The 56,108-nt window shown below is 59.3% G+C and carries 56 protein-coding genes and 1 pseudogene (1 of these 57 running past the window's edge); 27 read left to right on the forward strand and 30 right to left on the reverse strand.

Translation table 11 applies throughout. The features are described from left to right. The 8 genes and pseudogenes from BLP23_RS29755 to BLP23_RS29800 all read right to left on the reverse strand — a co-directional run. A pseudogene (locus BLP23_RS29755) lies at window positions 1–2,099 on the reverse strand (hypothetical protein); the annotation flags it as partial. 1,270 nt (window positions 2,100–3,369) lie between these two features. Next, complete coding sequence (locus BLP23_RS29765; RefSeq protein ID WP_233426858.1) at window positions 3,370–3,564, reverse strand: hypothetical protein; 195 nt, start codon at window positions 3,562–3,564, stop codon at window positions 3,370–3,372. Between the two features lie 778 nt (window positions 3,565–4,342). Further along, window positions 4,343–5,245, reverse strand: a complete 903-nt coding sequence (locus tag BLP23_RS29775) for a nucleotidyltransferase and HEPN domain-containing protein (protein ID WP_092588319.1) — start codon at window positions 5,243–5,245, stop codon at window positions 4,343–4,345. Between the two features lie 291 nt (window positions 5,246–5,536). Next, window positions 5,537–5,998 (reverse strand): helix-turn-helix domain-containing protein, encoded by a 462-nt coding sequence (locus BLP23_RS29780; protein WP_092588320.1) that lies wholly within the window; start codon window positions 5,996–5,998, stop codon window positions 5,537–5,539. Between the two features lie 246 nt (window positions 5,999–6,244). Next, a complete protein-coding gene (locus BLP23_RS29785) occupies window positions 6,245–6,793 on the reverse strand; it encodes a hypothetical protein (protein ID WP_092588321.1) in 549 nt (182 codons plus the stop codon). 14 nt (window positions 6,794–6,807) lie between these two features. Then, a complete protein-coding gene (locus BLP23_RS29790; RefSeq protein ID WP_233426859.1) occupies window positions 6,808–7,488 on the reverse strand; it encodes a thermonuclease family protein in 681 nt (226 codons plus the stop codon). Further along, window positions 7,485–8,030 (reverse strand): thermonuclease family protein, encoded by a 546-nt coding sequence (locus tag BLP23_RS29795; protein WP_092588322.1) that lies wholly within the window; start codon window positions 8,028–8,030, stop codon window positions 7,485–7,487. Before BLP23_RS29795 ends, BLP23_RS29790 begins: the two co-directional genes overlap by 4 nt. After that, window positions 8,027–8,614 (reverse strand): hypothetical protein, encoded by a 588-nt coding sequence (locus BLP23_RS29800; protein WP_092588407.1) that lies wholly within the window; start codon window positions 8,612–8,614, stop codon window positions 8,027–8,029. Before BLP23_RS29800 ends, BLP23_RS29795 begins: the two co-directional genes overlap by 4 nt. A gap of 195 nt (window positions 8,615–8,809) precedes the next feature. On the opposite strand from BLP23_RS29800, the gene BLP23_RS34140 reads away from it, so the two are divergent. The 13 genes from BLP23_RS34140 (at window position 8,810) to BLP23_RS29870 (ending at window position 22,619) form a co-directional block, all read left to right on the forward strand. Further along, window positions 8,810–9,691: a lytic transglycosylase domain-containing protein gene (locus BLP23_RS34140; RefSeq protein ID WP_092588323.1), complete on the forward strand. Its 882-nt coding sequence runs from the start codon at window positions 8,810–8,812 to the stop codon at window positions 9,689–9,691. After that, a complete protein-coding gene (locus tag BLP23_RS29810) occupies window positions 9,688–10,023 on the forward strand; it encodes a TrbC/VirB2 family type IV secretion system protein (RefSeq protein WP_092588324.1) in 336 nt (111 codons plus the stop codon). The genes BLP23_RS34140 and BLP23_RS29810 overlap by 4 nt, the downstream gene beginning before the upstream one ends. A 2-nt stretch (window positions 10,024–10,025) precedes the next feature. Beyond that, a complete protein-coding gene (locus BLP23_RS29815; RefSeq protein ID WP_092588408.1) occupies window positions 10,026–10,325 on the forward strand; it encodes a VirB3 family type IV secretion system protein in 300 nt (99 codons plus the stop codon). A 2-nt stretch (window positions 10,326–10,327) separates the two neighbouring features. Further along, window positions 10,328–12,742: a VirB4 family type IV secretion/conjugal transfer ATPase gene (locus tag BLP23_RS29820; RefSeq protein WP_092588325.1), complete on the forward strand. Its 2,415-nt coding sequence runs from the start codon at window positions 10,328–10,330 to the stop codon at window positions 12,740–12,742. After that, window positions 12,739–13,818 (forward strand): lytic transglycosylase domain-containing protein, encoded by a 1,080-nt coding sequence (locus tag BLP23_RS29825; RefSeq protein ID WP_092588326.1) that lies wholly within the window; start codon window positions 12,739–12,741, stop codon window positions 13,816–13,818. The genes BLP23_RS29820 and BLP23_RS29825 overlap by 4 nt, the downstream gene beginning before the upstream one ends. A 14-nt stretch (window positions 13,819–13,832) precedes the next feature. After that, window positions 13,833–14,534: a type IV secretion system protein gene (locus tag BLP23_RS29830; protein WP_092588327.1), complete on the forward strand. Its 702-nt coding sequence runs from the start codon at window positions 13,833–13,835 to the stop codon at window positions 14,532–14,534. A gap of 216 nt (window positions 14,535–14,750) precedes the next feature. Then, complete coding sequence (locus BLP23_RS29840; RefSeq protein WP_092588329.1) at window positions 14,751–15,776, forward strand: TrbL/VirB6 family protein; 1,026 nt, start codon at window positions 14,751–14,753, stop codon at window positions 15,774–15,776. 28 nt (window positions 15,777–15,804) lie between these two features. Continuing rightward, window positions 15,805–16,497, forward strand: a complete 693-nt coding sequence (locus tag BLP23_RS29845) for a VirB8 family type IV secretion system protein (RefSeq protein ID WP_092588330.1) — start codon at window positions 15,805–15,807, stop codon at window positions 16,495–16,497. Between the two features lie 23 nt (window positions 16,498–16,520). Then, entirely contained in the window at window positions 16,521–17,306 is a 786-nt protein-coding gene (locus BLP23_RS29850) for a TrbG/VirB9 family P-type conjugative transfer protein (RefSeq protein ID WP_092588331.1), read from the forward strand. Beyond that, complete coding sequence (virB10, locus tag BLP23_RS29855; protein WP_092588332.1) at window positions 17,303–18,553, forward strand: type IV secretion system protein VirB10; 1,251 nt, start codon at window positions 17,303–17,305, stop codon at window positions 18,551–18,553. Before BLP23_RS29850 ends, virB10 begins: the two co-directional genes overlap by 4 nt. Next, window positions 18,513–19,541, forward strand: coding sequence for a P-type DNA transfer ATPase VirB11 (gene virB11 / locus BLP23_RS29860; protein WP_092588333.1), 1,029 nt, complete (start codon window positions 18,513–18,515; stop codon window positions 19,539–19,541). The genes virB10 and virB11 overlap by 41 nt, the downstream gene beginning before the upstream one ends. Then, a complete protein-coding gene (locus BLP23_RS29865; protein ID WP_092588334.1) occupies window positions 19,538–21,571 on the forward strand; it encodes a type IV secretory system conjugative DNA transfer family protein in 2,034 nt (677 codons plus the stop codon). The genes virB11 and BLP23_RS29865 overlap by 4 nt, the downstream gene beginning before the upstream one ends. Window positions 21,572–21,836: 265 nt before the next feature. Further along, window positions 21,837–22,619, forward strand: a complete 783-nt coding sequence (locus BLP23_RS29870) for a hypothetical protein (protein ID WP_092588335.1) — start codon at window positions 21,837–21,839, stop codon at window positions 22,617–22,619. Window positions 22,620–22,851: 232 nt separating this feature from the next. Here the strand turns inward: BLP23_RS29870 and BLP23_RS29875 are convergent, their stop codons facing one another. The 3 genes from BLP23_RS29875 to BLP23_RS29885 are packed head-to-tail and all read right to left on the reverse strand — an operon-like array spanning window position 22,852 to window position 25,852. After that, complete coding sequence (locus BLP23_RS29875; protein ID WP_092588336.1) at window positions 22,852–23,040, reverse strand: hypothetical protein; 189 nt, start codon at window positions 23,038–23,040, stop codon at window positions 22,852–22,854. An 11-nt stretch (window positions 23,041–23,051) separates the two neighbouring features. Beyond that, the gene (locus BLP23_RS29880) at window positions 23,052–25,445 is read right to left on the reverse strand and encodes a hypothetical protein (protein ID WP_092588337.1); all 2,394 of its coding nucleotides are present in this window, start codon (window positions 25,443–25,445) and stop codon (window positions 23,052–23,054) included. Continuing rightward, window positions 25,445–25,852, reverse strand: a complete 408-nt coding sequence (locus tag BLP23_RS29885) for a plasmid mobilization protein (RefSeq protein WP_092588338.1) — start codon at window positions 25,850–25,852, stop codon at window positions 25,445–25,447. Before BLP23_RS29885 ends, BLP23_RS29880 begins: the two co-directional genes overlap by 1 nt. Window positions 25,853–26,310: 458 nt before the next feature. Here BLP23_RS29885 and BLP23_RS29890 point away from each other — a divergent pair, with 458 nt between their 5' ends. Genes BLP23_RS29890 through BLP23_RS29900 form a run of 3 tightly spaced genes read left to right on the forward strand, consistent with a single transcriptional unit; the run spans window position 26,311 to window position 28,663 of the window. Continuing rightward, window positions 26,311–27,018 carry a ParA family protein gene (locus BLP23_RS29890; RefSeq protein WP_092588339.1) on the forward strand — a complete coding sequence of 236 codons (708 nt, stop codon included), beginning with the start codon at window positions 26,311–26,313 and terminating at the stop codon, window positions 27,016–27,018. Then, a complete protein-coding gene (locus tag BLP23_RS34800; RefSeq protein WP_233426860.1) occupies window positions 27,015–27,410 on the forward strand; it encodes a hypothetical protein in 396 nt (131 codons plus the stop codon). Before BLP23_RS29890 ends, BLP23_RS34800 begins: the two co-directional genes overlap by 4 nt. A gap of 47 nt (window positions 27,411–27,457) precedes the next feature. Further along, the gene (locus tag BLP23_RS29900; protein ID WP_092588410.1) at window positions 27,458–28,663 is read left to right on the forward strand and encodes a DUF1173 domain-containing protein; all 1,206 of its coding nucleotides are present in this window, start codon (window positions 27,458–27,460) and stop codon (window positions 28,661–28,663) included. Between the two features lie 253 nt (window positions 28,664–28,916). On the opposite strand, the gene BLP23_RS33965 is transcribed toward BLP23_RS29900, so the two are convergent. From BLP23_RS33965 to BLP23_RS29920, 4 genes are all read right to left on the reverse strand, one after another. Continuing rightward, window positions 28,917–29,084, reverse strand: coding sequence for a hypothetical protein (locus BLP23_RS33965; RefSeq protein WP_167364033.1), 168 nt, complete (start codon window positions 29,082–29,084; stop codon window positions 28,917–28,919). A gap of 315 nt (window positions 29,085–29,399) precedes the next feature. After that, on the reverse strand, window positions 29,400–29,714 hold the full coding sequence (locus BLP23_RS29905) for a DUF736 domain-containing protein (RefSeq protein ID WP_092588340.1): 315 nt from the start codon (window positions 29,712–29,714) through the stop codon (window positions 29,400–29,402). Window positions 29,715–30,554: 840 nt separating this feature from the next. Next, window positions 30,555–31,478: an ArdC family protein gene (locus BLP23_RS29910; RefSeq protein WP_092588341.1), complete on the reverse strand. Its 924-nt coding sequence runs from the start codon at window positions 31,476–31,478 to the stop codon at window positions 30,555–30,557. An 865-nt stretch (window positions 31,479–32,343) separates the two neighbouring features. After that, window positions 32,344–32,610: a DUF2277 domain-containing protein gene (locus BLP23_RS29920; protein WP_092588343.1), complete on the reverse strand. Its 267-nt coding sequence runs from the start codon at window positions 32,608–32,610 to the stop codon at window positions 32,344–32,346. Between the two features lie 201 nt (window positions 32,611–32,811). Here BLP23_RS29920 and BLP23_RS29925 point away from each other — a divergent pair, with 201 nt between their 5' ends. After that, a complete protein-coding gene (locus tag BLP23_RS29925; protein ID WP_092588344.1) occupies window positions 32,812–33,279 on the forward strand; it encodes a ProQ/FINO family protein in 468 nt (155 codons plus the stop codon). A gap of 268 nt (window positions 33,280–33,547) precedes the next feature. On the opposite strand, the gene BLP23_RS29930 is transcribed toward BLP23_RS29925, so the two are convergent. Continuing rightward, window positions 33,548–33,754 (reverse strand): cold-shock protein, encoded by a 207-nt coding sequence (locus tag BLP23_RS29930; RefSeq protein ID WP_022713126.1) that lies wholly within the window; start codon window positions 33,752–33,754, stop codon window positions 33,548–33,550. A 287-nt stretch (window positions 33,755–34,041) separates the two neighbouring features. Next, entirely contained in the window at window positions 34,042–34,191 is a 150-nt protein-coding gene (locus tag BLP23_RS33970) for a hypothetical protein (protein ID WP_167364034.1), read from the reverse strand. A gap of 27 nt (window positions 34,192–34,218) precedes the next feature. Here BLP23_RS33970 and BLP23_RS33415 point away from each other — a divergent pair, with 27 nt between their 5' ends. Then, window positions 34,219–34,488, forward strand: coding sequence for a hypothetical protein (locus BLP23_RS33415; RefSeq protein WP_139187138.1), 270 nt, complete (start codon window positions 34,219–34,221; stop codon window positions 34,486–34,488). Window positions 34,489–34,746: 258 nt separating this feature from the next. On the opposite strand, the gene BLP23_RS29940 is transcribed toward BLP23_RS33415, so the two are convergent. The 5 genes from BLP23_RS29940 to BLP23_RS29960 all read right to left on the reverse strand — a co-directional run bounded on the left by BLP23_RS29940 (window position 34,747) and on the right by BLP23_RS29960 (window position 40,127). Continuing rightward, on the reverse strand, window positions 34,747–35,466 hold the full coding sequence (locus tag BLP23_RS29940) for a winged helix-turn-helix transcriptional regulator (RefSeq protein ID WP_092588346.1): 720 nt from the start codon (window positions 35,464–35,466) through the stop codon (window positions 34,747–34,749). Window positions 35,467–35,480: 14 nt separating this feature from the next. Further along, on the reverse strand, window positions 35,481–36,257 hold the full coding sequence (locus BLP23_RS29945) for an SDR family NAD(P)-dependent oxidoreductase (RefSeq protein ID WP_092588347.1): 777 nt from the start codon (window positions 36,255–36,257) through the stop codon (window positions 35,481–35,483). Further along, the gene (locus BLP23_RS29950; protein WP_092588348.1) at window positions 36,254–37,969 is read right to left on the reverse strand and encodes an acetolactate synthase catalytic subunit; all 1,716 of its coding nucleotides are present in this window, start codon (window positions 37,967–37,969) and stop codon (window positions 36,254–36,256) included. The genes BLP23_RS29945 and BLP23_RS29950 overlap by 4 nt, the downstream gene beginning before the upstream one ends. Then, window positions 37,966–39,327 carry an aspartate aminotransferase family protein gene (locus BLP23_RS29955; RefSeq protein ID WP_092588349.1) on the reverse strand — a complete coding sequence of 454 codons (1,362 nt, stop codon included), beginning with the start codon at window positions 39,325–39,327 and terminating at the stop codon, window positions 37,966–37,968. The genes BLP23_RS29950 and BLP23_RS29955 overlap by 4 nt, the downstream gene beginning before the upstream one ends. An 89-nt stretch (window positions 39,328–39,416) precedes the next feature. Then, entirely contained in the window at window positions 39,417–40,127 is a 711-nt protein-coding gene (locus BLP23_RS29960; RefSeq protein WP_092588350.1) for a GntR family transcriptional regulator, read from the reverse strand. 213 nt (window positions 40,128–40,340) lie between these two features. Here BLP23_RS29960 and BLP23_RS29965 point away from each other — a divergent pair, with 213 nt between their 5' ends. Genes BLP23_RS29965 through BLP23_RS29980 form a run of 4 tightly spaced genes read left to right on the forward strand, consistent with a single transcriptional unit; the run spans window position 40,341 to window position 44,259 of the window. Beyond that, window positions 40,341–41,438, forward strand: a complete 1,098-nt coding sequence (locus BLP23_RS29965; RefSeq protein WP_092588351.1) for an ABC transporter ATP-binding protein — start codon at window positions 40,341–40,343, stop codon at window positions 41,436–41,438. Window positions 41,439–41,446: 8 nt separating this feature from the next. Beyond that, window positions 41,447–42,352, forward strand: coding sequence for an ABC transporter permease (locus BLP23_RS29970; protein ID WP_092588411.1), 906 nt, complete (start codon window positions 41,447–41,449; stop codon window positions 42,350–42,352). Window positions 42,353–42,398: 46 nt separating this feature from the next. Beyond that, entirely contained in the window at window positions 42,399–43,172 is a 774-nt protein-coding gene (locus BLP23_RS29975; RefSeq protein WP_092588412.1) for an ABC transporter permease, read from the forward strand. Window positions 43,173–43,215: 43 nt separating this feature from the next. Continuing rightward, window positions 43,216–44,259, forward strand: a complete 1,044-nt coding sequence (locus tag BLP23_RS29980; protein WP_233426861.1) for an extracellular solute-binding protein — start codon at window positions 43,216–43,218, stop codon at window positions 44,257–44,259. Between the two features lie 34 nt (window positions 44,260–44,293). Here BLP23_RS29980 and BLP23_RS29985 read toward each other — a convergent pair whose 3' ends face one another. The 4 genes from BLP23_RS29985 to BLP23_RS30005 all read right to left on the reverse strand — a co-directional run bounded on the left by BLP23_RS29985 (window position 44,294) and on the right by BLP23_RS30005 (window position 48,090). Further along, a complete protein-coding gene (locus BLP23_RS29985; RefSeq protein WP_092588353.1) occupies window positions 44,294–45,535 on the reverse strand; it encodes an 8-amino-7-oxononanoate synthase family protein in 1,242 nt (413 codons plus the stop codon). Window positions 45,536–45,635: 100 nt separating this feature from the next. After that, on the reverse strand, window positions 45,636–46,325 hold the full coding sequence (locus BLP23_RS29990) for a winged helix-turn-helix transcriptional regulator (protein WP_092588354.1): 690 nt from the start codon (window positions 46,323–46,325) through the stop codon (window positions 45,636–45,638). Between the two features lie 825 nt (window positions 46,326–47,150). Further along, on the reverse strand, window positions 47,151–47,777 hold the full coding sequence (locus BLP23_RS30000) for a DUF6448 family protein (protein ID WP_092588356.1): 627 nt from the start codon (window positions 47,775–47,777) through the stop codon (window positions 47,151–47,153). A gap of 52 nt (window positions 47,778–47,829) precedes the next feature. After that, the gene (locus BLP23_RS30005; protein WP_233426862.1) at window positions 47,830–48,090 is read right to left on the reverse strand and encodes a hypothetical protein; all 261 of its coding nucleotides are present in this window, start codon (window positions 48,088–48,090) and stop codon (window positions 47,830–47,832) included. A 62-nt stretch (window positions 48,091–48,152) separates the two neighbouring features. Between BLP23_RS30005 and BLP23_RS33975 the strand changes: the two genes are divergently transcribed. From BLP23_RS33975 to groL, 3 genes are all read left to right on the forward strand, one after another. Then, window positions 48,153–48,542 carry a hypothetical protein gene (locus tag BLP23_RS33975; protein WP_167364035.1) on the forward strand — a complete coding sequence of 130 codons (390 nt, stop codon included), beginning with the start codon at window positions 48,153–48,155 and terminating at the stop codon, window positions 48,540–48,542. Between the two features lie 26 nt (window positions 48,543–48,568). Further along, a complete protein-coding gene (locus BLP23_RS35010) occupies window positions 48,569–48,697 on the forward strand; it encodes a hypothetical protein (protein WP_267890119.1) in 129 nt (42 codons plus the stop codon). Between the two features lie 400 nt (window positions 48,698–49,097). Further along, window positions 49,098–50,759, forward strand: coding sequence for a chaperonin GroEL (gene groL, locus BLP23_RS30015; RefSeq protein ID WP_092588357.1), 1,662 nt, complete (start codon window positions 49,098–49,100; stop codon window positions 50,757–50,759). A 273-nt stretch (window positions 50,760–51,032) separates the two neighbouring features. Here the strand turns inward: groL and BLP23_RS33980 are convergent, their stop codons facing one another. Then, entirely contained in the window at window positions 51,033–51,212 is a 180-nt protein-coding gene (locus BLP23_RS33980; protein ID WP_092588358.1) for a hypothetical protein, read from the reverse strand. Between the two features lie 292 nt (window positions 51,213–51,504). On the opposite strand from BLP23_RS33980, the gene BLP23_RS30025 reads away from it, so the two are divergent. Beyond that, entirely contained in the window at window positions 51,505–52,020 is a 516-nt protein-coding gene (locus tag BLP23_RS30025) for an Hsp20/alpha crystallin family protein (RefSeq protein WP_092588359.1), read from the forward strand. A 551-nt stretch (window positions 52,021–52,571) separates the two neighbouring features. Here BLP23_RS30025 and BLP23_RS30030 read toward each other — a convergent pair. The 3 genes from BLP23_RS30030 to BLP23_RS30040 form a co-directional block, all read right to left on the reverse strand. Then, window positions 52,572–53,420 carry a Crp/Fnr family transcriptional regulator gene (locus BLP23_RS30030; RefSeq protein WP_233426863.1) on the reverse strand — a complete coding sequence of 283 codons (849 nt, stop codon included), beginning with the start codon at window positions 53,418–53,420 and terminating at the stop codon, window positions 52,572–52,574. Beyond that, entirely contained in the window at window positions 53,417–53,842 is a 426-nt protein-coding gene (locus BLP23_RS30035; protein WP_092588361.1) for a hypothetical protein, read from the reverse strand. Before BLP23_RS30035 ends, BLP23_RS30030 begins: the two co-directional genes overlap by 4 nt. A 338-nt stretch (window positions 53,843–54,180) precedes the next feature. Next, entirely contained in the window at window positions 54,181–55,017 is an 837-nt protein-coding gene (locus tag BLP23_RS30040) for a universal stress protein (protein ID WP_092588362.1), read from the reverse strand. A 295-nt stretch (window positions 55,018–55,312) separates the two neighbouring features. On the opposite strand from BLP23_RS30040, the gene BLP23_RS30045 reads away from it, so the two are divergent. Beyond that, window positions 55,313–56,108: the 5' portion of a universal stress protein gene (locus BLP23_RS30045; protein WP_167364037.1), read on the forward strand. It continues 32 nt past the right edge of the window; the window shows 796 of its 828 coding nt (coding positions 1–796); it begins with the start codon at window positions 55,313–55,315; its stop codon lies off the right edge, out of view.

The following is a 56,108-nucleotide window of genomic DNA, read 5'->3' on the forward strand; positions in this document are numbered from 1 at the left end:
TTGTTCTTCAGCAGCACCGAGCCGCCATCCCCGGCCCCTGCCGCGCTCTCGGCGATGACGATCGTCACGTCGTTGCCGTTGCGCACCAGGGTCACGTCGGACGGGTTGATGTCGCCAAGGACCAGCCGGTCGTCAATGCCGGCGTTGGCCGCCTCGGTGATCGTGTCGGCACCGTCGCCACGATCATAGACATAAGTGTCGTTGCCATTCGCTCCGTTAATCGCGTCGTTCCCGCCGCTGCCTATGAACACAGCTCCGTAGCCAGCTTGTGCACTGAGCACGTCGTCGCCAACGGTACCTTGCACTAGTTGGCGTGTACCGGCTGCGATGTCACATGAAATTGAAATCAGTCGCTGGTCACCGAAGGCCGCGAATGCGGCGTCGAAAGCTGCGGAGTAGGATGCTTGATCACCTCCGTAGAGATCAAGCCGCACCCCCTCAAGATACGGAATGAGCGAGGCGATCATGCGGATTTTTCCGGCATAGTCGTCTGGCGCTAGCATTGATGCCAGCGCTGCAACGGTATCAAGGGCGCCCGTGACGCGATCTGTCTCCTTGTTGTAGTGGAGTGCCCCTAGCGCAAGCCATGGCATCTCGAGAAGATCATCAATTGTCGCCCCGAAATTTCGGCTACTCACCGCCAATTGAGAAGCGAAGTGAGTAAACATGCAGCTGACCGCGTCTTGATAGAGAGCCTCCAACTCAACTGCAGCGTTCGGACCAGGGTCGGGCGTGCCGGCATTGGTCCCCGCCAATTGGCGGTATTGAAAGCCGTAAAATGCCTCTAGGACAGCGAGGTGCTGTGCGTCCATGTAGGCGCCACGGGAGTCAGGCTCGATGTCCGCTGTGCCTGTCCACTCTGCCAGCACTGCCTCGAACGCCGCACGAAAAGAGGCGGGATCGTGCTGAGCCCCGTTCAGCACCAGATCCTTCACGGCGACCCTGAGATCAGTGTCCAACGTCATCGCGTATTGGAGATCGGCTACATCACCCCAGCCCTTCAAGTCGGGTAGCTTAAGCGCTTCAGGGTCGAACACGAATCCATCCGGAATAATCTTGTAGGACGCCATCTGATCGTTAGCATACCAAACGTCAACAATCTCGGCCGTCGACCCGTCCTCGCGTTGGTAAGAAGCAACGTGGCTTATGCTATTTCCCTCGATCGTCTGATTTACAGCTTGAGCATTGACCTGAATAGACGCGATTTGGTGGTCGGCTAACGATCTAAGTTCGCCATCGTCGGTGGTCCCGTTGGCGTTAGAATCGACCCACACTCGCAGTTCGTCAAATTGATCATCGGATGCGCTTATGATGCCGTCATTGTTCGAGTCGAACGGGCGCAGCAACGTGAATCCATCTGTCGTGGCGTTTCCAAATAATTCGTTGATATCATCGATCCGCCCATTGCCGTTTGCATCGTAGGCGAGCGTACCATCTCCGCCAGTTATCCAGCCCGTCCGTTCGGCGAAGCCATCGGCATCAAGATCGAAATAGACATTTGAGCCCTCGATGTTGGTGAGTTCGATGCCATCACCGTCAAGATCCAGGACAAGTGGGGAAATCGGCGGAGCAGTCATCGGGCTGCCGGTCGAGGGCCACGGCGGCGCAAGACATGCGTTCGCCGGTGGGTTAAGAGGATCCTGAAGTGTGTTGTGCGCACCCGGTATGGGGTAACCTTCTGGGTTTGGAAGATTCAATCCCACCGTCTCGAGAAGACTCCTCACCAATGTGTTGCTGTTCTGGCTTAGCGGACGATATTCATATCCGACCGCCTCAATCAAATCGACGGCTTGTTGCATTAGATTCCAAATGTCGCTGAGGTCGATTCCCTCGACAACCTCTACGGCGGGAACGCCATCGTAGATGTCGTTGCCTAGTAGTAGGTCATCAGACCTGATGATGATGCGGCCCCATGGAGAGTCTGTATTCGAGTCCGAATAGATCTCTTCGTTAATGAGATCCAATAATTCCATTCCGGGAATATCTGGGCCGCCTTGCAGTACATGGTGGCCGGTGGGCGTGATGTAGTGGAGAGCCAAGTGATAGTTCGAACCCGTACCGCCAATATAGCTATAAGTAACCAAAATACGTTCACTCATAGGAAATCCACCTCATCCTTCTTTACACGAACGTTGATACCTTTGCTTGGGATTTCTCTGGTATTTAAATCGATCCAAAAGTCTGATACCAAATACTTACTAGATAACCGGAACATTTCCCCACTTTTTAGAACTTTATGCCAATGGAAATGGGGGGATTGCTTTACAATTGTTCTAATTGCATCGACGTCGCACGGGCCGTTCGGCAATTTTTCTCGCAGAAGCTTAGTATATCCCCTTATAGATGGCTTCGCTTGGAACATCAAAGCGTCGATCGTTGCGACTATATCTGCTACTTCCTTAGAACATCTGCCACGCTCCACTGTTTGAGCGCCCGCATTTGTGCCCCAGGTCGCGGAAAGCGTGCTCGAAACCATGAGCGCTATAAGAAAGTGTTTCGCTGGCGGAACGCAACGCATCGATAATCTCCAGATTGCCAACGCAAGGCCGGCTGTAAAACATCCGGACGGTAAAGTAATGGAGGACCAGCGCCGCCGCCACTGTTCAGCCTGTCTAGTGGATTCTCGAGGCCGGCCAACACGCTTGAGAATGGAGATGCGCCCTTCGAGTCGGTTATTCGCCGTCGCTCATGCTATTGGAATGCACCACAGAAACACTGTCGAACGACAAGTCGTCGGTCGGCATGTCGGAGCCTGCATATTAATAATTCTGCATATAGTATTTTTTGTTACTCATTATTCTGTTTGACTCGAAATATATATACATATACTCGAATATTATTTCTAATAAAATATCTCTATTTCAGAAACATATAAGTAAAATTCCTCATGCGCCTCGAATTAATGAGGCGATTCAAAATATTATTCAAGTTCGGTTCGGTTTTTCTCCCCCCACTCAATATAATGCAACCACAATCTTCAATTAAAGGAATATTTAATATTTTGCAAGTAGCATTTTTTCTGCGGCCTGTAAAAATTTATATTCTAAGGTTGCATCGACTCCCCCAACAGGATCGGAGCGGCGGGAAGCGTGAAGTCCTCCACCGTGAGCTGTTGTAGACCGAGAAGGCCCAGGCGAACAGGCGGCGCTGGGAGTGGTCGTCGCCGACATCATTATCGTCATCGCGGGCTGCAAATTCCTCCAGAGCACAACCGTCATAGCGCTCTGGGCCTTGCGTCCCCAGGCATTGAGAACCTGCCAGCCGTGCCCAGATACTGCGTCCGAAGCTGTGAGCCTGGGCCGAAAGGCTGAACAGGACCCCAAAATAGCCCGGAGTGCCAGAACCTCATTTCCTACCGCAGAAGCACGGCTAGCCGACCGGGTCCATTGTCAACCCAATTTGGAGACGGGCTGCGGTGGTGACGCCGGCCTGGCGCAGGATCGAAGCGGCCAGCAGCCGGCCGAACCACGCTGCCATGCTGCAGCACCGCCAATACGTTCCAGGCATCGAGCGAGACGATCGCCCGCAGCGCACCGCCGGCAGATCTTGCGCTTGCCGCAACACGCCGCGCCATTCGTCGAGCCGGGCATCCTCGTCCCAGTCGAGATCATAGACCAGCGGATCTTTTTCGCTGGCCGCTTTTGGCGGGGCCGGGCTGCCTTACCTGTTCGATGGCCGCTTCCGATCGGGCCAGCACCGCATCGATGGCGGCAAACTCGGTGTCGAGTGGGCTGGTACCTGTCATCACCGTCGTTCCCCTCCCCCTCTTCCGTCCGCATCTTTGCTGAGCTCACCGTCGGCCGTTGCGGAGTTCTCGGGAGCAGCAATCGCACCGTCGTCGGCAATCCCGGTACCTCGCAAAACTGCGCAAACCGTGAGCCGACAGCGCCCAACCGGCTGGCTGCACACTGATGCGCCGGCGGGTTCGCAAAACGTCGCGGGCGATGGTCAGTTCGTGGGTCGGGGTGCGGATGTCGCGGGTGGCGTCGTGCAGCACCAGGTCTTCGAGATGCACGAGCTCGCCGTCGATCCACAGCGAGCCGCAAGCGTCGGAAGTGCGATCGTCCGATCCAGCCCTGCCCGACCGCCGAGCCGGCAATGCGCTCGTCGAGACGCGACAACGCGATGCCGGCGTCCGAAATCGACCGCAGCTGGGCCTGAATGGGCAATGTCCGAAGATCTTAACACACTGAATTCATAGTAAACGAAGCATTAACCAGAAATGATATACCCCATTACTTCTGCCATGCCTGCGCATTTTTTGGTGGCATCTTGACCATCGATAAGTAACGTTTATCGGAAGTGAGTAGTCTGACGGCAAGAAAGGGCAGGGTGTTCAGATTCACCGGCCGTTTGAAAGCTCGGAAATGTGTGCTCTGCAGGCGACGTCGATATAGTCAATCACCTCGCTTGTGCGTGCCAGAAGCCAGGTTAGCGCTTCTCCTGAAATGCTATAGTGGTGCGAGTACCGCGCTTTAACGTAAGCCTCGTTGAGCGTATTGAACCAAGCCGAGTATCGACGACGATCATGCGGCCAGAGCTCAGATAGGCCCTCTAGCTTTTGTTCTGCGAGACCACGAAGTTCGTTCAGGTTATGCGAGGCGGGACTGTAATTCGAAAAAACCAGAAGGAGGCCTGAATAGGCAAGTTCCAACGCCTGATGGAGCGAAAAAGCGGCTTGCCTCAAGTCTTTCTCAGAAAGGTAAAATTTGCCGCCTTTTAAGAAAGCTCGGGCATCGGACAGCCTGTCCTCGAAATATAGCTTCGCATTTTCGTAGGCCGCTTCAGGGCTGGGCGTCTTTGCAAGAGGAAGTTCTTTGATATCGACCTCGAACAGAACGATGCCTTCCTTCCGAATGTCGGAGAAGAAATACTGGCCCTGGTGAAGCGCGTCCCCTACTTCACGGCGCGAGTGGACGATGGGAGTAACCGGCGTTTTAATGCCTCGGTCACGCATCAAACGGTCCTTGGTAGCGTACCAATACTCGGGGTCCGTCAGCTTCCTCGTATTGACGATGATGAGGAGGTCGTAATCCGAGCGATATCCTTTCTTTGTATGCGGTTCATCAACCCAGGTGCCGCGGGCGTAAGATCCAAAGAGGATAATCTTCCAGATGCGGCCCTTCTTCTTGAACTCCGCCTCCCCTCCCTTCAACGCGTCCTCAAATTCCTCGTGAATGATCTCGACAATGCGCGCCAGTTCGCGCTGCTTCTTTTCCGGCAAATGATCGAGGCTCGACTTCATCAAGGGTAAAACTCCCACTGAATCAATAACTTAGCGCATCCACTGACCTGCGCACCACCCCAATTTCTGAAGGGAAATGGCATGAACCTGGCCGGTTCGTGATATTTCCAGTGCACGATATCGCCCCTCTTCTCCGACGTACTAGCCGCCCGAGATACACATCTGCTCGATACCGGTCTCAACGCCTTGCCCATTCTTATTCACACCAGCATTGGCAGCGCCCCAAGGCGGCGGGAATCTCGCTCCGTCGTCAGCGTACGCGCAGAAGTGGAGTTAGCTCCGATTCCAACTTCAGGAACGCGCAGTCGATAAGAAGGCCTCGACCACGCCGAGGAGCAGCTTAGCTTTGTCCAAAGGAAGTTCCTCAATGTGCTTCATTAAACGGTGGCGCAGTTCCGCTTCCTCTTTAGACTTCCCCCACAAATGTGGCGCGGCAGCAAAGAGCAGATCGAACGGTGAGAAATCCAACAGCTCGCTCAGGTGCACCAGACGAGTCACGTGCATCTTCGATTCGCCACGCTCGTATCGCCCGTAAACCTGTGTGGTGAGACCGAGGAGCGGCGCGAGTTCGGGCCGCGTCAGCCCCCGTCTCTCGCGCGCCGCACGCAATGCTTCGCCGATCTGGTTGTCCATTTCACCCAGTTCAGGAGGACCATCGAAACTAGGTCGTCGGTAGATTGGGTTCCCGATTTCGGGATCACGCGTCTCAACAAGACCCGCGCTTTCGATGTATTTCTCAGTTTTCGTGGTCATCTATGTGCTCTAAGCGCCTCAAGCCAAGGTTCTTATCACTTGAAGGCAGATTCACCGCAACCCCCCGCTCAGGGAAATCAATCTCGCGATTGCCGCTTTCGCGTCGATGGCGGCATACGCAAAACCATGTGTGGATGGATGGAGCTCATGGACCGGGTCTCATGCACCTGGTGGATGGCACCGATTTGAAAACGCGGGCAGCCACCAGCGGGTTACAACGTCGTCGAATTCGACCTACGCGGGCGCTTACTTCCGCAGATTAAAGAAATGTCGGGTTTCCTTGCCTGAATTGTCCTCCTTAATGTCGAAATAGTAAGGCTTGTCACGCAGGGGCCGCGCCGAAAACTCGATGTAACGACATGAATTGTTGCCGGAGTAGACGCGCGTGATTTTTCCATCGATGACGACGCGATCATTGCCCGAGCCATACCGTGGCCGAAAGTTGCGACCGCTGCACCGATCGACGACGCGGCTGCAGCGAGACAGCTCTCTGGCGTGACCATGATCAAAATCTCGCTCTCCGGCGCTTGGTATCCATCCGGCCGGGCAGTCAGCATATTTTTGATAGCCGGGTTTTCCCGCCCCTCCCTCGGGGCACGGGGGCCATGAAAAGCCGGGCCGCTTCATCGCCGAGATCAACCGCTCCATGGACGGATGGCAACTTTGCACACCCTGCCAGGACGGATTGTTGGAGGCGGCGCACAGCAGAACCTCGCAACCCCATTCACTCGCTTCGGCTGGTGTCAATGGCAGCGAGAAACCGAACATGAAAGCAAATGCCAGAACCAGTCTCATCCTCGTGCCCTTTCCTATCGGTCGCTTCGTCGCGGTCTATTGCGCCAGTCGGCGAACGGCGGCGTGATCTCCTGCTCCCGGTCTGAGAGGAGATTCCAGTCGGCCAGCGGGCGGCGCTTCGTGGTGCGATCGATTGCCTTGCGTTGCCATTCGTCCATGCCAAGGGCGTAGGTGCCCCAGAGACCGTAATGCGCGGACCGGGCGTGGCGCTGAGCGGCGATGTATTGTGAGTTGGCGGACCCCTTCAAACCGATCGTAGCCCACCCGACCCGCAGCATCTCCAGTCCCAGGTCGCGCCCCCGCGCCGAACATCTCCCCGACAGATCGTCAAGGCCGGCGTGACTGATCGGCTGGCAGGTGACGATCGCCGTGCCGACAGCGCGCTTGAGCCAGGCCCTGGCGAGCGGACCACATGGAACAGGTGAAGGTGAGGATGCCGCTTGCTTGATCGATGGATCGAATGTCCATTGCGGCAAGGCGCAAGCATCGATGCCTTCCAAGTGAACTCTCCGGCCAAATTCGGGAAACCACAGCGTGTCGCCGCTAATGATCGATACCCGCCCCTTGATCGCTGGCTGAAGGGTGACAATAGCGGGGCCCATGCTGTAGCGGTCGTCGCGCGGAAGATCAGCGCCTGCCGCTTGAAGGCTGCCGAGCCCCGAAACCACCATCAGACTGGCTGCTAAATTCCTCATTGCCCGCCCTCCTGGATACCGCTCGCTGCGCGTCCGAGAAGGATCGAGGGGTGCTGGACATCGGAAAAATGCCAAAGTCCTGACCTGCGTGCCCTCGCCTGCTGTTCGGCGACGGAATAAGCGGGATTGACCGGCAGGCCATCGGCGTCGAGGGCCGCAAAGGCATAGCCCTCGGATATCATCATCGTCCCGAGATCGAGACGCTGGCCGGCAACCACCGCAAAACAAACGACGTAGGTGACAGCGGAATTCTCCGCGATTGGCGCGCAGGCCGGATGCGTGTCCTTGATGAAGGCGGCGAGCACGGAAAGCGATGCGTCGCCGCAATCGTGGCTTTTGCCGGCATTGTTGGTGAAGGTCGTGCCGCGAAGGCAGGACTGTACGCCATAGAGCCGGTAGCGATGGCCATTCATCGACCAGGTATCACCGGTCTCCAGGACGGCACGCGCTCCCAGATCGAAATATCCCGCCGGCGCGGCGAACGCTGTCGACGCTTTCATCGCCAGGATCAGGCCAACCGTGATACCGCCCGTCCCGCTCATTGGCCCTGCACCCGTGGATCTGCCCACATGCCAAAGCCACCGCGGCCAATCTTCTCGGCCTCAACAAGGTCCGGCCGCGTCGGCGAGCCATCCGTTTTCTTGGAAAGCCGTAAAGCGCCAAGCGAGACAAGCTGCTCTTCGAGATTATCGACCGTATCGAGCGTACCGGGATAATTGTAATAGCCGAAACAGGTCACGTCCTTTATGGCCGCGTTCTCTTCCGAAAGAAAAGCGCGGCAATAGAGAACCTTTGCCGCCTTCAGCTTTATCGAGAGCTGTTCCCTTGCGAAGTCATCGCATCGCCCGCTGAAGCCTTCGGTTCGATTGACCATCTCGCCCCGGCAGGGCTCAAGCCCGAACAAGTGCAGCGAGGTCTTGTCGTCCACCTTGAAATCCGTCGAGGATGTCGCCTGGAACCCGTTGGCAGACACGTAGCCCTTTCGCGCCGCCACGGACTTCTGTCCATCGTAGTACTCGACGACGAGGACCGTCTTTCCGGGTGCGGCGAGCGAGCGGATGTAGTCGCCGTTGACTGAACCCGCCGCCTCAGCCGATCCGGCCATCAGCGCCATGAGCAGCGACATCCAACTCGCATCCGAAAATAGAACATGTCCGTATTTGATATCTGTTTTCGTAAGCGGGAGTTGCATTTTTCCTCTTTTCGACTCGCTTTCTTTGATGTACGAGATATCATATACGGTAAACTTTCGCAATCGACAATCATCACCCATCGTTCCACCTAGCGGTTCGCACCTGGGAATTGAAGCGAGTTTCGATAGATGCAACGTCTGCTCAAAAACCTGGCGATAGTGACCTACGCGGTACTCGCAGCGTGCGATCCTGCCGCAGCGAAAAATGCGCAACAGTTTGATATACAAAGGCTTTTCACCGCAAGAGACCGCAGCGCCCATAAGGCGTCGAACGTTCCGAATCCGTCGGAAAAGGCGAACACTTCGATTTTTTACCTGGATGCCAATGGCTCCGTCCTGCCGACCCCGGCGACTGCTGGTGAGAATAATATTAGATATCTAACAGCGGACCGTGATGTCGACGAAAGAGGTTCTGTCGAGTCGCCCACACGAAACCCTAGCGAGAACAATAATGGGTATGTTTTGCCAAAAGCGCCGTGCCCGGTTTCACCCGTACCTGTGGACAAGATCATTGAGATTATCGAGCGGTCGGCGCGTGCACGTGGCGTTGATCCTGGCTTCGCCACCGCCGTTGCCTGGGCGGAAAGCCGCTTCGACCGTGTCCGCAATAGCTCGAAGGGCGCCCGTGGTCCCATGCAGTTGATGCCGGGGACGACAAGAGAACTCGGCGTGAGCGACGTCTGCGATCCTGTCGCCAATGTCGATGGCGGCATCCGTCACCTGCGAGCACTTCTGGACGAATTTCAGAACCCGCTACTCGCGGCCGCCGCCTACAACGCCGGCGCCCAGGCCGTCCGAGATCATGACGGTATTCCGCCCTATGCGGAAACCGTCAGCTACCTGGCAGAGATCCTGAATTTCCAGCTCGGGCTACGTGCTCCGGAAGCTCGCACGGCTCCAGACAAATCCGCACAGCGATCCGTGGACAGCGGTGTCATCGGCCGCACGTCCGTCGCCCGCTTCGTCGGCGGCGTCATGAAATTCCGACATGCAAGAGGAAACAGGAAATGAAGCAAGCCATTCGTTCACCCCATATTCAACGCCGCCGACTTCTTGTCATTGGTCTGGCGGCCGTTGCGCAGCTGATTTCGGCCGATTGGGCATACGCACAGGAACTCGGCCAGGCATTCGCGCCCCTTCAAGCCATCTTTCAGGCTATCGTCGATTTCATCACCGGCCCGTTCGGGCGCCTCTGCGCAATCATCGCCGTGATGTCGATGGGATTTCTGGCCTGGGTAGGCCGACTTAGCTGGTTTCTGGCCGGGGGTATTGCTCTCGGCATCGGACTTGTTTTCGGAGGTCCTGGAATCGTCGATTCCCTGATTGCGATCGTGGGGTCATGAGCATGATCACCCAGAACCCGGAGAAGCCCGCCCTCACACCATTGGTCATCGGCCTAACGCGTTCACCGACACTGTGGGGCGTGCCCTATCTCGCCGGCGTGATCATGCTCGGGCTGACGATCATTGCCTGGCTGGCGTCGAATACGATCTGGGCGTTTCTGACCGCACCCGTCACCTATATGACGCTTTTCACCCTTTGCGCCTGGGACGCCCGGATCCTCGATGTCCTGCAGGTGGCTACACGGCTGACACCCCGAACGCCCAACAAGACGTTCTGGGGCGCCAACTCCTACGGGCCGTGACGATGCTGAAGGTGATCCGCGAAGAGCTCGGCTTTGGATCTGTCGGTCATCGAGAACGGCCAATGGCAAGTCATATACCCTATCTCAGGCATGTCGCTGATTCCATCCTTCGGCTTGAGAGTGGCGCCGTGATGACGGTCCTAAAACTGGATGGGCTCTTCTTCCAGACGGAAGACCAGGCCGAGCTCAACATGCGCTCGGTGGTCCAAAACACCATGATCCGGGCGCTTGGATCGAGCCGGTTCTCCTTGTGGTCGACAGTCATCCGTCGGCAGGTCGACACAGTCATGGACGGAGATTTCGAAGATCCCTTCTGCGAGGTGGTCGACCGGCGCTATATGACGGCGCTTGGCCACAAGCGGATGTTCACCAATGAGATCTACCTGACGGTCCTGCGGTCAGGATTGCGCGGCGCACTGGCCGCCGGTGATGGCGTTCGGCGCTTCCTGAACAAAGCCGCCGGCCGCGCCGCACACGACGAACAGCTTCGAGAGGCAACGACCGAGCTCGAGGAGCTGACCGACAGCCTTGCCCGCGACCTCAGCAAATACGGCGCCCGCACCCTCGGAATAGCCTACCGGAAGGGCGAACCTTATTCCGAGCCATGCGAATTCCTGAACATGGTTCTCACCTGCGGCCTACAGCGCGGCATGCGGCTGCCGCGCATGGAGCTTGCCAACTATGTCGGCACCTCGCGGCTGCATTTTTCACGGCGGACGCTGCAGGCACAAGGAGCTGTCCCTGAGGACAACCGCTTCGGCGCCATAGTTTCGATAAAGGAGTATCCGCCATTTACAGGGCCGGGCATGCTGGACGGGCTCCTGCAGGTCAATCACGAATTCATCCTCACCCAATCCTTCACGATTGCCGACAAGCCGATCGCCCAGGAACGCATTTCGCGCCTGAAACGCCAGATCGGCGCATCGGATGAAGCCGGCAGCGATGTCGAGAACGATATCGACTTTGCGCTGAACAGCCTTCTCAACCAGGAAGCCATTTTCGGATTCCATCATCTGTCGCTGCTCTGCCTGTCGCGGGATCTCGAGGGGGTGAACAAGGCGGTCTCCGACCTTGGCGCCTGCCTCACCGACATGAACATCAACTGGCTGCGGGAAGATTTGAACCTCGAGGCGTCCTTTTGGGCGCAGTTGCCGGGGAACCATGCCTACATCGCCCGCAAGGCCATGCTGTCGAGCGCCAACTTTTCAGGCTTGTCGTCGATGCACAATTTCGCGTCGGGCCAGAGAGACGCCCTGCATTGGGGTAGTCCCATCACCATCCTCGAAACGACCAGCCAGACGCCCTATTGGTTCAACTTCCACCAACGCGACATCGGGCATTTTCTGGTCACTGGTCCGACCGGTTCCGGCAAAACGGTGGCGCTGACCTTCCTGCTTGCCCAGGCATTTCGCGTGCGGCCAAGTCCGAAAGCGGTTTTCTTCGATAAGGATCGTGGTGCGGAAATCTTCATTCGCGCGATCAACGGCGCCTACGAGGTTCTGTCGCCGGGTACGCCGACCGGCTTCAATCCTCTGCAGCTCGAAAATACCGGTGAGAACCGCGAGTTCCTGCTGCGGTTGCTGAAGACCATGCTACGTCGGGGCGACGGAACCGGCTTTGACAGGCAAGAGGAAGATATCCTCGAACGCGCCGTCGTCAGGTTGATGCAGGAGCCGTCCTCCCAGCGCAACCTTTCCAATCTCGCAGGCCTGCTGACCGGTCGATCACGTGCCGGTCCAAACGATCTTCATTCGCGCCTCCGACCCTGGATCGAAGGCGAGAAGGCCTGGCTCTTCAACGCCTCCCATGACGTGCTTTCTTTCTCCGGGCGCGCGGCCTTCGGCTTCGACATGACCAGCATCCTCGACAATGACGAGGTGCGCAGCCCGGCGCTCATGTACATCTATCATCGTCTGAATGAGCTGTTCGACGGCACCCCGGTCATGATCTTCATGGATGAGGGATGGCGGCTTTTGAGGGATCCGATATTCAGCGACTTCATCGTCGACAAGATGAAGACGATCCGCAAGCTGAACGGCATCGTCGGCTTCGGGACCCAATCGGCGGCCGACATCGCGCGCTCAACTGCGGCTCACACACTGATCGAGCAGTCGGCGACCAATATCCATTTCCCCAATCCGCGCGCCGACGAGGAAAGCTACATCCACCGGTTCGGCCTGACAGCGAAGGAATTCAACTTCATCCGCACCACGCCGCCGGAGAAGCGGGCATTCCTGATTAAGCATGGCAACGACAGTGTCATCGCCAAGCTCGATCTCGGCGTGATGCCCGACTTGATCAAGGTCCTGTCGGGCCGAAACGAGACGATCGAGGAATGCGCGCATCTGCGCGAAATCTATGGCGACGATCCGGCCGCATGGCTTGGAAAATTTTGCGGCTGGGAGGGCGATATATGAGGGTCGCCGTTCTCTCAGCAATGCTCGCGCCGGTGATTTCGGCTTCTATCGCATCGGCGGACGTGCCGGTCGTCGACGACACCAATCTCGGCGAACGGAAGGATCGGGATGAGGCGACGACGAGCATCGTGGACACCGACCACGGCCGTTATACGATCCATAGCTCTGTCACCTGCTCGATGTACCGTCCCGGGCGGCGCAACGATCCGGTTGGCGCGGCCGAAGCCAATCCGGAAATCTCCGGTCTGGTGCGCCGTGTCGCCCGCGAGGAAGGCGTCGACGAAAACCAGTTCCTTGCTCTCGTCTATCAGGAGAGTCGCTTCAACCCCTGCGCCAAATCTGCAGCCGGGGCCACCGGCCTTGCCCAGTTGATGCCCGCCACGGCGGCGCAATTGGGTGTCGACGAAAACAACATCGAACAGAATCTTCGCGGTGGCGCCTGCTATTACAAGCAACAATTGGATCGCTACGGCGGCAACGTATCGTTGGCGCTTGCGGCCTATAATTCAGGCCCCGGCAACGTGAACAGATATGGCGGGATTCCACCGTTCAAGGAAACACAGGGCTACGTCGCCTCGATCACTCGAGATTGGCTGCCCGCCTTCGGCGGATCGGACAAATCGGGCATACCCCTCAACTTTGGAGGCGGTGAGACAGTCTATACCGGCATGCGATCGTCAACGCTGAATGCCATGGGTGCGACAACGGCGACAAGCGACAGTCTCGGCAACGTGGCAAGCTGGTATCACCAACTCGGTCAGCTGCAGACTGGCACCATCCAGGATAGCTGGGACCACAATTCCACCGCGCGCAATGCTAACCTCGAGATGATGAACAACGTCATCAAGCTCGGCAGGGCGATGGCCGATCTCGTCAATTCGCGAAACGCTGTCTCATCTGCCCACCTCTCCGGCTCGTCGCGCACCGCCACCCCTAACAGGGATGATGAACAGCCGAGCGACGCCACGCACCCATGCGACGCGCGCCAGAATCTTGTTTGGAGCGATGAGGAACAGGCCTGTGTCGAAAGACGGGAAAATGAGAACCAGGTCCAGCTGATGCTGGAGCCTCAATGAGGGAGAATCGATAGATGAGAACGATCCTTTGGGGCGGCCTTGCGCTGCTTGCATTTCCTGCGTCTGCATTGGCCGACGTGCCGGTCATCGACCGCACCAACTACGAAGTCGCCAAGAAAACGGCGGAGGCGACCGACCAGATCCTCGATACCAACAAGAACATCCTGACCACGGTCGAAGATACGTTGCAGGCTGTCACCGGAGATCGTGGCAGCATGGCCGGCCCGCTGAAGTATCTCGCCATCGGCAATGGCTTCAGCGTCGCGACAATCCCCTCCTTCGACAGCATCCTGAAAGATGGCGTGCCGAACTTCGGCAGCATGAGCGGCGATATTACGAAGGCGGCGACCGCGTTCATCAACGGTCTGCAACTGGTGAAGTCACTATCTGGAAAGGAGAACAGCAGTTTCTCCGGCGACAAGTCGTATGAGCAACTGGTGAACACCTTGCTCGGCGTTTCCGCTCTTATCAATGGGTCTCAACAGGCGATCGAGAGCCGTCGCAGCGCGTTCGAGCAGGCGGGCGCCCAGATCGGCACTGCTCAGGATATCAAAGGCTCGATCGACCAGAACACACAGCTTCAGGTGCAATCTGGGCTGACGCTCAACGAGCTGATCGGCGTGATGAACGGTGCCGTCACCTCGTTGCAGGCCGAAAACCAGCGCCGCCTCACCGATATCTCCAACACCAAGAAGACGCTTACCTACGGGAACTGACGATGCAGCGAATCCCTGGTTTGCTCCTGGTCGCAGCGCTGTCCCTTGCGGCGACAGCCTGCGGGACCGTCAAAGCGAAAACAGCGCCCTGCAAGCGGCCGACAAACCTGATGTCCTTAGCCGAGGACCCCAGGCGCGAATGCGGACCGATGCGAGCCGTCAACGATCCGGCAGCGGCGTTCGTCGCGATCGGCGTTCAGGAGGCACAAGAGTAAGATGCAGGATTTCCTCGGCGATCTTCTCGAGCGCATCGAGAACTCCGGCGCGAGTTTTTCGGAGCAGGCCTATACGATCGTCGGCAACGAGATACTGCCGCTTTTGCGGTTGATGCTGGTCGTCTACGTCGCCTGGTACGGTCTGCAGCTCGTGATGGGCACAGCGCGCCTAGGCGTTGGCGAGATCGTGCTACGCATCGTCCGCATGGTGATGATCCTGGTCCTCGTCAGCTCCTGGGGCAACTTCAATAACTTCGTCTATCATTGGATCAACGACACGCCGGAAGATGTCGGCCGGGCGATTTTGGCTGCCTCCGGAACCGGCATTACCGAGCCCACCAATGGCATGTCGATGATCTGGCAAACGGCCAATCAGGCGGCCTCAGTCTTCGCGGAGCAGTCGGGCTATTTTTCGATCCTCCCCAGCATGATTGGAGTCCTAATCATGGTTGGCGCCGGTGTGTTCATCGCTGTGGCGCTTGCCATCCTGATCCTTGCCAAGGTGATGCTGTGGGTGCTGATCGGCACCGCACCGATTTTTGTTTCCTGTTTTCTGTTCGATCGAAGCCGCCGCTATGGTGTCGGCTGGTTCAACCAGGTGCTGACCTATGCGCTGATCCCGCTGTTCATCTACGTGATCGCCGCCTTCCTCATCGCAGCCATGAACCCCGAGCTGTCGAAGATCAATGCGGCCAGCGGCTCGAGGACCCTGACACTTGCCGATATCGCCGGCTTCCTGCTGCTGTGCATCGCCGGCGGCTTCGTCATGCTCTACATCCAGTCGATCGGCCAAGGGATTGCCGGCGGCACTGCTTCCGGCGTCGGGAATGCGGCAACAAAGATCTCCCATTTCATCGGCGTCCGCACCCCGCGTGCGACCGGAAGCGGGACTATTCGTGCGGGGCAAGCGGCCTATCGCGTCGGTGAAAGGCTGCGCAACCGGTTCCGCGGCGACGGAGACGATGACGGATCCGCGGTCAAATCAGCCATGCAAAGCAGAATATCCCAACAGGGTAACCCGACTTGAGCAGTGATTTTCGAGAAGATGAGAGAATATGGCTGACGTCAAAGACCTTGATCTACGAACCTATTATCAGAGTGGAGACATCTGGGAGCAGGAGATCGTCCGACGAGCGAAACGATCGCGAGCGCTTGCCTGGTTCGTGACGATGATCTTCGGCACGATCACGTTGCTCAGCCTGATCGCCCTTGTCATGCTGGTACCGCTCAAAAGCTTCGAGCCCTATATTGTCGAAGTCGACAAGAACACCGGCTATGTCGAGGTGAAGACTGGACTCACGCGGCCCGTCACCCTCACCGAACAGCAGGCAATCACCCAGGCGAACATCGTCCGCTACATCCGTGCCCGCGAAGGCTACGATCCTTATGCCATCGAGCAGAATTTCGGGATCGCAGCTCTGCTCTCGACGGGTAATGCAGCCAGAGAGCTACAGGACCTCTACAGCAAGACCAATCCGACGAACCCGGCAAAGACCTATGGCCGCAACACACGCGTCATGACCGAGATCGCGTCCGTGACCTTCCCCAACAACAGCACCGGCATTGTGCGCTTCTCCACGACGGAGATTTCGGACACAGATTCGATCGTCCGCCACTGGATCGCCGTGGTGCGCTATCGTTATACCGACACGCCCGCCACCAACGAGTGGCGCTTCGAAAACCCATTGGGGTTCCAGGTCTACGACTATCGGCGCGACCAGGAGACGGTGGTGGGGAGCGGTCAGTGACCCGACATTTCCCTATTCTCCTCATGATCAGCCTTGCCACTATTGCAGGCGCATGGGCTGCCGAAACGCCTTCTGCCGGCCGGCTCGATCCGCGCGTTACGAGCATCGTCTACCAGCCGAACAACGTCGTGCGCGTCTTCGCGACCTACGGCATCTCGACCATGATTATCTTCGATGAGGGCGAAAAGTTCGAGACGATCGCCGTTGGAGACAGTGACAGTTGGGACGTGGTGCCGACCGACAAGGGCAACATCCTCTTCGTCAAGCCGAAGGCGAAGAACGCCGCCACCAACATGAACGTGGTGACCACCAAACGCATCTATTATCTCGAGCTCAGCGACTTTGCGCCTGAGGACAACAAAAAGATCTTCGGCATCCGCTTCATCTATCCCGACAAGGATCTGAATGCCTCGTTGCGTAAGGAAGCCGAGGCTCGGGCCGCCTATCCGAACATTTCCGGCGTCGACAAGGCCAACGTCAACATCGACTATTCTTTCTCGGGCGACGGCAGCCTGAAGCCGCTGATGGTCTTCGACGACGGCAAGAAGACTTTCTTCAAATTTGGAGCCAAGGCCCCGGCGATTTTCGCGGTCAATGGCGACTTCACCGAGACGCTGCGGAACTTTCGGCGCGAGGGCGACTACATCGTCGTCGATGGCACCGCTACACAATACACCCTGCGCGACGGCAATCAGTGGACTTGCATTTTCAATCTCCGCAAGCCCGACTTCGGCGCACCGGACCCTGCCATCATGGGGCCGGTCTTCGACAACAGGGCGAGGACGCGCAGAAGGAGCGGCAACGGATGAAACGATCGCCAGAACTCGAAGCCATGCTGGAAGCCGACCAGAGCGAGGTGCGCGACCAGCGGGTGAAGCGCAAGCAAGTGCTCGGCGGGTCGGTGATACTGCTCGTTGGCGCTGCCCTTGCCTATGTCCTCGTCTTTGCACCGGAGAAGCCGGGTCAGGATGTCCTTCAAGGCGACGAGGAGTTCTCGACCACGACGTTTCGTCCGCCATCCTTCCTCCGCCAAGAGCCGGAGCCTGAGCAGAAATCGGACGACCAGGTCATTCAGCTTCCCGAGCCTCCGCAGGAGAAAAAGGAAGACCCATCCGACACGACCGAATTCGACGTCCCGCCGCCACCGATCGCCATCGAAAAGACCGAGCAGCAGGCCGAACAGCCCGCGGAGGAATTCCCGAAGCGCTATCTCTCGAAACAGATCATCGTCGACTCGGCCAAGTCCGATAGTGGTGATTACCCATTGAGCGGCGCAAACGCCGAAGGAGCGCCGACCGTCGCGGGCGAGGATCGAAACAGCAAGTTCCTCGCTACAGCCTCGGCGATCGGCGACCGATCGGCAAAAGCCCGCCAGATCGGCCGGATCGACGCCATGATAGCGGAAGGCACGCTTATTCCCGGTCTCCTGGAGACGGCCATCAACAGCGACCTGCCCGGGCAGATCCGCGCGATCACCTCCCAGGACGTCTATTCCTTCGATGGCCGCCGCGTGCTCATTCCGACAGGCACGCGTCTGATCGGTGAATACCAGTCAGAAATCACCCGCGGGCAGAAACGCATCTTCGTCATCTGGACACGGCTACTTCGCGATGACGGCGTCTCCATACGCCTGAACAGCATCGGCACCGACAGTCTCGGCCGCTCCGGGCTGACCGGCATCGTCGATAACAAATGGCGCGAGCGCTTCGGCTCGGCCATCCTGCTTTCGATCGTAGGCGCCGCCTCGTCCTACCTCACAGGTCATGGGAACGGTTCCTACTCGAGCAGCAATGGAAACGACGACTCAGATTCCGATCAGGCCGCCGAGCTCGCCAGAGAGACGATCGCCCAGACCTTCTCCGACATGGCCAACCAGGTACTCGGAGAAAACCTTCGCATTGCGCCGACGGTCAGCGTCCACCAGGGCGAGCGCATCTTCGTTTACGTTCGCCAGGACCTCGACTTCTCCGCCATGTACCCGGATCCCGTCGAGGAAGCATTGAAGGAGATCAAGCATGAGCGAGGCCTCAGCACGGGTTACGGCGCCCGGCAATGATCCGCATTACTTTCTGAAGCAGGCGCTCTCGCCTTTGGCGGAGTTTCTCGACGACCCGCAAGTCGTTGAGATTTCCGTCAACCGCCCCGGCGAGGTCTTCATCGAACGCCTTGGCGCCGACCATATGGCGTTTTATGCCGTGCCTGCGTTGACGGCCGCCGAAATCGAGCATATCGGCGAGCGCGTGGCCGCCGCCAGCAATCAGTTCATCAGCCGCATCAATCCTCTGCTCAGCGCCGCGCTGCCTTCTGGCGAGCGTATACAAGTGGTTCTCCCGCCTGCGGCGCCCGATGGCGGCGCCATCTCCATCCGCAAGCAGGTGATCAGCGATCTCACGCTGGCGCAGTATCGGGATAGTGGCGCGCTGGACAAGGTATCAGTAACCGTCGGCGGCTTGAGCCCAACCGAGGAGAAACTTATAGCCCTGTTGGATGCGGACCGGATCCATGACTTCGTCGTGACGGCGGTGCGCGAGCGCGTCTCGATCCTCATCAGCGGCGGGACTTCCACCGGAAAAACCACTTTCCTTAATGCCTGCCTCAAGAGCATCGACGAGCACGAACGCATCCTGACACTCGAGGACACGCGCGAGCTCTTCCCGCCCCACCGCAACAGCACGCATCTCTTGGCCTCGCGCGGCGATCAGGGATCCGCGCAGGTGACGATCCAGTCGTTGCTGGAGGCATCGCTTCGCATGCGGCCGGACCGGCTGTTCGTCGGTGAGGTCCGCGGGGCCGAGGCCTTCGCATTCCTGCGCGCCGTCAACACAGGTCATCCGGGCAGCATGTCAACCGTCCATGCCGACACGCCGATGGGCGCTTATGAACAGCTTGCGATGATGATGATGCAAGCCGGCGTATCGTCCGGTTATTCGAAGCAGGATCTGATGTCGTACATCCGCATGGTCATCCCGATCGTCATCCAGCTGCGCCGCGACGGCGGGCGGCGCGGCGTCTCCGAGATTTTCTTCTCCCGGCGGTCCTCATGAGCAGATCCTACCAGGCAGTCTATCTGTTGTTCTGCTTTTTGATCGCCGTCGCGATCTGGATGTTGAGCTATAGCGTGATCCTCCAACTTGTCTGGAAGGATGGCCGCATCCTCAAGCTTGTTACGACCACCAATCCACTCGCGCCGTTCCAGCAATTGCTGGCCTATTCGCACAGTCAGCCCCTGCAGCTGGTCGCCGCCGGCGCCCTCGTGCCCTCCATCGTCATTGCCTCAATCGCAGCGATCGTTGGTCTGCGGCGCCCGTCGAGCCCGCTCGGCGACGCAGCCTTCCAGGACATGGCGTCGCTGCGGCGCGGTGGGTGGTTTCGCAAGGACGGCCACGTGTTCGGACGGGTTGAACGCAACATTCTCCGCCGCAAGGACGACCGGCATCATCTGATCATCGGCCCGACGCGCTCCGGCAAGGGCGTTGGCTATGTCATTCCCAACGCGCTCATGTTTCCCGGCTCGATGATCGTCACCGATCTGAAAGGCGAGATTTTCGAACACACCGCTGGCTATCGAAAAGCGAAGGGGCACCAAGTCTTCCTCTTCTCGCCGGGTGCAACCAAAACGCATCGCTGGAATCCACTCGACTTCGTTCGCAGTGATCGCGGCAGCCGAACGACCGACATCCAAAACATGGCGAGCATCCTGATCCCGGAAACCATAGGCTCCGAGAACGCCGTCTGGCAGGGTGTTGCACAGCAGGTGATCGCCGGCATCATCAGCTACGTGCTGGAAAGCCCGCACTACAGGAACCGCCGTAACCTCGGTGAGGTCAACAGCATCTTCAATTCCGGCGTCGATCTACAAGTGCTGATGAAGCTCATCAAGGAGAAGGAGCCTTATCTCACCCGCTTCACGACCGAGAGCTTCAACGCCTACATCGCCTTGAATGAGAGAGCAGCCCGTTCGGCGCTCCTCGACATCCAGAAGGCCTTGGCGCCGTTCCGCAACGAACGCGTCGTCGCCGCGACCAGCGTAACGGACATGGATCTTGCCTCGCTGCAGCGCCGGCCGGTCAGCATCTACCTGGCGCCAAACATCACCGACATGACGATCCTGCGACCGTTGCTCACGCTCTTCGTGCAGCAGGTTATGGACCTGCTTACCCGCGAGCATAATCCGACGGCCCTACCCGTTTATTTCCTTCTCGATGAATTCCGGCAGCTGAAGAAGATGGATGAGATCATGAACAAGCTACCCTATGTGGCCGGCTACAACATCAAGATGGCCTTCATCATCCAGGACCTGAAAACCCTCGACCAGATCTATGGGGAAACTGCTCGCCACTCGCTGCTCGGCAATTGCGGCCTTCAGCTCATCCTCGGTGCCAACGATCAGGCAACCGCAGAGTACGCCTCTCGTGCGCTCGGAAAGCGCACCATCCGCTATCAGTCGGAATCGCGCACCCTCGAACCCATGGGCCTGCCTCGGCGAACCAAGGTTGAACAGATCCGCGAACGAGACTTGATGATGCCGCAGGAGGTTCGCCAGATGCCGGAGGACCGGATGATCCTGCTCGTGGAGGGCCAGCACCCGATCTTCGGGGGGAAGCTTCGCTATCATACGACACAGCCATTCAAGACTGCCGCCGACTATGCCCGGCAGCAACGACCGGAACTCCCTGAGCTGCAGTTCGAAGCAACGATGCCGGTTCCTGCACTGTCGCCGGGATACGATCCCGCCGGCGTTTCAGGTGCAGAGGGTCAACCCCCGGAGATAGGTCCGTCGCAGGCCGCCGACGCTCCTGTCTATCCGAAACGGGTGGCGCGAAGCGTCAAGAAAACGCCAGCAAACGCGAGCCGAGCAAGATCCCGGCCGCCGGCCGGCGCGGGGTCGGAATCCGCTGTCGATGATCTCTTCAGCAAAACCGAAGACCGTATCCTGCCGACGGCAGTGAAGTTGAAGAATGCGGTCGCTACATCGTTGGCCCGGTCGCCCGATATGCCTTCACTACAGCGCAAAAGCATTCAGGATGTCCTGGCCCAGACGATTCCGGATCCAGTGGAGATCGGATTGGAGTAGGTTCGGTCGCCCAACAGAATGCCGGCCGCCGCACCGCCTCTCGCGAGCGATCTGCCATGACATCAGCGTCCAGCCGATCGGGCCGCCCGCTGCCAAGGATCACAGGGACAAGGTTCTTCATTGCCGCTTCCGCGCGATCGGCAATCGCTTCGGAAAATTGAAGACCTTTCGTCCTGGCAATCGATCTGATTTCCACTCCTAAATAACCACCTAGGATAATGCAGGTTGTCTCGATATCTATAACCGAAATATCCGGAGCATTCCGATGATCGCCTCTAAGGATCTTCGCATCTACAATGGTGCAGAGTTCGCGCATGCACTGCAGACTGAGATGGATTCTGCCCCTGAGAGAGATGCGAAGGCCGACAAGATTGCGGTCAAGCGCAAGCTCCCAACCACGGGCCCGGCATCCGCTTTCGCATCAAAGCTGCGCAATGCGATGGCCAAAGTTGTGGGAGCCAAACCAGGGGCCGGTGTCGACGACACGATGGTCTTAGTGGTTGATACGCCCAACCGAGCGGTTCGGGACACAATACGTGACATCGTCGAGCACGTCCCCGCTATTATTGAGGCCCGGCAAAGCAAATTGACGGACGAGGCAATCGACGCCCTCGTGTCCGTTTATATGCGTACCGCTCCAAACGTTGAGGTCGAGAGACTGCTTTACGACAGCAACGCCAAGGCAAGAGCACGCTTCGTCCAGGAATGGCCGGGCTTCACCAGCAAGGACCTGGCTGATGCTGCAGGACACGGATCGAAGAACAAGAGAATGACTGCTTCGTGCTGGAAGTCGAAGGGTAAGATGTTTTCTATCAAACATGGTGGTGCCGAGTACTTTCCCGCCTTCCAGTTCGAGGACGGACAGCCTCTCGAAACGGTCGGCAAGGTTCTGGCATTCCTTGGCGAAAAGAAATCCGGCTGGCAGTTGGCCTTCTGGTTTACCTCCTCCAATAGCTGGCTTGATGGCAAGCGCCCCGTCGACGTCATCAAGGACAGCAAAGCCGTGGAGCAGGCTGCGGCGCACGAAGCGGAAGACGTCATCGGATGATTCTCCCCGCCTTCGCCACCCCCCGCCTCGAACTCACACAGGATCAAGGTAGGAACGAGGGCACCGTATAGAGCACAATCGGCATTTTGGTTTGACTAGCCCACTTGGAGTTTTGACACAAAGGTATCGACGAAGACATGCCAGGAACACCGCTGGCGGAACGGATGGAAGAAGCAGGCCCAAGGTTCGAAGAACGCTCCGGCACCCGCGACCAAAAATCCGCCAAGTTGCGCTAGAAGGGAAGGAACGCCACGGCCGCATCCCACCAGGAGCCCGCCCAGCGCCATGCGACCGTCAGGGCGTGGTCAATCACCCCGATCACCATCACCGCAACGAAAATGGTGCCAGACACTTTGGCCCATCCTTCCACACTCTTGCAATGTTCTTCCGGATTGATGATGATGTGCCAATCATCTCGCATGGGAAAACCTCCTATCGCTCGCGCTCGTCGCGATCCTGTTCTCTTTTCTCGTCAGCCTCGCGCTGGATTTCCTCAAGGCGAGAGATGTGCTGCTGCGCCGAATCCGTGCGGGTGGTGTCAGCGGCCCGGGTCGTGAAACGTTCCTGTCGCGCGCGATCAGGATCGGCCGGGTCACGCTCCTCCTCAGCATCGGCCGGTCGGCGAGCGGGGCCGTCGCCATGTTCGATGTCTTCGTTCACTTCGGCCGGGGTATCAACACTTCTCATTCCCGTGGCCTTGGACTTGTTCCGACCGTCGCGCGAATGTTCCGCCCGCCCGATCGCAACCCGCAACTCTTCGTCAACCTCAGCGATCTCCCGGATTAGCGTATTGCCGGCGGCACCGAGCTCGGCGGCCCTTGCGATCTCCCGCTGCAGACCGGCTTCCAGAGTTGCCTTCTGAGAATCGCGCTTCCCGGATTCAGCTTTCTCGATCTCGTCACGGTAGCGCTCGACCTCCAGCATGACCTGATTGGCGGCCTCGACAGTTCGCAACCCATGGCGGCTGACGGCATCGTCCCAGCGAGCGCGGGGATCATCATTCTGTTCCCCGACCGCGCGCTCGCCATCTCGCTCAGGCGGAACAGACCTTTCCCTCAGTTCCATCAACTCACGCCGGACATTGACATGTTCGCGAGCCGCTGTAGCGATCTCCTCGAAGCTCTTCCTCTGCTCGCCGGGCGCGACGCGCTGGGCCTGGAACAGCGCCCTCTCGACCCGTTTCTCGTAGACTTCGAATTCCTGACGTGTCATGTGGCGCATGGTCTCGCCCTCCGAAACGACTTTCATCAACTTTACCAAATTTATTCTGAATTGCGAGTAGGAATTTCCGTTTCCGGATCCCTCCCTCTCAACCGACTTGATCCGAGAAGCTACTGATTTCAGTCGCTTTATCTGATCAGACGCAAATTGCCGCACGTCGGAATCCTGGCCTTTTCTTGCGAGCGTCAGCCATTCCTGGCGGGCTGAGTAAGAATAAATCCTGCTATCTTCCCTCCTTGCGATACTCTGCCCATCCGCTCGTTTCGCGTCATAGCGCCGTTGCGCTGCAGGGCTCGTCCCCTCATGCTGCGTGCGGCCAGCCCGGCTGGTAGGGCGCACCTGGTTTCTGGTGTAGGCGGCAGCACTCGCCCGCTCGCGACGGTCCGTCATTTCCATGCGGATGCCGTGGGCATGCGCTTTCTCCGCCAGCGTTACCCTCCAGTGGCGGAAAGCAGGTATGGTTGTCTCGATTCTGTCGCCGGCATCCGAGCGCATCGCAACGATGGCGTGGACATGCACATGCGGCCGCTTGCCTCCCGCATCCTCCGCCTTTGGATCCTGGGAAGGATCATGGAGGGAAAAAACATAGCGATGACCGATGAACTCCTGGGCCAGGAAGTCACGAGCGGCGGCATGAAACGCCTGGACATCGGTCCCGGCCCGCGCCGACATGATCACATGCATGAGATCGCGGGGCTTGCGGCTGTGAAGCTGATCGCGCCATTCGAGCTGCACCAGATTACCCGCCTGCGTTGCATCGGCGATAGCATTGCCACTGTCATCCTGGACAGCGCCATGATGCCGGTCGACCAGGTCGCGCAGTCGGCTCGATCCGTAGGCGGCTCCATTTCCGTAGCCGAAAAAACAAAAGGTCATTTTTCCTTCTTGCTCTGCGCCCTCCCCACCCAGGCGACCCTGTACGATCTCCGATGCCTTCTTATCGCCAGTGAGCCGCTCGCCTTCACGGTCGCGCAGGACGGCCACACCCTCGATCAGATAACCATTGCCGTCATCGTGCGGTGTGACGGCGTAGGCGAAGCTCCGCTCGCCAAGCCCACGTTTGAGAAGTCGCCTCGCCTCTTCGTAGACATCCGCAGCCGGATCGGCGGGCTCCTTCACCTCGAGCGAGAAGGCGCCGATATCCCGGCTCTCGGCGCGGTTCTTCATCACATGGTCCCATTCGCCGCGGACAGCCGGCAGCTCATCGCGTCCTTTAAGCTGCTCGCCCCGCTCGTTTTCGACGACGATACGGCCATTGCGCGAGACATAGTTGATCATCGCCCCGAGCCGCCCGCCGCCGCCGAAGGACGCCATCTTGACGACAGCCGGCTGGCTGCCTGAAGCGAGCCCTGCAAAACGGGATCGCATGGATGGCTCGGACGCGTGGCCCTGCCCCTTGGCGCGAGCGAAGATCCCGATCCTCTTTCCAAAGCCAAAGCGTCCGGCCCCGCTACCGGGCAGCGGTGATGCCGTCGGCACGACGCCTCCCCGGCGACGGAGTTCATCCTCGTCCGCAAATCTGCGGTTAAGAAGCGACCGCTCATGCAAGAGCGCCGCCTTACGCTGTTCCCACTCAGTCTCGAACACGCCCGGAAACAACTCCATCACGGCGCTCCCCGCCGCCGAGCGCCCCGTACTGCGAAGCTTCTCAGCTCCAGAACCACCGCGGCGACAAGTCGTTGAACCTCGCTCAGTTCGACCGCAAGGTCGGCATCGGAGAGACGGCCGCTGGCGTTTGCGCTGCGGGCAAGCTGATTGAGGTTCACCCCGACCGACCGCATGTCCGAAACCAGCATCTCGAAGATCGCACGATCGTCGTCGGTCAGGAATGGACGCACACCCGCCCCTTCCAGCGTCAGCGAGCGCATGAAGGCGGAAACCGTCAGGCCGGCAGCCTCAGCAGCGGCGTCGATAGCGGCAAGTTCGGAGGCGCTAAAGCGGGTATGCACGACGCGATCCTTCCGCCCGTCGGGCGACCCCAGCGCCACCGCGCCTCGACTGTCCACCGCCATCTCTGCCTCCCTAACGAAGCGCCGCAGGCGCCATCGACGGCTTGTCCGTCGATCGTCAGCAAATTTGTATCACAAAATTGCGTATCCTGCCAAATGCAAGTTTACTGTTTTTATTCCTTCCCTCAAGCCCCTGCCTGCAGAAATCTTACTCACCCGAAAAATCGACAGTTTCGTTTACGTCGCTCTCCGACACCAAATCATCAATCGGCGATCTCATGTAGCGCTTCGCCATTATGCTATTGATTCAACAAACTAATTGGCGTGTCTACATTGCTGATCGATACGAACACATCGTGTGAAACGCCAATATGAATATGACGGAAAAGCCGCGCAGTTATAGCGATTATCACGCTACAAAAGATGGCTTGACGTATACAGAAATAGAATAATATTTATTCTCAGGAGAACCATCGCGCGAGAGAGCAGACGTTCGTTTTCAACGGGAAGGAGAAGCGGGTATGGGCAGGATCTATGCCGCTGTAAGCAGCAAGGGCGGAGCCGGCAAGACGACACTGGTCACCTTGATCGCGGGCGAATATGCACTGCGTGGGGGGCGGGTGTTGTTGATTGATGCCGACGGCAGGCTCAATCTGACTGGCTGGTGGAAGCTTTGCCACAGCAAGGAGAACGTGCCGGAAAATATCAACGTCGTCATTGCGGCCTCGCATCGATCGATTGAGGCGGAGATCGGGCGTTCAAGTGGCAGTTTCGACGTGATCATCATCGATGCGCCAGGCGTTGACAGCACGGTGCAGGAAACGATCATCGGTTGCTCGCAACTCGTTCTCTCTCCCATTCAACCCGGCATCAAGGAGATCGAGGCGGCCGGACAGGCTGCGGCGAGCGTCAGCGAAATCAACGATCGTGGCGGCTTGGACATCATTCACCTGAATGTCAGAACACGGATCACTGTGCCTGGGCGCAACCTTGAAGCCTATCGCTATGTCCGACCCTTCGTCGCAGGCCTGCAGGAGGCCGGTTACCAGACAGCTCTTCTCGATACCGAGCTGTTCGAGCGCAACGTCTATCGGGAAATTCAAAACGGGCTCGGAACGCTACAGATGCAGGAACTGACCGATCCTGTGAGGAAGGCCCGGCTGGAGGTGCAGACCCTTGTGGACGAAATCGAGAGCAAGCGCGGCAGCCAAAAGGGAGCTGCAAGGTGAGCAAAGGCGGGCTGTTTCTCAGCGACTTCACGATTGCGGCGAAGTCTGCGGCAAAGCCGGTTCCCTCTGCCGGACTGGTGGGTGCAGAGCGACCCCTCGAGGAGGAGAGCACCCAGACTGAGGCCGATGCATCGCTGGCAATGCTGACGAAGCGCACTGCGGGCGAGCAAGAGAAACGTGCGAGAGACCGGGCCGCGACACGAGAGGATGCGCGCTCCAGCCTCAAGAACCTCAAGCGAGCGAAGCAACGGGAGATCAAGTTCTATGTCAACGTTGCGCTGGATCAGGCGACGAAAGCGCGCCTGAAACGGGCGGCGGATGAGAACGATCTCAAGATGGCCACTGTCATGAAGGCCGCGATCGACTTCTATCTCAAGGAAAACGGCTATTGAAGGAAACAGCTCCGCCTGCGAACGGCGCTGCGAATGGAGCTCGAATCATGCGACAGTTCCTGATCGGCGGCGAAATACAAACAGAAGATGCCGAGAGTTTCCAGGAGTGCGTGACCCGGTCCTATCGCGACAAGCTTCGGCCGCTATGCCTTTGCAAGGAGCCGGGCGTCGCAATGTATATCGCCAACATCGGCGATCAGCTTGTGATCAAGAGAATGCCGCTTTCAGGCGGCCAGCATGACCCGGCCTGCCCCTCCTATGAGCCACCCTATGAACTGACCGGGCTGGGCGCTCTGATCGGCAGCGCGATCAGGCCGGATGCCGCAGCTGGAACCGCCGCCATCAAGCTCGATTTCTCGCTTTCCAAACGCGGACCGTCGACGGGTGCAGGCGCGGGCGGCACGCAAGCCGACAGTGTGACGAACGACAGCAGGAGATTGTCGCTACGTGCGCTGCTCCATCTTCTCTGGCACGAAAGCGGCCTGACGGAGTGGACGGTGCATTGGGCTGGCAAGCGGCATTGGTGGCAGGTCTATCATCATCTTTACGAGGCAGCCCGCACCCTGTCGGTGCGAGGAGAAATCCTGGCGGAGCGCTTGTTTGTGCCGGAGCCGTTTCGAGCCGACGGCAAGATTGCGATCGAGCAACGACGCGCGCAGGCGATGAGCAGGCTGTTTCGCTCGGATGCCAGCGGCAAAAAGAAGATGCTGCTGGCTGGGGAGATAAAAGAATTCACCTCGGCCAGAAGCGGCCAACAACTCGTCATCAAGCACATGCCGGGTTTCCGCCTGCATCTCGAGGAGGCAGCGTGGCGGCGCCTGCAGCGGCGCTTCGAGGTCGAACTTGCATTATGGCGACACAACGAGAATTCCCATCTGGTTGCGATCGCAACGATCGAGGGTGCAGCGGCGGGCTTCGTATCGATCAATGAGATCGCGCTGATGACCGTGACCGAGCATTGGCTGCCGATCGAGGATGCCCATGAGGAACGGCTCCTGGAAAAGCTCGCGCGGCTCCGCGGCAAAACGGTAAAGGGATTGCGCTTCAATCTCGCCCGCAGCCAGCCGTTCGCGAATGCGGTCCTCCCGGAACTGCGCCCTCAGCCAATGGCGCTCTATATCGTTCCGCCGAACGCCGATGCCGAGTTCGAGGCGGCTCTGGCCGAGATGATCGAGGCGCGGCCCGACTTGGCGGCCTGGGTCTGGCGTGTCTCTGACGGCGAAATGCCATCACTGCCCGGGGAACCAAGCTAGATCGATCACCGCAGCCACCTTACTCATCACTCTCGTGAATCAATCGGCGCCGACGAACTCACCTGCCCCTGGTTGTCGATATGAAGCCCGCCAGAGCGGGCCTCGAAGGCGCCTCATCAGGGTTAACCCAATCAGTTTCTCGAAGGCTATTTCGCTCTCAACAAAAGCGGGACCTTGATTGCCAGCCTGGAGCTTCAAACCGGATGCGCCGGTCGATCCGGCGAGCCGGCGGCCGGCATGACGAAAGCCTCCGTCAGAACGGAGGCTCGGCGCTGATGCGGCCTTCCTGCTCGGCTACCATGACCTCGCGTTCGGCGAGCGCCAGTTCAAGTTCGGCGTGGATCTGGCGGCCTTCGGCTGCATCGGCATTCCGCAGTTCGGCCTTGAGTTCTTCGATGGTGCGGTCGAGTTCGTTCGTCATTGTCGTCTCCTTGACGTTTGTGAAAGACGACGGCCCCGGTCATGGCGGGATGGAGGGGTCAAGGAGCGCGGAACGCGACCGGCGGAGCCGGCGAGTGGGGGAGCCGAATTTCTGGTTCGGGCAGCAGGACCGGGCCTGAAATTTGGGGGAACCGCTCGTCCTTGAGGCCTTCATTCCGCCATGGCACGCTTGGACGGACTGAGCAGACATTTCAGTTCCCTGTGGCACCCGAAAAACCGGAAGCGGCTCGATGCCTGCTTTCGGCTTCACCATGCGGGGAAGGCCCCGCCTTTCGGCAGGGCCTTCCGTGCTGGATCAGGCTGATTCACGGTTCAGGCGAGACCAGACGAGGACATAGTCGCCGTCTGCTTCTGCCGGCCACAGTGCCGCGCTGATCGGTGCGTTGAAGCTCGGGTCGTCGAGCTTGAGCGAGATATAGGGCTCGCCGCTGCCCGAGACCGCCTTCCAGCCGGCTCCAACTTCGGCGCCGTTGGATACGGCCCGGAAGTCCGGGGCGTCGCGCGACACGCGCTCGATTGAGAGCAGGCGGACCTTCATGTTGACCGTCAGAGTGCGAACGTTGCCCTGGATGACGTTGCCGTTGGTGGTGAATTCGCCGATGACTGCCATGATCTAGTTCCTTTCGGTTGCTCGAGCCGCGCCCATCGCGGCCTCGATGACGGTGGAAGGACCGGGGGCGATCGGCAACGCACCCTGCGGGGGCCCGTTGCGCCTGCGCATCGGGGTGGCAAGGGCTGGAACGTAGTGGAAGGCGGGCGGGCCCGGCTTTTTTGTTTCGCGATGCAAAGCCGAAGGCGGCGGAAAAAAGCCGGAGACGCCCGTTGCGGTCGGCTGATCGAGACTTTAGTCGTCCGTCGGTCACACCAGCCTCATCGAGGTCTGCGTCGGTGCGTGCATGCACAAGGGGAGGGGACCGGGCAGGCGCATCGCCGTTCACAGGCCTGCGCAGGCAACCCCGTTCAGGGCAGGATTTCCGGCACACCAAGGGAACGTGTCCGTCTTTACGGTCGAGGCCTTTGCTGATGCTGCCGCTTGTTGTGGTCCTCCAGCGGCCAAGTCGTGGCCGGTATGAAAAAACCTCGCGGCGGACGTTCGAGATGCTTTCGTCACATTCGGCAATCTCAACCTCCTCCGATCCTGCCTTCACGGCCCGGCCGCAATCTGGGGAACCCGCCTCATCTGATCATAGCGACGGGCGAAGACGATACGGCTTCGGCCCCACTGCAAGGCGAGGATATCCCCGCGTCATCATCGGCTGCGGATCCGTCCGCGATGGGCGGCCAGGGCTGGGCGTAGTGCCTAGCGGATGTGCACGCCATAGGTTGCATGCAATTGCGTTTTGCCGAACCCGGGCCTCTGCCGGTCTTCGGCGTCGACGATGATCGGAGCGCCGCCGCGCATATTGCGCGCGCGGCAAGCATCGGTGGTCGGACGGAGTGGGAAGGCGGCTTACACCGCCGCCCCTTCGTCTATCTGATCTGGTTGCAAGTGGTGCAGGTAGCTGACAGCGCGCTGCGCATGACCGGCCGCGACAAAAATTGCACGCTTGTCGCTGGCGAGAACCTTGAGCCAGGAGTCAAGATAGCTCGCATGATCGGGCCGCGGCTCTAGTTCGGGAACGATGCCGAGATCAGCGCAGAGGAAGCAACTGCCGAGCTCGGCGATCAGTTCCTCGCGCGCGCGTTCGCTTTGATCCCTGGCATAGCGGCTGAGATCGCGATCGAGTCGATGCGGTGCCGCCGTCCAGTGGGTCAGTTCGTGACTGAGGATTGCAACATAGGACGCAGCATCCCTGAAGGCTTCCAAGGCAGGCATCTGGATGTAATCACGGGCTGGGGCATAGTATGCCGCCGATCCGCCGTGCCGGATCAGTGCGCCGGTGTTTGCAAAGAAGCGATCGGCCTGTCCGATACGGGCAATTGGATCCTGAACCGCTGTGACCTGATGGAAGCCGGCATCCAGTCCGGCAATCTGATCGACATTGAAGACCGTGTACGGCTTGAGAAACGGGATATTGCGCTCAATGTCTTCGCCCATGTCGTTGGTTTCGGCATCGATGAAGGAACTGGCGAAGACGATCATTGTGCCGGTCTCACCCTTGCGGACCGCTGCTCCCAGTTCGCGGGCCTGGCGAAACGTCATCCAGGTCGGCGAGGTGAAGCCGCGGGCGATCGCCTCTGACCACAGAAGCAGGACGTTGATGCCCGAATAGGGTTGGCCGTTGTGGCGCAAAGGCCGGGGGATCCGGTCGTTCGCATGTGCTGAGCTCCAGGGCTTTATCCAGGGCCGCACCCCCTGTTCGAGCTCGGCGATGATCTTGTCGGTGATGCGGCTGTAGATGTCGGATCGTTGGTGAGTTTGTTGCCTGCTCATGTCGGAACCTCCGTTTTGAGGCCGCGACCATCGCGACCTGCTACGGCGGTCCGAATGCCGGGCTTCAAGCGCAGGCCAGCACCCGATAGGGCCGGAACAAAAGAGGAGGACGGCAAAGCCGTTGCGGGGCGGCGCGGGCCCGGCAGGACCTAAAGCCGGGGCAGGACGCGATGGTCGCAGCACCGCAAGGATTGTTCGACGGCTGGGCCAAACACCCTGCCAAATCCGATGGCTCGAAGAACGACCTCGCAAGATCGTGCTGGTGAGAACGCCGCGGCGACCTCGTCAGAGTCCGGTCGTGCCCATGACCGTGCGGATGTCGACGATGTCGTCGTGCGATGCGGTGTGTCTTTCCAGGCAACCCACGCCGATCTTGAAGTCGATTTCCCGCACCTGCTTCAGCTCAAGGCGCGGTTGGGCAGATCGAAGCTATCCATTTTGTGCAAAACCGTCGCAAAGCTGCCGGGCCGGCCGCGGCGATCAGTGGATATTTTCATCATACGACAGCCCAGCAATCGGGTTCGGTACGGAGGGCGATTTGTCTTTGGAAGGCCGCAGACGTCTGACATGCCGCTGACCTTCGGTGATGCGAAGACGCCGATGATGGCGCGCTGGGGCATCGTCAGGTTAGCGATCCTGCATGCCTTGGCGGTGCGGAGACGTGCCCCGTTAAATTAGGCCATTTGGAACTGGAATTTTTCACCGACTGCGCCCGGCAAGCTGTCCCCGGGAGGGCACCGAGGTGCCCCTCACCTTTTACGCGGAGGTCGACGTGTCATGCCGGCCGGACCGCTCGCGTGAGGCCCGCCTCTCCGCCGCCCGGAAGGCCGAGCCCAGCTCGCGGTGGCGCCGACCGTCGGTACAATCACGCGAACCGGGTCAGACTTCTCGCGCGGGCTTTTGCGGCTTCTTCCTCGCGGTTGCGCGGCTGTTGCGAAGTTTCGAGCGAAACGAGAAGTTCGCGGGCACATGCCGCGATCGAAGCGACCGCACGGTCGAACGCCGCCTCATTGCGTTTCGACGGTTTGGTCGTTCCGCTCAGCTTTCGCACGAACTGCAGCGCCGCGTCATGGATTTCCTCATCCGACGCCGGCGGATCGAAATTGAACAGCGTTCTTATGTTTCGGCACATGACTTGCTCCCAGTCAATTCATCTTCATCTTCATCCTTCCCACCTTGAGGGCGGGGCGGCCGCTTAAGGGGCGCCAGGGCTATTGCGAAGGCCTCGTCTACGTCTAGATAAAGCGTCGCCAGCGGAAATCTAGAAATAGACCTGCTGTCAACGTCTCTTCACAATCGATCCGTAGTGGATAGAAGCGCAAGGTAGGAGCTCATGGACAAACCCTGGACCGCCAGCCACGGACCGATCGCAGCAACAGAGTTCGATGTTCAAAAGGCAGAGGCGATCAGCATACTGCTGATCCGTCCGATCGGCATTCTCCCCAAAAAGCCAGGCGATCCGATCCGTCCCTTCGCGCTCGGCCTGTTCAACGATATCCGCGCGCTGGCAAAGCCTGATGTCAAAGCGACGGCATTGCGCCGAGCCGTCGGCTCCTTTGTCCACTCAAAAAGGTACTATTTCGCGAGCGCCCAACCTGGTTCGATGCGCCATGACATCGATGGCAAGCCCGTGGAACCACTTTCGAGCGAAGACCGACTTGTTGCGCAGCGACGCTTTCTCAGCCTGAAACGAAGCAATGACGAGAATAGCGCCCCTCACGTCGAGCCACCCACCGCTGCTCCCCCGAGCAAGACTGAGCAGATCCGCGCCGCCCTTCTCAGACGGGACCGGCAGACCTAACGGCGCCATCCATTTCTGCTTGGTGGGCAGATCTCCCACGATCTGTCTGTGCGTGAAGAATCTTTCGATGAAGCGCGAGTGCGCACAGAGAGAGCCTGCAAGGACCCCGTCCCCGGCCCCGCGTCAGGCGCTTAACAAGGTCGAATTTCACGCCAGCGTTGAAGTTGCCGCCCAAACGCGCGGTAACAGAGCTGCTTCGATATCCGAAACTTCTGCAACCGGAAAAGGCCGGGCGAACCCGGCCTTCGTACTGTCGGATCAATCGGCCTCAGGCCTGCAGGTTGTCCGCCGACATCTTGCCGGACTTGCGATCCTTGACCAGCTCATAGGTAATCTTCTGGCCGTCGTTGAGGCCGCGCAGGCCGGCCCGCTCCACCGCGGAAATGTGAACGAAGACATCGCCGCTGCCGTCATCGGGCTGGATAAAGCCAAACCCTTTTGTTGCATTGAACCACTTCACGGTACCAGTCGCCATAGCGTCTTCCTTTGATCATTTATTCCTGCCGCACCCTGGTGCGGCAATCAGAACTTGCGGCGACATAAATAGACGCTTCTCAATGCAAGGCAAAGGCAAAAATCCGGTTTGCCGCATCACACTTCCCATTCAGAGCGTTAAAGTCTACGGCTTCACTAGGTTGTCTGCCTCAGCGCTGCTTCCTCGAATGTACCCGGACGGGCCGTTGAGTTTCGCCGAGGGAGCGAGCTCATCATCGTTACCCATGAGGGGCGCGGATGGTTCGACGCGTTGAAAGATCGTCGCCATCATTGCGTTACGACCGCAATGCGCTCCTTGCGTTCTACGAGCCGCCAATCCGCACGTTCGTCCGGGAAGTTCATGATGTCGAGAAGCAGCGACGTGTCAATTGGGTTCAGCCAAACCTTGTAGATCGCCGTCGGGACCTTGATTTTCATTCTATCCCTCACCCAGAGTTCGCGAAGATGCGCCAGGGCAGCTTTGCGCGCATCCTCTTCGGTGGCTTCATATCCGAGGAGCTCGTCGCTTCCGGCATCCAGCTCGAACGCATAGACTGGATCGATTTTCATAATGTGCTCGCCTCCCGTGATGAATTCGATGATGAAGATGACAGGACTAAAAAATGTGGCGGATTAAAAAGGATGCGGTTTCGTCAGGTCCATCTCGGCAGGAAGAACGGAAATTCCGCAGCTCATGGCGTCCGGGAAAATCCTGAGACAGAAGCTTTCCGATGATCAATATTTCCGCTTCGGAGAGTGCACGCCAGCTTTCGGTATTGGTCGACATCCCACTGGTCCCGATTTCTTCGACTACCGCTCCAAACACCAACCTTGCCATAAAGAAGTCGGAGGCAAATCCCTAAATTCTCGGGGAAATTGGACAAAACTGCACACGGCAATGTGGGACCAAAACGACCGAACACCGGCATCGACGGCGACCACATCTGTGATCTTGCAGGCGAGCCACGACCAACGTAAGCCATGATAATGACATCATCGCCTCGCCGCGGCGCTTAACCCCTCGCCCTTTCTCGTTGAAACAAGCGCATATCCTTCGCCATAGACCGTCTTGATCCGAACGTCATGACAGGCCGACAGAGCCTTTCGAAGGCGAGCGATATGGACATCCACGGTGCGGGCGCCAACGTCGTGCGGCACTCGCCAGACGGCAGTCAGCAAATCGCCCCGGGAGCAGGTCCTGTTGCCGTGGCGAATGAGTGTCTCAAGGATTCGACCTTCGATGGAGGTTAGTGCCAGATGCCTTCCACCGATCGTGACGTGCTCTGAATCGGACGAAACCGATATATCGCCGGGCAAAGCTGACTGCGAGCCTTCACCAAAGGCAGACGGATTACCGGCCGCACGACGTGCGTGCCTGAGAAAGGCAAGCAGGCGTTCGGGGGCAAGCGGTTGCATGATGCCGTCGTCAAGCCCGGCCTTGATCATCTGCAGATGCGTGGTTCGCATGTCGCCGGCGATCAACGCGCCGACGGCAAGTCCGGCCTGTTTTGACAGGCTGCAAAGGGCGACGATGTCGCCGCGCCACGCAACACCATCGACGATGACGGCAAGCAGCCCGCCTTTCTGCAGACAACATTCGACATCGGCGTCACTGTCGGCGAGCTGGCTCGGAAAACCTTCTACGGACAGGATGTGGTTTAAGAGAAGATAGAGCTCCGGATCTTCTGTGCAGATCAGCACCCGATTTTCCATCGCAGCCCCTCCTCTCAGCTTGGCGTAAACTCGCCGCCATTGACGTCGAGTATCGCGCCATTGACGAAACCTGCCTCGTCGGACGCGAGAAAAGCGATGGCGGCCGAGACCTCGTCGGTTGTCCCCAAGCGGCCGGCCGGAATTCGCGTAATCGCCTGACGATTGACATCGCTTGAAGCCGGACCCGTCATTCCGCTCAGAATTCGGCCGGGCGCAACAACATTGGCGGTGATACCGAAACGTCCGTATTGGGTTACAAGCGAACGTGACAATCCGGCAAGGGCTGCCTTCGAGACCGCATAGGCCGGCCCGGCAATCAATGGTCGCGTTCGGCCAGCGAGCGATCCTACGAAGATGATGCGCCCGAACCGGTTGTTCTGCATATCGGGCAAAACGTACTGGCAGCACAGCATGGCACCCGTCAGATTGATGGAAAGCACGTCATCCCATTCCCCGCGCGGAATGGTGCCGACCAGTGACGGGCCATTGTTGCCTTTCGGGGAGACCCCGGCGCAGCAGACAAGCACCGACGGCGCGCCAAAGCGCGCACCGATATCATTGAAGAAGCTCTGAATGGCTTCGGGCTTGCGAAGATCGACCTGCGAGGCGACCGCGCGACCCGCTTCGACGCTCTCGGCAAGACTGGCGCCGGCTTGCCTTACGCTCTCGGCGCTGTGCCCGAAAACGCCGACGCGATATCCGTCCCTCAGGAACCGACGGGCAGTTGCAAGGCCGATGCCAGTGGTCCCGCCGCTGATGACCGCAACCCGCCCGGTCCCGCCGGTGCTCATGCCGCCTCGTCCATTGCGGCAAAGAGTGACAGCGGCGGATGGGCCTCGGGATCGGTCAAGACCTCGATCATCAGGGGTTTATTGCCGGATAGACCCGTGCGGATGTGTTCGGCAAGCCCGTCGGCGACGCTGACACGGACAGCCGGGCATCCGCAGGCTGCAGCGATTTGGCTGTGATCGACATCGACAAAATGGCAGGCGCTGGTGAAGCGTCCGAACTTTACGGTCTCTGCATCGCGCTGAAACCCCAGGATGCCGTTGTTGAGAACGATGATCAGCACAGGGATGTTGCTTCGGACCATTGTCTCGAGCTCGGCCCAGCTGTGGGCAAAACCGCCGTCGCCGACGAGGACGACAACGGGCTTGTCCGGATCGGCAAGCTTTGCCCCCAGCGCAAGCGGCAATCCCCAACCGAGACCGGCAAGACCGCGCGGCGTCAAAAACCGCATCCCGGCTGAAAGCGACCGGAGCTGTCCTGCAACCCACATTGAGGAGTAGCTCGCGTCTGCGACGACCGTCGTATCTGCTGTCAATTGCGATTGCAGCTCGCGCATGATCCGTTCCGGTCGGATCGGAGTTGCACCTGAATGACTGGGGCCTTGCCGTTCGGCGTCAAACATGGCCCAGCAGCTGGCGATGCGTGCGGCCAGTTCCGCACGCGCGGCGCGACGTTTCGACAGATCGCGGGTCGCAAGGGCTGCCCGTAACGCGTCAATGGTCTCTGCTGCATCACCTGCTAGCCTGAGGGCTTCATAGGTGCGTCCGATTTCCGAAGGGTCGACGTCGATATGGATGACGGTCGAGGCCGGGTCAATCTGGCGCCAGCTGTCGGTGCCGTTCTGATTGGTTCTCGTCCCGATGAGGAGAACGACATCCGCCTCCTGGACAAGGGCAAGCGTATGGCGGCCGAGCGATCTTGGACCGACCAGCGCGCCCAGGACACCTGCCGACAATGGATGATGTTCGTCGACGGCACCCTTGCCCATATTGGTCGTCAATACGGGAAGGCATGCTTCCTCCTGGAGCATTGCCAGCGACTGAGCGGCACGGCTCGCATGCACGCCGCCGCCGGCGGTGACGACGGGCGCCCGTGCCGCGGCGATCATTGCCGCAGCCCGCGCGATGTCTGCGTCCGCCGGGCGGTTGCGGTCAAGGGGCCATCGTCCCAAGCTCACCGACCGGCGCAGCGCCGGCGCCTCGATCTTGGCGCGCAGGAGGTCGGCGGGAAGCAGCAGGGCGACGGGCCCCGGTCGCCCTGATACCGCGGCGGTGAACGCGGCGTCGACATAGTCGTCGATGCGTTCGGGAACCATCACCTTTCTCACCCATTTTGTGCAGGGCTGGAAGAGCGCCAGATGGTCAAGTTCCTGGAAGGCGTTGCGATCCGCCTGATCCCGTTCGACGTCCTGAACGAGGGCAACGATCGGCACGGAGGCCTTCAGGGCTTCGGCGAGCGGCGGAACGAGAAGAGTTGCCGCCGGACCGTTCTGGGCGGCGACGACCCCGACCTTTCCTGACCGCCGCGCATAGCCGTCGGCCATCGTGCCGCCCATGTTTTCCTGCCGGTAGGCAACCTGCCGGATGCCGATCGCTTCGGCTGCGAGAATGACGGCGGACGGAAGGCTTTGGGCAAAGACGATTGATACGTCGTGCCGCTTCAAGCTGAGCGCAATTCGCTCCGCGACTGTCAACATGTCAGGGGAATGTGTCATCGTGAGGCCTCGAATTCTTGAGCGGCAGGGGTCGAGAGGAAGTCGGAGAAGGTCGTGACGACCGCATCGGCGTCGTAAGTAGTCATTGCGGTCGACAGGCAGGCGGCGGCGCCGTTCGGCAGCAGGATGCCGCGGTGGAGGAAATAATCGGAAAGCGCGGTATTGATGTCGTTTTCGCCCTGTGTCGGATAGCCGCTTCGATAGTCGCTGGGTGCCTGCTTCTTCGGATGGATGCGAAACAGCGAAGCGGCGCCGCTGACGCTGAACGGCACCCCGGTGCGATCGATTGCGTCCTGCAATCCGGTCCGGACGTGATCACCAAGGCGCTCCAGACCGTCGAAGGCGTCCTCAGTCATCGCCTCCATCGCAACACGGCCGGCCACCATCGACACGGGGTTTGCCGAAAATGTTCCGCCCTGCGGCAGGAGCGGCTTTCCCTTGTCGTTGGCGAAGACGCTCATGACGTTTGTCCGACCGCCGACAGCGCCCACTGGAAAGCCGCCGCCGATGATCTTGCCGCAGGCAATCAGATCCGGTTCAAGGCCATAGCGGGCCGAGGCGCCGCGATAGGACTGGCGCAGATTGAGCACTTCATCGGCGACGAGGAGAACGCCATGCTTGCGCGCGGCAGCCTGCAGTGCCTCCAGGAAATCCGCCTTCGGCTCGATCAGCCCCGCACGGCTGGGCATGGGATCGATCAGGACGCAGGCCGTTCTTGCGCCAAGGTCTGCCATTCGCTGTTCGACGCCCTCGACATCATTGAAGCGAATGACGGCGACATCGTCGGCGACCGACGGGGGCGTCCCGCGATAGGCGGGAACTGCATTGGGTTTCGACCCATCCCCCCAACGCGTCGGTGAACTCGACTGACCGGCCTCGGCCCAGTCATAGGCGCCATGATAGGCGCCCTCGACGCGGACGATGCCGGTCCGGCCCGTATAGGCACGTGCGGCTTTGATCGCAAACATCACGGCTTCCGTCCCGCTGTTGACGAAGCGAACGTGTTCGATCGCCGGAATGCGCTCGGCGAGGAGTTCGGCAAGGGCGATTTCGTGTTCCGTCGGATTGGAAAAGCAGGTTCCGCGGTGAAGGAGGTCAACAACGGCGTCGGCGACCGGCAGGAAACCGTGGCCGTGGATCAAGGTGGTAAAATTATTGTTGAGATCCAAGAACCGGTTGCCGTCGACGTCGAGCACATAAGCCCCTTCGCCGCGGGCAATGTAGAGCGGCACCGGTTGACGCTCGACGGTCACCCGCGTCACGCCCGCGGGAAAGATCTTCCGCCCTCTGTTGAAAAAATGATGGGACCGGGCGCGCGACAGCGGCCGGTCCCCGGAAATGTCACGTGTATGAAGCATCTTCTTCCTCCGGGACGCACCGCGCGTCCGAACATTGCAATTATGTTACAACAAAAATCACAATGTCGAAGAAGTTGCAACAAAAAAGATCAACCGGACGGTGCAGCGCGATGGCCGACGCGCGACATGGCCGCCTTCTTGAGGCGCCTGTAGCCGTCGCGAATGTCATTTTCCATGGCCGCTCGCACGAAGGACGCCTCACCCTCGGCCAGAGCCTCGATGGCGACCATGTGGTTGTGGACGCCGTATCGCTGCTCGGCAAATTCCGGATAGAGATCGTGGAAGGAGGATCCGACACGCAGCCATAAAGCTTCAATCGTCGAGAGAAGATGCGGCATGCCGCAAAGACGATAGATGGTAAAATGGAACTCTTTATTGACGTGAAGCGCATCCCGGTAGCGCATCTCGTCAAGGGAAAGGCTAATTTTCTCCTGTAATTTCAAAAGAGTTTCGACGGTTTCGGCGGTTGCGTTGGCGGCACCTTTTTCGGCCGCAAGCCCCTCGAGGGCGAGCCGCATCTGTGTCACCTCATAAAGCCCCGCAAGATCGAGATAGGGAACGATGACGGTCTTCGGACCAGACATCACCAAGGCGCCTTCGAAGACCAGCCGATTGATCGCTTCGCGCGCCGGAGTAGATCCGACGCCCAAAGTCTCGGCGACTGTGCGGATCGGCAGCTTTTTGCCGGGGCTGTAGGCGCCTCGGGTGAGCTGATCCTTGAGCGATTCATAGACATAATCGCTGAGCCTCCCCTGGTGTCCTTCCGAACCAGAAACACTCGCAGTTGCATCTTCGACCATTTTTTCTCCCCCTGGCATTGACATGTCGCATTTTTGTTGCAACAAAACACATATTACCGGAATATTACGGTTTAATGTAACAGCATAACGAGATTGTGAACATCCGCAACGTCAGGCGGAGATTGCGGCGCGGGCGCTTTGGAAAGACCCGCCGCCGGAGCGGCAAAGCCATGTCTTCGGACCGTACGGACGGCTCAAGTAGGAGGAGAAAACTTGATCGGTGCCCCCATACTCATCGACGGCGCATGCAAGCAATATGGCGCCCATACCGCGGTTCGAAGCGTGACGCTTGAGGTCGAAGCTGGAGAATTCGTTTCGATCCTCGGACCGTCGGGCTCGGGAAAGACCACGCTTCTGACCATGATAGCCGGCTTTGAGACACCAAGCGCCGGGCGCATCGTCATCGGCGGGCGGGACGTCACGCAGCTCGCGCCTAACCGGCGCGACATAGGCATGGTGTTCCAGCGCTACGCGCTTTTTCCGCACATGACTGTTGCCGAAAACATCGCCTTTCCGCTGAAGATGCGCCACCTGCCGCGAAACGAACGGGAACACAAGGTGGCCGAGACGCTCGAACTCGTGCAGCTCGGTGACCTTGCCAGCCGCTATCCCCATCAACTGTCAGGTGGCCAGCAGCAGCGCGTCGCGGTTGCCCGTGCCATCGTCTTCGAGCCACCGGTGCTCCTCATGGACGAGCCGCTCGGCGCGCTCGACAAGAAGCTGCGAGAGGCCATGCAATTGGAGATCAAGCAGCTTCAGCAACGCCTTGGCGCGACGGTGATCTATGTCACGCACGATCAGGAGGAGGCGCTCACCATGTCGGATCGGGTCGCCGTCATGGCTGCCGGCGAGATTGTCCAGGTGGGAAGCCCTGCAACGCTTTACCGGCAGCCGCAAACCGCATTCGTTGCCGATTTCATCGGCCGAATGAGCTTTGCCGAGGGGATCTATCTTGGCCTTCATGAGGGTTCCCATGCGGTAAGGCTTGGCGAGACCGTCGTGCTGCAGGCAAGCAGCGTCAACGGCACGATCCGTCCAGGCGCGCGGCTGAAGCTTGCCATGCGCCCGGAAAAGCTGTGCCTGACGGAACGCGGCAAAGGCGGAAGGAACGTCATTCCCGGAACGCTTGAAGCGAGTGTGTTTACCGGAGCCTGCGACCTGCATCTGGTGCGCGCCGAGACCGATGGCCGTCCGCTTATCCAGATCCAGACATCCGACAATACAAGACCGGCCGGTCTCAATGCCGGCGCGCGGGTCGACATCGTGGCAGACCGCGACAGTCTGCATGTATTCGAAAGGCAAGGGTCGTGAGCATGGACATGTCGGCCGCACCAACAGCTGGACGCCTCGTCAGGCCGGCGCTTCGCCTTCGAGCAGCGACACCGGCTGGGCGCTACGGACCAACATTGACACTCGTTCTCCTGATGCCGTTGATGGTCCTGTTTTCGATCGGCTTCCTCTATCCGATTGCGCGCCTCGTGATCATGAGCTTCGGCGACGCCGCTTTGGATCTTGAACAATACCGGCGCATCTTTGCGACACCGCTTTACCTCGGCGTCTTGTCGCGCACGATCTCGACTGCCGCTATCGTCACACTGCTTGCCCTGGTGTTCGGCTATCCAGTCGCTCTGGCGATGTCCAAAGCGCGGGGCCGCGTGGCGCTCGTCATTGCCGCGGCCGTTCTCGTTCCATTGTGGACGTCGGTGCTCGTGCGCTCCTATGCCTGGATCGTACTCTTGCAGCGCAGCGGCCTCGTCAACGCCTTTCTTGTCGAGAGCGGTTTCATCGCCGCGCCGCTGAAATTGCTCTATACCGACGGCGCGGTCATCCTGGCCATGACGCATGTGCTGATGCCGTTCATGATCCTGCCCATCGCCAATGCGTTGCGCTCGATCTCCCCGGACTATGCGCTCGCGGCCCGCAGTCTTGGCGCCGGTACGCTTGCGACTTTCCTGCGCGTCGTCCTGCCGCTGTCGCTACCGGGCGTGTTTGCCGGCTGCGTCATGTGTTTCATCCTGGCGATCGGTTTCTACATCACTCCAGCACTCGTCGGCGGACCGGAAGCCATGACCATGGCGACCCTCATTGCCCAGCAGACCACGGTCGTTCTCGACTGGCCGTTTGCAGCAGCGCTTTCGAGCGTCCTGCTCCTGGTAACGCTGCTCTTCGTCCTCGTCTTCCGCCGCGCACTTTCGATCAGCAAAGGAATAAACAGTGTCGCCTGATCAATCTGTCGCAGCAAGCACCATCGGCCATCCGCTCCGCACGACAATGGTTCGGCTCGCGGGCGGTGTCGGAATCGGCGCCGTCCTGTTCTTCCTGCTGATGCCGACGCTTCTCATCGTTCCAATGTCTCTCAACGGAACGGCCTATATCGAGTTGCCGCCCCGCGGGCTGACGCTGCAATGGTACTTCGATTATCTCGCCGATCCGGACTGGCGGGCAGCCACCATCTTCAGTCTGAAGATTGCGCTTTCGACCGCTGTTGCAGCGACTGCGACAGGCACGCTGGCATCGCTTGCGATCGTGCGCGGGAGCCTGCCCGGCCGGGACGCTCTGAAGGCTTTGGCGATGGCCCCGATGATCGTTCCCCATGTTGTCTTCGGCGTCGCGCTCTATCTCGTCTTCTCGCCAATCGGCTTGACCGGCAACTTCAGCGGCTTTCTGATTGCCCATTGCGTCCTGTCGATCCCCTATGTGGTGATTACCGTCAGCGCAGCACTCGAACGTTTCGATCCGGCGCTCGAGCGTGCGGCGCTCAGCTGCGGCGCTTCGCGAACACGGGCATTTTTCAGCGTGGTCCTGCCGAACATAGCGCCTGCCGTGGCAGTGGCCGCCGTCTTCGCCTTCCTCGCCTCCTTCGACGAGGCGACGGTCGCCTTCTTCATCTCGGATACGGGAGGCAAGACGATCAGCCGGAAGATGTTCGAAGACATCGATTTCAACCTGACGCCCGTCATCGCCGCGGTCTCGACCCTGATGGTCGCAATCTCGCTTTTGTTGATGGGCTCGGTCGAACTCCTGAAGGGCCGCCGGGAGGAGTAGGCGGTCGAACTTTCATCACGTGAGGAAAGACATGAAGAGGTCAATGACATTTATCGCCGCCTGCACGGCTGCCCTGCAGTTCGCCGTTGTTTCGCCGGCAGTTGCCGAGGAGCGTGTTGTCGTGGCAACGACGGGTGGCTCCTATGACGCTGCGTTGAGGAAGTTCTGGTTCGATCCGTTCACCGCGAGCACCGGGATCAAGGTCGTTTCGGTGGCTGCGACCAATGCCGAGATGCGCGCCAAGGCAACGGCCATGGTCAAGACCGGCAATGTGACCTGGGATCTTTATCCCGATGGAGAAATCCAGGCGGGTTCCGACAATCACAAGGCGACATCGGAAGACCTCGCTGTCTTCTGCGAGGGGTTCAAGGATCGGCCGGACCTCGTTGAGGACGCCTGCATCGGTGCCGGTGCCAGGCTTTTTTCGACGGCAACGTTGATGGCCTACAAATCCGACGCGTTCCCCGATGGACCGCCGACGACATGGGCGGACATGTGGGATACAAAGCGCTTTGCGGGCGGGCGGGCCTTTCCGAATTTCGACGATCCCTGGCGCGTTATGGCGGCTGCCCTGCTTGCCGACGGTGTACCGCGGGAGAGGCTCTTCCCGCTCGATATCGATCGAGCGCTCGCCAAGCTCGAGACCATTCGCGGCGACATCTCCGTCTGGTGGAAGACGGGTGACCAGAGTGTCCAGGGCTTCCGCAACGGCGACTACAGCATCGGCCAGATCTGGCTGACGCGAGCCAATGCGTTGAAGGCCGAGGGTCGCGCCATCGGCTGGTCCAATCAAGCGTCCTTCCTGGTCGGCGATCGTCTGACCGTCATCAAGGGAGCGCCGAACAAGGAAAATGCCCTGAAGCTGATCGCCTTCTGGCTGAACAGCCCGGACGCGCAGGCGCGCGTCTGCGAGGAGCTACTGTGCACCCCGCCAAGCAGCAAGGCGATCACGGCGATGTCGCCGGCGGCCCGTGCAGCGCTTCCGAGCGAGGAAGACATCCGGGATCATATCGTCATCCCGGACGCCGCATGGATCAATGCCAATGCCGCCTTGCTACTGGAGCGCTGGAACGCCTGGATCCGCTGAAGATGTGTCGGGTCGAAAGATCCGGCTTGCTTCCCTACAGCTCCAGTGCCTTGTCGATTGCCAGGGCAAGCGCCCTGATCTCATCGACAGTATGATCGGCGGTCGGGCAGACGCGCAGTCCGGCCCGCCCGGAAGCAACTGTCGGAAAGAAGATGGCCGACACATAGCTGCCCGCGACCAGAACACGTCTTGCGGCGTTGATCGCAGCCAATTCATCGCCGATGAGAACGGTGCGGATCGGGAGTGTCGATCCGGACTGGGCGGTCGGCACCAGTTCGTCGAAGAGCGCGATGTTTGCCGCAAGCCTCTGCTGCCGCTGCCCGAGCTCATCCGTGCGATGGAGCCTCTGAGAGGCCATGGCAGCCCCGATTGCGGCAACATTGATCGAAGCCGAAAAGGCATGGGCAATGGCGAAACGGCGAAAGATCTCCTCCTGTGGCGCCGTCCCTAGCATCAGGACGCCGCCAGAAGCTCCGAAGCCCTTGCCGAGAGAGGCTGCAATGATTGTCCGATCGCCAAGGCCACCTGGCATCTGCGAACGGGCAAAACCCGCGCCCTTCTCGCCGTAGATCGAAACGCCATGGGCATCGTCGATATAAAGGAACAATCCATAGCGCCGCTGGAGTTCCAGAAGCTCGGCGATGGGCGCATTGCCACCCATGGAATAGACGCCGTCGCAGATATAGGCGACGCATGGGTGTGCCTCGCAGATCTCTTCGAGTGCGGCAAGGTCGTTATGAGCGATCGTGCGGACATCTGTCTCCTCGGCGACGACCGGTTTGTTAAAGGCGAGCGTTGCATGGGCAAGACGATCGAAAACCATGACGGGCTTCACACCCTCTGTCAGTGCGCCCGAAGCGATCAGTGGCAATGCACTCATGTTGGCGGCAAGCACCGTCGTGTATGTAATGATACGCGCACCGAACAGATCCGATAGGGCTTCTTCGAGGGTGCCGAGCGCGGCAAAATTCAGTCGCGTTCGCGCGCAGGACCAGTGAAGGGTCCCGTAGTCCAGGACGGCTGCCATCGCACCGGCCGCGATCGCCGGATGGTTGTCGAGCCCGAGATAGGAACACCGCACGAAATCGGTGACAGCTCTCGTCTTGCCTTTTGCCGATCGTATCTCGGCCTTTCGCCCTGCGAGCGGCCTCGCATAGAGCGCCATAAGGCCCTTCGAATGTGCCGCGGCAAAGTGCGGCGCCGAGGTATGGATGAGACTTGCGGTGTTGCGATGCCGCGCTGGCATCACCGCATTTTGCTGTTGTTCGTTCTGCATGGGACCCTCCCTGATCCATTAAGCGTAAGGAGGAGCCCCACGTTCATACAACGAAGCCAGCCCGAATTTTTCCTTAAGATTCTGTGACGGTCCGAAAGGTTCATTCCTTCATTTCGACAGCATATCCCTCGCCGCGAACGGTCCGGATGACCTCGCGGCCGAGAGCCTCGTGCAGGGAGCGGCGCAATCTCGCCACATGCACGTCGACGGTTCGCGGGTCCACGAAATTCGCCTTTGGCCAGACTGCCTCGATCAACTCGGGCCGGCCGAACACCCGCCCGGGTGTGCTCATCAAAGTGCTGAGTATCCGGAATTCGATTGGGCTGAGGCCGACCGGCTTGTCGTTTGCAAGCGCGCGTCTTGCTCCGGCATCGAGCCGAAGATCGTCTGGACCCGAAATGGCGGAGCGACCGGCAGCGTCATTGGGGCCCGCTTTAAGACGGCCATGAAGATAAGACAGCAGCCATTCTGGCTTCATCGGGCGAATGAAACTCTCATCGACCTCAGCCTTGAGGATATCGATATAGGGAACCCCTTCGGCAACGAGAGCGACGAGAAGCACGTCTGTTGAATGACCTGACGTCTTCAGCCGGTCGGAAATATCTGAAAGGATGGAGGACGCCGGCTGGCAGTCGATCAGCAACACTTCGATCTTTTTCTCGGTGATCAATGCCAGTGCTGCCTCGGATCCATCGGCCAGAACTGTCGAATAGCCTGCGGCCAAGAGAACGTGGGAGAGCATGAGGTAGTAGTCCGCATCCGTCGATAGGATTGCGATACGGGGTGTCATTTGGTACCTCGCGGACGGCCTGCGATAAAAAGCCATTTTTGATGTTACATCGTACAGGGCAGATAACGGCAAAACCACCTCCAATAGGTGCATGTACGGGAAGTTCGTTTATTAAACACGCTTTACGTGATTTATGAAGGCTTGACCTTCATTTTTTGTTGCAACATAATGTGAGCTGCAACGCAAGCACTCGTAGCTGATTGCCAAGGACGGCACGTGATCGTGGCCCGCAGGGATTGACGTCCGGCAATCGTCTTTCGATCAACCCGCGCCGGACGGTGACGGGACGAGTGGATGCGTGACAAAGGTCTGAACCAACAAAATTGTTTTGAAGCGTCGCTGGGCGCTGGTACTACAATGGAAGCGGCGGCGGCTGCCGCCTCCTCACTCTACGGCACCGGCGCGAGAACGGCTGTCGCCTGGTGTGCCATCCACGCGCGCAGTGATGGGCGGAGAGGCGACTTCGCCTTCTGGGTCGGGGTGTTTCGACATCTTCGACGAACGGAACAAGGAGAACTGAAGGTGAGATGAGCGGGGAAGGCAGCGACAGTCAAGATCACCATTCTGACCGTTGCCCTCTCCGGCCTGGCGGTGGGTATCGGCCCACGGTTCGCCGGAAGGATTGATCTGGGCGTCCTGGGTCGCGGCGTCATTCTTGTCCTCGCGGCCCTCGTCGTCGAGATTGACCGAAGCATGTGGCGGGGCAAGTTTGCCCCGACAGTGCGGCGGCGCGCTCGATGTCGGCCGCGCTCCTCTTGGCGGGACGCTCGCCGCCGCCCCTCCACAGCTACCGCACCACCGGCCTGTAAGGGCCGATTGGACACGTCACTCCGCGCCTTGATGGTGATCCTGAGTGGCCGCGGCTTCGACATGTGCGCCGCCCTTCGTCGCGAGGTAGATGCCCTCGACATATCCGATGAAGGCGAGTTCCGCACTCACGCGCTCACGGGCCATACCGACCTCAGCTGCTGTGGTCGGCTCCATCCTCGCTGCGCTGTGAGCAATCGCGTCGCGGTAGCGGTCTTCAATGCCATGGGCGACTTGCTCCGCCATGAGTGCAGTCAACTCATCTGACTTGCCGATCTTAAGCGCTTTCTCGGCGCCAGGGATCGCGGGTCCAAAATCCGTGCCCGCCGGCTTTAACCCGGTATAGGGCGCTCCTTCCCCCGCGCGGTGGAGCCGCACTGCGGTTTCCATGAAGTAGCGATCAGCCAGCGCCTTCGCCTCCGGCCCCTTCTCGCGCACGCTGAGGGCTTGCTTGAAGGCGGCACTCAACTCAGGCTCCACCTGGGCCGGTGCGAAGGGTAGGATGAGATTGACGTTCCGGGTATCAAGAGCCCTGATTGCTGCTGTGGCTACGGGACCATCCGCGGCGTCGCAATGGGCACGAGCGCTCATAGGCACAAGCACAAGCCCGACAAGTAGGGCATAGGAAGCGAGAATTTTCGCCATCGTGAGTTCCTCCTGAGAATCTATCTGCCGGAAAATAGCTTCGCGAGCGCGCCTACCTTCCAAGTCTGAGCTTCAAGTAGCGGCCGACGAGGAGCGCGGCCGAGTAGAGGACTTCTTCTTCGGTGCGGGCGTGCGAGATCAACCTCTTGGCAAAATGCGCATACTTCGGTTTCTTCTCGGCGTCCGCCGCAGCCACGAGATCGCCGAGCGCCGTCACGATCTGCTTATGCTCGGCGAGCATGCCGGGCAGTTCGGCCTCGAGCCTGTCTGTTAGGGCGAGAACATCAGCGATGCCCGGCGCGACAGTTCCCATCGCCAACGGCGCAAGAAACAAAGCGGAGGCAGGGCGAACTCTTCCTCCCGGACGAGATGAGGATGCAGCAGTTTCGCGACTTTCGCCGCCGCTTCATCGGTATGGCCGCCTGCGCTCATTGCATCGACCAGTTCTGCGTGAAGATCTGCGTGCTCTGCTTTCAGCGGCTCAGGGATCTTGAAACCATCGCTTGCTCCTCCCAAGCGCACAGCTATCTCGGACTAACTGCCGGGACTGCTCTTATCGCACAAAAATCAGGTACTGGATTTGCGGCATTGCGCTTTGACGGCGCTGTTCCCTGCCTTTGTTGGAAGTGTTGCCGCGAGTTCGAGTTCAGCCCGGGCTCCGGCCGCCAGGTTCCCCAGCATGATATCACGCTTGAGGCGCATTGGAGGCGACAAGCGAGACGATCAAAGTCGCCTGCCGCTCGCGACGCCTACCAGTACAGTTGATAACTGAGATGGCACCGGAGTTATCATTGGTTTTCGCTCTTCCGGCGGAAACGCCTCTTCTACATATGCAGCGCATGATGATCGAGGAAGCATATGAGGCGGCAAAGACGATATTGCAGGGCTGCGCCGCCGAACTGCGGGCGATTACGCCTTGAAGAGGAATGGTGGTTTTGGATGGTCGTCGCATGAAGGGCCGATTGGTTTTCGCGCGCGAGCGACCTTCAAGTCCGCCGCCTCTCGCTAAAAATGCAAACTGATCCGAAGCACGAACGTCTCGTCTTGATCTGAGGCACTGGCTGCTGCAGGGCCGCACGGCGAAGAAGTCTCAGACAGGGAAACTTTTTCTACTCCGGTCTCCTGACAGCGAATTTCTGTCGCCGGGAAAGCCGGCAATCGGTCGCAGCCGTTAGTTATCCGCCTGGCCGTGGTATCGCGATTCTCCGGAGACGCGCGCTGTCTTTCCAATCTCAATTCCACGCCGCATCCGTTCGATTTGATCCGGATCAAAGCCTGACGCCGTTTATCGGCCATACTGTGGTTAACGGAGGTGATGTCATGGCACACAAACAGGTTCTTTTCCGTTCAGCTGCGCGAGAAAAGATTCTCAAGGGCACAACTCAGCTCGCCGACGCGGTGCGCGTGACGCTTGGACCCAGGTCGAAGGCGGTTTTGATTGAAAAGAAGTGGGGAACGCCAGTCGTTTGCAACGACGGCGTGACCATCGCAAAGGAGTTCGACCTCAAGGATCCGGAGGAGAATCTTGGCGCTCGCATGCTAAGGCAGGCGGCGGAAAAGACAGGCGAGATTGTCGGCGACGGGACGAGCACCTCGACGGTTCTCGCTCAAGCAATTTTCTCCGATGGTTTGCGAAACGTCGTTGCCGGCGCGAGTGCGATCGACATCAAGCGCGGCCTTGATCGTGGCCTTTCATGTGCTGTAGCCCGGCTCAGGGAAAACAGCAAACCAGTCACCGGAAAGCTTGAGAAGGTCCAGGTGGCCACGATTTCAGCTCACAATGATGCGACGATCGGCGCCCTGATTGGCGACGCAATGGAAAAGGTCGGCGACGAGGGCGTCATCACGGTCGAAGAATCCAAGACGACGGAAACCGTACTCGACGTCGTCGAGGGAATGCAGTTCGACCGTGGATTTATCTCGCCGTATTTCGTAACCGACAGCGAACGCATGGAAATCGTTCTGGAGGAGGCAGCAATCCTTCTCGTCGATCGCAAGCTGAATGCGCTTAACGATTGCGTTGGCCTGCTTGAGGCGGTGGCGAAAGCCACTATGCCGTTGCTCGTGGTTGCCGAAGACGTCGAGGGCGAGGCCCTGGCGACGCTTATCGTCAATCAGATACGCGGAACGCTGCACAACTGTGCCGTCAAGGCTCCGGGCTTCGGAGACCGCCGCAAAGCGATGTTGCAGGACATCGCGATCCTTTCGGGAGGCCAGGTGCTGTCTGAAGACCTCGGTATCAAGCTGGATACGGTGACCCTGGAGCAGCTCGGCCGTGCAGCACGGGTGGTGATCACCAAAGAGACCACAACCATTATCGGCGGCGCGGGCAATAAGAACGCAATTGCCGCGCGCGTAGAACAGCTTCGCCGCGAAATCGCAGAGACCAAGAGCGACTACGACAAGGAAAAGCTTCAGGAGCGCCTCGCGAAGCTCTCCGGCGGCGTGGCGGTCATCAAGGTCGGTGCTGCCACCGAGGCGGAGATGAAGACGAAGAAGGAAGCGCTCGACGATGCCATCGATGCGACCAAGGCTGCTGTGGCAGAAGGCATTCTTCCAGGAGGCGGGATCGGGTTGTTGCGCTGCTCTGATGCACTGACGCAAGAAGAGGCGCGATGCGAGGGGGACGAACGAACCGGCGTGCAGATCCTCAAGCGCGCGCTCGAAGTTCCAATCCGCCAGATAGCGGACAACTCATCGATTGACGGTGGCGTCGTGGTCGCCAAGGTCCTTGAGGGCAGCGGCAGCCTTGGCTACGATGCCGAGAGAAAAATCTACACCGACATGTTTGTTGCAGGCATCGTTGACCCGACCAAAGTTGTTCGCGTCGGGCTTGAGAATGCAGTTTCCGTTGCAAGCGTGCTGCTTTTGACGGAAGCGACGATGACGGAAATACCTGAGGAACCGCGCGACAACCCTGCTCGTCCGGAAATGTCCCTTCTAGGGGCGGCCAGGATGAACAGCATTGACCAGGTGAGGTGACAGACGAGGGGCACCGGCGATCCGTCGCAATGGAAGAAGGCATGGGCCGCTCGACCGGGGCGGCCGATGCGATGGCGAGCGAGGTGACCAGAGCGCGGTCGGCGCGGGAGCAGCCCGAATGGATGGCGGCAATGGATGGCGGCCATGTGGTGATATCGCGTCCTACGGCGTGCGTCCTACGGCGTCGAGTGTTTCAGACGACGGCTTCATGAAAGCGAGAAGATTCCGATCAAGGCAAGTCTTCGGCCGGTGGCAGTCGCTGCGCGGTCCTCATTAAAGCGGCGCAGCCACCGAGCGCTGCAGTTCATAGTCTTTCAGTCTCTCCTGATTCACCGACCGGAAGTAGAGGGTGCTGAGCAGCGCGGCAATCATCAGGATCACGACGATCAGAAGAAGATGGTCGAGAAGCAGCCAACGCAGCCAGCGGCCGCCATCATTAAAATGTGTCATCATGCACCCCCGATGACAACACGAACCGGCGTTATTGCAGATGAGACTTGCAGCATGATTGGCTTGTCCATCACCTGGTTCACCCGAGATTTGCGATCCAATGTGCAGCCGACAGCGGAAGCAGTCATTGATGCGCATCAAGCGGAGCGTCCCGTTCGTCTGTTTTGACTGTGATCAATGCCGGCGAGGTTTGGATGAGGTTTGATGATCCAACCGCGGCGCGAGTGGTCGCCAGGCGGCTGCGGCGAGGTCAAATGCTTGCCGCTTCATCCTTCAAACAAGAGGAGAAACGAAGATGGCCGACACAGCAACGAAGCTTTCCGTCAAATCTGAAGACAAACCGGCAAAACCCCCGGCATCGGGCTGGCTGCCTTTTGAGAACCTGCGTCAGGAGATCGACCGCCTGTTCGACGACTTTACGCCGGCGTTCTGGCAACGCCCGTTCCGCCCGTCGCTCGGCCGATCGTTTGCCGCGATCACCGCGCCGGCCGTCGACTTGGTGGAAAAGGAAAAGGCCTACGAGGTTACGGCCGAGCTGCCGGGCCTTGATCCGAGTGGCCTTGAGGTGCGGGTTTCCAACAATGTGCTGACGATCAAGGGCGAAAAGCAGGAAGACAAGGAAGACAAGCAGAAGGAATACTACGTCTCCGAGCGGCGCTATGGTGCGTTCCAGCGCAGCTTCGAACTGCCGCAAGGTGTCGATACGGCAAAAATCGAAGCGTCATTCAAGAATGGCATTCTGACCGTCAGTCTTCCAAAAAGCGCCGAGGTACAAAAGAACTCGCGCAAGATCGACATCAAGGCAGGGTGAGCGTTCAGCGACGGCGAGGCGCAAAGGCGCCTTGCCGGCCTGCAGGGTTGTGACTGCTCAAGCCGCATCACGAAGAGGCTCATCCCCAACTCTCCAGTGTCGTTGAAAGTCGCCTAAGAAAACAACTCATTCCTACCATCGTCATTTCTGAGGCAACGTCGTTGCCTCCGGTCAATGACTGACGTCCGGCGCTGCTTAAATTTCGAAGATGTCTGGCGAAGACCCTTCCGCAAGCGCTCGCCAGGCCTGCGGGATGAAAATGCCGGCGCCTCCTGTAGCAAGGTCTTTCCAGTCGGATTTGTCGCTACTCACAAGCAAACCAGATCGCTCCGCTCGCAGGTTGCCTCCAGCCGAGGGATGTTAAAGATCTTTCGCGATGCTGTGTTGGTGCAGCGAGCATTGCGGCCCAGCTGTCCTTATCTCGGCAGCGGGACGCCCTCCTCGACTGCCTCCGCCACATCACGCAGCGGAAGGCAAAGGCTCATCTTGCGATGGAACTCTGCAGCCATCGCTTTGTTTGACAAAGCCCCGGACGTTCCGATGCCACAGGCTCAATTTCGACGCGCTGCACGATTGTCGCCATCTTGGTCGTCATCGCCTGCAATGTTTTCCAAAGTCTTTGCTTTGAGGATCCGCAGGCCGTGCCGCCCCTCCGGGACGAGAATTCCGCTCCCTGTAAGTTTGGTGATGGTGCGGGAAACCGTCTCGGTCGTCAGTCCAAGGTAGTCGGCAATGTCCAGCCTTGTCATCGGCAGGTCGATCACCATGGTAAGCGGGTTCATCTGCTGTTGATGGCGCAGACGCGCCAGCAAGAAACTGCAAACCTTCTCCTCCGCGCCTTTGCGCGACAGCAGCACCATCTGGTTTTGGGCCGCGGCCATCTCATCGCAAAGGCGATCGAAAAGTTGAGGCCGGAGCAAAGGTGATGAATTCACGGCATCTTGAAACTCGCGACGCCCGAACGTTCGAAAGCGTGTCAGCGTCACAGCCTCTGCGCTATAGAGGTAACGGTCTCTTAAGGATACGCCGACGAGATCACCGGGATAGAGAAAACCCGTAATGATGCGGCGACCGTCGCCGATGATCTTGAAGATGCGCAAAACGCCTTCGACGACTTCATAAAGGTGCTTTGCTTGATCCCCTTCGAGGAAAAGGGTCGATCCTGCCTCAATTCGGTTGAGCGCCTGCCTCCTGAAGAGCGCTTTTAGTGTCAGCGGCGGGTCTGGCGCATCCGTGTTGGCGAGAAAACGGCCGGAATTCTGTGCAGCGGTTGCGGCATACATGGCAAAGCCCCCTGTTAGTCTCCGCCAGTACTTCACGCCTCTCACGTAACGTGCTGATGCCACATCCGCGATAAAGGGAAATAATTTGTAACAATTCGTAACAGTCGAGCGCCTCATCCCATTATGAGGCCATGGTCCCAGCGGGAGAAGAATGCAGGGTCGCGCATGCGCCGCCAATTGTCCGGCTCCAGGGTCCATATCCGGATTGATGCGCAGCGAGCCGAGTTGGCCACGGCCTTCACGTGATTCAACAAGGCACGAGCCACGCCCTCATCGTCCGCCGCACTCGCCGCGACGAGGAAGGGGACATCCAGAAGCTTGCCGACGACCTCATGGTCGCGGATGCAGTAGATGCACAAGCCCCGAACGACGCCTTGCCTATCGGTAGCGGTAACGACCTTTTCCAGTTTGAGGAAGCTTTTGACGGTCTGCTGCCATTCCGCAAGTGTAAGTGTCGGAACGACGGCTTGAACGAGCAGATAGGCGCAATCCACGAGGTGCGGCCGAAGGATATCGATTTCATAGGAACCGTCGTTCATGCCACCTTTCCCTTTCAGAGCGGTGAGTTCCGGTTGGCTGACGCTGTCTTAGTCTTTGTGTTCGAGCAACACTGCCAGTTGCGATGCTTGCTCGATGTCACGGGTTTCACTCCACGTGAAACTCGTCTCATGGCAGTGAGCACTCGTATGACCGACAGGCCTTCAGCAAGCGGCCCGATATTGATCCTGACGTAAGCTGCCTGATGCGCCAACCGTCGGATTTGACCGCTCGAGCCGAGCGCTTGGGCTGCGAGCGGCCGGCTTTTTTAGCCGCCCTTTCTGAGGTCGAACAACACATCGTGTTCCTCCCACCCGGGGCAGGCCTGCCCCTGATCAGTTCAGTGGCTGCAGAAAATGGGCAGCCTGGCCGTCTCAAACATCGACCGCGTGACCCCGCCAAAGATCCGTTCCCGAAGGCGGGAATGGCTATAGGCGCCCATCACCAGAAGTTCGGCGCCAACATCAACCGCGTGCTGTTTTAATACCTCGTCAATAGGCCTGCCGGCGCTCGAAAGGACATCGACGGCAACGGGAACGCCATGTCGTGCAAGATATGTGGCAACGTCTGCCCCGGGCTCTTCGCCACTTGCATACGTAGTTGCGACCGGGTCAATCAACGTGACATGGACCTCGCCTGCGGCCTGCAGGGCCGGCAATGCCTGCTGGACTGCGCGGGCGACTTCCATTCGGGAGTTCCAGGCGACCAAGACCGACCGCGGTGCAAGGTTGGCTGCCTGATCTGTGGGGTTATAGAGCAAAGGCGCAGGTGATTGGAACAGGGCGCCGTCGAGAATGCGTTTGAAAAGATCTCCGTCTTGCCCTGCCTGACGGCCGACGAGCGTCAGGTCGGCATAGAGTGCGCGATCGGCAACATCTTCGTCTGCCCAGGCAAATTCGGTATAAATGTCCTGGACATCAAAAGACAGGCCGGAGGCCTTGAGCATTTCCTTGGCCTTTCCGGCCTGCTCGGCAAGCTTGTCAATATCGCCCTGACGCTCTTCGAGCCATGCCGTCGAGATCACCTCGGCATACGAGCCGCCGGGGGGTGGCGCCGCCATTGCGATGATCACTGTCGACAGGTGCGCCTCGATTGACTGGCTCACGGCGATCGCGTTCTTGAGATCTTCTTGGAAGTGATTGACGCCGAGTACGGCGAGAATGGTCTTATAGCGCATATTCGTGCCTCCACGCTCGGTAGTGAGCATGGTTTAACGATAGCGATAGGCCAGAAAGATGCTTTGATCCGAGTCAATCTGGCGCCAGCCGGCAGGCCCGGCTTGTCACTGATGCCAGGATGGCGGCGCGGCCGCTTCTTGCAGGCCTGCACAGAGCAGACTGCGTGCCCTCGCGCACGCGATCAATCCTTTCGCTGGTGAAATTTCGCGCTGCCGTTTTGTCCTTTGATCAGCATCAATGTCGCAGGCGCTCCGCAGGGCCAGAGTGTTAACAGGAAAAGCGGAGATGAGCCTCATGGACGTGAGATCTATCCTACTCGTGATCGCTCCAACGGCTTCGAAGATCGATGTGCAAAACGCATTGACCTTGGCCGCAGAGGCAAATGATCACCTCGCAGTGCTGGTTGCGGCAATTGCCGATCCGCCGACCATCGGCGATTATCCGGTCGGCGAAGTCTGGCTCGACAAACGCGACCGGGACTTGGCAAGTATTGAATCGGAAGTGCTGCGCTGCACGGAGCAATGCGCCTTGGCCGGGCTGTCGTTTGAGGTCGATAGCATCTATCCCGAGCGCGCCTGGGCGGACGCCGCCATTGCGGCGCGCGCACTGTGCTTTGACCTCGTGCTCATCGGTTCAAGCGCATTGCGCGATCCTGAACTGAAGCGCAGCCTCCTTAGCGGCGTTCTGTTTGACGCCGGCCAACCGGTAATGCTTCTGCCCGATCGTCTCGCGACCTTACGCCCGAAAAAGATTCTGCTCGCCTGGGATGGGACTATCCGCGCAGGGCGTGCCGTACGCGCAGCCCATGACAACCTCGTTGCCGCAAATGAAGTCCATGTCGTGCTTGTTGACGGGCCGCACGCAAGGTTTGAGAGCGGAGACGAGCCGGGCGCCGCTATGGCCAACTATCTTGCCCACCACGGGATCAATGTCGTGGTCGACCGGATTGCCAGTTGCGGCCGGCCGATTGCAGACGTCCTGGTTCGCCACGCGGCAGAGATTGGCGCCGACCTGATCGTCATGGGTGCTTATGGTCATTCGCGGTTGCGCGAGCGCATCTTCGGCGGCGTGACGAGGGCAATGATCGATC

Source organism: Rhizobium mongolense subsp. loessense, from assembly GCF_900099775.1.
Classification (GTDB): domain Bacteria; phylum Pseudomonadota; class Alphaproteobacteria; order Rhizobiales; family Rhizobiaceae; genus Rhizobium; species Rhizobium loessense.

Coding starts and splice junctions, on each gene's coding strand:
- BLP23_RS29775 (WP_092588319.1), bottom strand. CDS start 5,245: ATGAAGTCGAGCCTCGATCATTTGCCGGAAAAGAAGCAGCGCGAACTG.
- BLP23_RS29780 (WP_092588320.1), bottom strand. CDS start 5,998: ATGACCACGAAAACTGAGAAATACATCGAAAGCGCGGGTCTTGTTGAG.
- BLP23_RS29785 (WP_092588321.1), bottom strand. CDS start 6,793: ATGAGACTGGTTCTGGCATTTGCTTTCATGTTCGGTTTCTCGCTGCCA.
- BLP23_RS29790 (WP_233426859.1), bottom strand. CDS start 7,488: ATGAGGAATTTAGCAGCCAGTCTGATGGTGGTTTCGGGGCTCGGCAGC.
- BLP23_RS29795 (WP_092588322.1), bottom strand. CDS start 8,030: ATGAGCGGGACGGGCGGTATCACGGTTGGCCTGATCCTGGCGATGAAA.
- BLP23_RS29800 (WP_092588407.1), bottom strand. CDS start 8,614: ATGTCGCTGCTCATGGCGCTGATGGCCGGATCGGCTGAGGCGGCGGGT.
- BLP23_RS34140 (WP_092588323.1), top strand. CDS start 8,810: ATGCAACGTCTGCTCAAAAACCTGGCGATAGTGACCTACGCGGTACTC.
- BLP23_RS29810 (WP_092588324.1), top strand. CDS start 9,688: ATGAAGCAAGCCATTCGTTCACCCCATATTCAACGCCGCCGACTTCTT.
- BLP23_RS29815 (WP_092588408.1), top strand. CDS start 10,026: ATGATCACCCAGAACCCGGAGAAGCCCGCCCTCACACCATTGGTCATC.
- BLP23_RS29820 (WP_092588325.1), top strand. CDS start 10,328: ATGCTGAAGGTGATCCGCGAAGAGCTCGGCTTTGGATCTGTCGGTCAT.
- BLP23_RS29825 (WP_092588326.1), top strand. CDS start 12,739: ATGAGGGTCGCCGTTCTCTCAGCAATGCTCGCGCCGGTGATTTCGGCT.
- BLP23_RS29830 (WP_092588327.1), top strand. CDS start 13,833: ATGAGAACGATCCTTTGGGGCGGCCTTGCGCTGCTTGCATTTCCTGCG.
- BLP23_RS29840 (WP_092588329.1), top strand. CDS start 14,751: ATGCAGGATTTCCTCGGCGATCTTCTCGAGCGCATCGAGAACTCCGGC.
- BLP23_RS29845 (WP_092588330.1), top strand. CDS start 15,805: ATGGCTGACGTCAAAGACCTTGATCTACGAACCTATTATCAGAGTGGA.
- BLP23_RS29850 (WP_092588331.1), top strand. CDS start 16,521: ATGATCAGCCTTGCCACTATTGCAGGCGCATGGGCTGCCGAAACGCCT.
- virB10 (WP_092588332.1), top strand. CDS start 17,303: ATGAAACGATCGCCAGAACTCGAAGCCATGCTGGAAGCCGACCAGAGC.
- virB11 (WP_092588333.1), top strand. CDS start 18,513: ATGAGCGAGGCCTCAGCACGGGTTACGGCGCCCGGCAATGATCCGCAT.
- BLP23_RS29865 (WP_092588334.1), top strand. CDS start 19,538: ATGAGCAGATCCTACCAGGCAGTCTATCTGTTGTTCTGCTTTTTGATC.
- BLP23_RS29870 (WP_092588335.1), top strand. CDS start 21,837: ATGATCGCCTCTAAGGATCTTCGCATCTACAATGGTGCAGAGTTCGCG.
- BLP23_RS29875 (WP_092588336.1), bottom strand. CDS start 23,040: ATGCGAGATGATTGGCACATCATCATCAATCCGGAAGAACATTGCAAG.
- BLP23_RS29880 (WP_092588337.1), bottom strand. CDS start 25,445: ATGGAGTTGTTTCCGGGCGTGTTCGAGACTGAGTGGGAACAGCGTAAG.
- BLP23_RS29885 (WP_092588338.1), bottom strand. CDS start 25,852: ATGGCGGTGGACAGTCGAGGCGCGGTGGCGCTGGGGTCGCCCGACGGG.
- BLP23_RS29890 (WP_092588339.1), top strand. CDS start 26,311: ATGGGCAGGATCTATGCCGCTGTAAGCAGCAAGGGCGGAGCCGGCAAG.
- BLP23_RS29900 (WP_092588410.1), top strand. CDS start 27,458: ATGCGACAGTTCCTGATCGGCGGCGAAATACAAACAGAAGATGCCGAG.
- BLP23_RS33965 (WP_167364033.1), bottom strand. CDS start 29,084: ATGACGAACGAACTCGACCGCACCATCGAAGAACTCAAGGCCGAACTG.
- BLP23_RS29905 (WP_092588340.1), bottom strand. CDS start 29,714: ATGGCAGTCATCGGCGAATTCACCACCAACGGCAACGTCATCCAGGGC.
- BLP23_RS29910 (WP_092588341.1), bottom strand. CDS start 31,478: ATGAGCAGGCAACAAACTCACCAACGATCCGACATCTACAGCCGCATC.
- BLP23_RS29920 (WP_092588343.1), bottom strand. CDS start 32,610: ATGTGCCGAAACATAAGAACGCTGTTCAATTTCGATCCGCCGGCGTCG.
- BLP23_RS29925 (WP_092588344.1), top strand. CDS start 32,812: ATGGACAAACCCTGGACCGCCAGCCACGGACCGATCGCAGCAACAGAG.
- BLP23_RS29930 (WP_022713126.1), bottom strand. CDS start 33,754: ATGGCGACTGGTACCGTGAAGTGGTTCAATGCAACAAAAGGGTTTGGC.
- BLP23_RS33970 (WP_167364034.1), bottom strand. CDS start 34,191: ATGAAAATCAAGGTCCCGACGGCGATCTACAAGGTTTGGCTGAACCCA.
- BLP23_RS33415 (WP_139187138.1), top strand. CDS start 34,219: ATGCGCCAGGGCAGCTTTGCGCGCATCCTCTTCGGTGGCTTCATATCC.
- BLP23_RS29940 (WP_092588346.1), bottom strand. CDS start 35,466: ATGGAAAATCGGGTGCTGATCTGCACAGAAGATCCGGAGCTCTATCTT.
- BLP23_RS29945 (WP_092588347.1), bottom strand. CDS start 36,257: ATGAGCACCGGCGGGACCGGGCGGGTTGCGGTCATCAGCGGCGGGACC.
- BLP23_RS29950 (WP_092588348.1), bottom strand. CDS start 37,969: ATGACACATTCCCCTGACATGTTGACAGTCGCGGAGCGAATTGCGCTC.
- BLP23_RS29955 (WP_092588349.1), bottom strand. CDS start 39,327: ATGCTTCATACACGTGACATTTCCGGGGACCGGCCGCTGTCGCGCGCC.
- BLP23_RS29960 (WP_092588350.1), bottom strand. CDS start 40,127: ATGGTCGAAGATGCAACTGCGAGTGTTTCTGGTTCGGAAGGACACCAG.
- BLP23_RS29970 (WP_092588411.1), top strand. CDS start 41,447: ATGTCGGCCGCACCAACAGCTGGACGCCTCGTCAGGCCGGCGCTTCGC.
- BLP23_RS29975 (WP_092588412.1), top strand. CDS start 42,399: ATGGTTCGGCTCGCGGGCGGTGTCGGAATCGGCGCCGTCCTGTTCTTC.
- BLP23_RS29980 (WP_233426861.1), top strand. CDS start 43,216: ATGACATTTATCGCCGCCTGCACGGCTGCCCTGCAGTTCGCCGTTGTT.
- BLP23_RS29985 (WP_092588353.1), bottom strand. CDS start 45,535: ATGCAGAACGAACAACAGCAAAATGCGGTGATGCCAGCGCGGCATCGC.
- BLP23_RS29990 (WP_092588354.1), bottom strand. CDS start 46,325: ATGACACCCCGTATCGCAATCCTATCGACGGATGCGGACTACTACCTC.
- BLP23_RS30000 (WP_092588356.1), bottom strand. CDS start 47,777: ATGGCGAAAATTCTCGCTTCCTATGCCCTACTTGTCGGGCTTGTGCTT.
- BLP23_RS30005 (WP_233426862.1), bottom strand. CDS start 48,090: ATGGGAACTGTCGCGCCGGGCATCGCTGATGTTCTCGCCCTAACAGAC.
- BLP23_RS33975 (WP_167364035.1), top strand. CDS start 48,153: ATGCAGCAGTTTCGCGACTTTCGCCGCCGCTTCATCGGTATGGCCGCC.
- groL (WP_092588357.1), top strand. CDS start 49,098: ATGGCACACAAACAGGTTCTTTTCCGTTCAGCTGCGCGAGAAAAGATT.
- BLP23_RS33980 (WP_092588358.1), bottom strand. CDS start 51,212: ATGATGACACATTTTAATGATGGCGGCCGCTGGCTGCGTTGGCTGCTT.
- BLP23_RS30025 (WP_092588359.1), top strand. CDS start 51,505: ATGGCCGACACAGCAACGAAGCTTTCCGTCAAATCTGAAGACAAACCG.
- BLP23_RS30030 (WP_233426863.1), bottom strand. CDS start 53,420: ATGAGGCGCTCGACTGTTACGAATTGTTACAAATTATTTCCCTTTATC.
- BLP23_RS30035 (WP_092588361.1), bottom strand. CDS start 53,842: ATGAACGACGGTTCCTATGAAATCGATATCCTTCGGCCGCACCTCGTG.
- BLP23_RS30040 (WP_092588362.1), bottom strand. CDS start 55,017: ATGCGCTATAAGACCATTCTCGCCGTACTCGGCGTCAATCACTTCCAA.